A 56,948-nucleotide genomic window follows, 5' to 3' on the forward strand; every position below is an offset into this window, starting at 1 on the left:
TTCCCTGCTGTGTTACCCGCAATTTACGAGTCACTTTCCACTCTACGTTGATTTCACCGTTGCTATTACCATTTTCAGAACCGTTTAATTCATAAACGACATCTGGTGCAGAGACATGACCATTCTCATGATGTCCATTTGCCGAACTCTGACTTGGCTCATTCAATGAAACATCGATATTACTTTCATCTGGATTGCTGAGAGCATTAAACAGATCTAATTCATCTGATAGATCAAATACTGTTGTCACTGCCGCTTCGACGGTTGCTCGCCCTTTCGTGGCCTGTGCATGATTGACCAGGTCAGGCAATCGCTCAGCCCGCATCCCTTTTGAGCCTGCTAGCCCTAAGCAAAAGAGCAATGCATCCAGTAGATTTGACTTCCCTGATCCGTTTGGACCTGAGATCACGGTGAACCCTGGCAGCAACGGAATCGGCGTTGTGCCGCCAAAAGACTTGAAATTTGTTAGTTCAACACGCTTAACGTACACAGGGAGTCAGTAAAAAACAGTGTTTAGTGTAGCCCGGAATCAAACAAGTGAGCTAAATTAGCGGAATTTCTATAATAGATAGCACACTTAGAACGTCTGATCTACAAAAAATCAAACGGATTTGTGCAATTCTACTGCGATCGATCAGATTGTCAAGGTGATTTTCCTGCGTATCAGCGTATTTTCGCGATCGAGACTCACATATCGCCAGCGTTTACAATTCAGTCAGAGGTGCAGAATCAATCAGGAAAGGTTCTTTTTCTGGTCTCCCAATTGAAAATCCAAAATTCAAAATCGTCTCCCTCTTCCCAATCCGGGGAAATCTAGATCAGTAGACCTACCTCAGATTTGACCTGTTTTTGGGAAAGCCTCATGATAAAAGCATTTCATAGCCCAGACGATCGCCATTCTGCGATTTCTGCTGTCACAAATCAATCTCCGGATGCCCTCGCATCCTTCTGGGAAGAACTGGAAGAACAGCTAGATGAGGAAAACCCTGAAGAACAGCAAATCGCCAAAAGCCCAACGTTGACGATCGATCTTGAAGAAGCGAAATCCGCGATCGAGTCTCCGGTCACTCCAGAAGCGAAACCTCGCTATATTCAAGGTGTTGTGTCGGGTCAACAGGCATGGCTCGTCACCAATTTGCTGAGAAGTGAATCGATGAGTCTTAAACAACCGCAAATGGTTTGGACAATTGGACGCAATCGATCGGCAGCATTGCCCCTACAGGATCGTAAGCTTTCTCGTCGTCATGCTGTGATTCTCTATGTTGTGAATGAAGGCTTCTACTTCGTTGATCTCAATAGCATGAATGGCTCGTACATCAACGGAACAAGAGTTCAACAGCGCCAGCGCCTTCAGGATGGGGATTGCCTCTGCGTCGGTAGTACTCGCTTTTTCTTCTTTACAAGCGTGCAAGAACGCGCGTCAGAAGCCCTGCATCCTGAAGTATTAGCCCGTCTGAATGATGCAGAATCCCGGAATAGAGAGTTTATTGACTTTTCAGAGTTGCAGGAAGAGATCTCCTTCAACGTGCCTCAATAGCGCCCCTAAAAAGAAAACTCTGTCTGAATCTCGCATCGGGTTTGGGCTGCATCGATCTCTTAAAACTGTCGTGTCCAGTCATGCCAGCGTTCGACAATCACTTTCGTCTGGGTGAAGAATTCGATCGCTTGCCATCCTTGACCATGCAAATCCCCAAAAAAGCTTTCTTTCCAACCACTAAACGGGAAGAATGCCATCGGTGCTGCAACTCCAATATTAATTCCGATATTCCCCGCTTCAGCTTCGTAGCGGAATTTTCGGGCTGCAGCTCCACTAGAAGTAAACAGGGAAGCCATGTTTCCGTATTGGCTTTGATTGATCAGGGCGATCGCGTCATCAATTGAATCGAGATGAATCAAGCTCAGCACTGGTCCAAAAATCTCAGTTTTAGCAATTTCACCTGCCGGATCAATGTTCTGCAAAATGGTTGGTCGAACAAAGTGACCTTGCTCATATCCAGAAATTTTGGGTGCTCGACCATCGACTAAAACAGTTGCACCTTCTGTTTCTGCTTGTTGAATGATAGTTTCAATTCGGGTCTTACTTTGATGAGTGATCACAGGTCCCATTTGTACCCCGGAATCTAGTCCAAACCCAACTTGGCGCGAGGTTGCAGCTTCAGCGATTGCATCTGTAAAAGTAGATTTTGCACTGCCAACTGTAATGGCAATTGAAGCAGCTAAACATCGTTGTCCTGCACATCCAAAAGCACTATCTGCCATAATTTTCGTTGTCATCGCAATATCTGCATCCGGTAGCACAATGACGGGATTTTTCGCGCCACCTTGGCACTGTGCCCTTTTCCCATTTGCGGCTGCCCGACTATAGACATATTTCGCGACTCCCGTCGATCCGACAAAGCTAATCGATCGAATTGCGGCATGATCCAGCAAAGCATCGACCACTTCTTTCGCTCCATTGACCAGATTGACCACGCCTTTGGGTAAGCCTGTTTGTTCGAGCAAAGTAAAGATGCGCTGCATGGTCAGAGGCACCCGTTCAGACGGCTTAATAATGCAGGTGTTGCCACACGCGATCGCGTAAGGCATAAACCAAAATGGAATCATACCTGGAAAGTTAAACGGTGTAATGACTGCGGTGACTCCCAGCGGTTGGCGAATCATATGTTCATCAATGCCACGCGCAATGTCTTCTGAGTTATAGCCCTGCATTAAGATGGGAATTCCACAGGCAACCTCGACATTCTCGATCGCGCGTCTCATTTCGCCTTTGGATTCTGCAAGCGTCTTGCCACATTCGAGTGTAATCGTCTGGGCAATGTCCTCGAAATGCTCCTCGAGCAATGCCTTGAGCTTGAATAAATACTGCACGCGTTCAGTCGCGGGCGTGCGTCGCCAGGTTTGAAATGCAGTTTGAGCAGCTTGAGCGGCTCGATCGACTTCACGCGCAGGCGAGAGCGGAACTTTACTTAAAACTTCGATCGTGGCTGGATTTCTGACTTCTAAATAAGTTTCAGTTTCGGGAATAGACCATTCGCCATTGATGTAGTTTTGAACGATCGAAGAGTGCGTCATATCGGTTCCTCACTTCTATGAGAAGATCTTGCCGCAACTTCGTTGGATTAAGCTACCTGAAATAGATTGAAAAATGCGGATGAAAGGACTTGAACCTTCACTTCTTGCGAAACCAGAACCTAAATCTGGCGCGTCTACCAATTCCGCCACATCCGCGCAATGAGAAATATTATAACAGGGATAAGGAGAAAGGAAACAATTTGTTCTCCTCATCCCGACAAAATGCTGTTAAGGCAGACTGCCCAGACTGAGAGGAATAAGATTGCCTTCGATCGTGAGTCCCAAGAGTATGTTCTCGCCGGAGCGGATAGGTTTGCCAGTAAGGGCGCAGCGATCGTCGGTTTGAGCGGTAGCAGATAGAGTAGCACGCACATCGGCGGATGAGAGAGAGGGGGAATAGCTGCCCGATCGCTGTTGCACATAGTTCCACAAAATGTCGCGAATGAGCGCTTGATAGCCTTGGTTGCCAGAAAGTGCTTTTAGCTCCTCCTTCAACTCACGCTCTAAACGGATGCTCGTCACTTCCATTTCCGTTGTGCTGGTGCGAGTTAAGGTATGCATGAACGGTCTCCTTTTGGAATAGGTTTGTCAGATTTATAATACAAGTGTAGTACGTGATTTCGTCAACTGTCAGATCTTTTATGTAAATCCAGAATTGCTTCGATGCGATGGCGCTGGATTTTTCCTTGCAAACTTCGTGGGATCTGAGCGACAGCGATCCATCGTTTAGGAATTTTGAATGAAGTTAAGTGTGATTTTAAGGCAGTTTTAATCTCTTCAAACGTAACCGTTTCATCATCAGGAACATAAATTGCCGTCACGCTCTGTCCCCAGATTTCGTCCGGAATTCCTAAAACGTGAATATCTCGGACAAGATTGGTTGATCGAATTGCAGATTCCACTTCTGCCGGGAAAATGTTCTCACCGCCGCTAATGATCTTGTTGCTGTCACGACCGATGAGATGGAGATAGTTTTGTTCATCAAAGTATCCCAAATCGTCAGGTTCAAAGGTTTCAGGCTGATCGAGATTCGGGTAATACCCAAGCATCAAGGATTTTGAGCGGATTAAGAGTTTTTGATGAGCGATCGTAATTTCTGCATGAGGTAAAACTTGCCCACACCCTTGAACACCCTTGAGAAAATCAGCAGGTTTGAGCGTTGCAATCTGAGAAGCAGTTTCGGTCATCCCGTAAGTTGGGGCGATCGGAAGATGTTTCAATCGTGCGTCTTCAAGGAGATTTGACCAAGCGGGTGCGCCTCCGAGCAAAATGGTTCTGAATTTGGCGAGCCAATCTGCATGAGGCATCAATTGCTGGAGTTGAGTCGGAACCAGAGAGATGAAGAAGTTTTGCGGATCGAAGTCGGTGTTTAGATTTTTCCAGGATTGAAGCGTGAATGTGCCGTTTGTGAGCAGCGATCGCATCAATTGCATTAAACCGCTGACGTGATAGAGCGGGAGAACGCAGAAAGAGTTAATGCGATCAAGTTCAAAATATTGGCGAAATCCTTGAACAGAAGCAGTGAGAGTGTCCCAGGTGTGAATTGCAAACCGAATTTTGCCAGAAGTGCCTCCAGTCGGAATCATGATCAGCAGCGCTTCGTGCTGAGCTTCAGTCGGCTTCAGTACCCTAAATCCCTCATTCTGGGGGACTTTGAAATCAGGAAATTCTCGACATTCAAAGTCCCCCAAAATTGGGGGATTTAGGGGGCGATTCTCCAAGCCTTCCACAAACCTAGGTTCTCCCCAAATCAGAGTCGGTTGAGCCAATTCAAACACCTGTTTCCATTCGGTTTCGCCCCAATCTGGATTGCAAAGAAACAGTTCACAAGGCACAGAACAAGCTGCAATAAATCCTGCCATCCATTGAATTGGATCTCGATCGCATAAAAACACGGTCACGCTCGCGTGTGCCGGAGGCATCGCCCGCTCATATTTCAATAACTCTCGATACCGCAGTTCAGCAATTTCCTGAACTCGGCGACGCTCTACAAAATCAAATGTCGCTAATCGACTTAAAGGCTCTTCCATAACTCCTCAAAGTCTTCGCTATTCAGTTCATCAAACCAATGCGTTGTCCCGTAGCCAACGGCTCGCTGACTCAGTTCCGCTGCCAGTTGTAATCCTGCCCGACGACCAATCTCAGTCTCAAACACTGTTGAAAAAACTGTATCGAGTTGATGTTCTCGACAAAATTGGCGCAGTTGAGAAGGAAAGCCCGCGATCGCTGGTTTAACCACAAAAATTCCGCGCCAGCCTCGCTCATAACACGCTTTCAATTGAGCCAAAGTTGAGACAGACTCATCTAATGCGATCGCAGTTCGATACATCTGGCTCAACTTCAGCATGGTTTCAAACTGATCGGTTCGCATCGGCTGCTCGATAAATTCAATTCTGGATTGATCACAGAATTCGAGCCATTGATGCGTTTCAGATTCCGTTAACCCCATGTTTGCATCGAGTCTTAAGTTTGCATGTTGCGGTAATTGATCCAGTAAGGCTTGGACTGTTGCGATTTCGATTTCGATTGGAGCGATCGCGATTTTCAATTTAAACGTTCGATAGCCCTGATCCCAGAGCGATCGCCATTCATCAGACATCAAAGCACTCTGAGGCATTGCTTGGAATTGCTCTGAATTCAGCGCCGACTCAAATCCAAATTGACACGCTGGAAACGGAATTTGTTGAATCCAATCGAGATCGATGTCATGGGGAGCAGATTGGCAAAGCTCGATCGCGTCTTGCATCGATTCTGAGCCAAACCACTCCAGTGGCGTAATTTCTCCAAAGCGATCATCTAATCGGATTAAAATTCCTTCCCGGACTGACCATTCTCCATAATGTGTTTTGAGAGATTGGCGAAATCGTCGTTGATAAGGTCGAAATTCAAATTGCATACAGGAACAGAAATCCTAACCCAAATAGCAATCCGAACCAAAAATGCAATTCAACCGCAATTAATCGACAACGCAAGAGTTTATGGGGTTGATGATACTGTGAACCGATTGTATGACATAGCCTTTTCGCAACTGGAAAACTCAGCAGCGAGAGCAACGTCCAAACTGGGAACAGTTTCAAAATGACAAATAGAATGGTCAACGCATAAAAGCTGCCACAAATCCAAGGAAGAAGCTGAGCAGAGCGCTTCGCGCCAAGCCGAACCACCGGAGACTTTTTCCCGATCGCTGCATCATCTTCGACTTGATTAAAATGCGAACAAAACAGAATCAAACTCGTCGCAATTCCCACTCCGATCGAAGCCGCTAAATTTGTTCCTGACCAAGCTTTAGTCTGACTATAATAAGCCGCCGAAAATGCTAAAGGTCCAAATGCTAAGAAACACAATGGCTCGCCCAAACCCTGATAGCTCAATCGAAATGGAGGTCCTTGATAGATATAACCGATCGCACAACAAGCCAGCACTAACCCAATCACAGTAAAGTCACCCTGCATCAGCGCGATCGCCAAAATTCCCGATAATCCCGCTACCAAAAAAGCATTGGAAATCCAAAAGATCAGCGACTTATTTCCAGTCAAATTCACGACCGAATTCGCCTTATTGACATCGACTCCTGTCTCAGAATCAAACACGTCATTGCTGAGATTTTCCCAAGCCAGAATCAAAATTGCAGAAATTAGAAACGTAAAAAATACCAGAAGATTCAACGATCGAGTCTCTGCAAAAGCCACCGCAGATCCCACCCAAATTGGCATGACCGCAACGCTATACATCGGCGGTTTAATTGCGGCATACCAAAGTTTTTTCTTAGAAGGCTCAACCGATCGCAAGGTCATCCACTCATCTCCTAATTACTGAAAAGCTTATGAGCAAGCGATTTCCAGTCTCCCATTTGAGTTTGAACCAAATTACGATCGGTTATAGAAACGTTACATCTGTTGAAGATACTGCTGATATCCAACCCGCCCTAACTCTGCCTGCTTTTGCTGCACCATATCCGTCAAACTCTGGCGATACGCTTGCAGTTTGGCAAACAACTCAGCATCATGACTGCCCAAAATCTGAACAGCCAAGAGTCCTGCATTTTTGGCATTCCCGATCGCCACAGTCGCCACTGGAATTCCCGCAGGCATTTGCACGATCGAGTACAGCGAATCGATCCCCTGAAGCGTCTTCGTCTGTACCGGAACCCCAATCACAGGCAACACCGTCATCGCTGCCACCATTCCCGGCAAATGCGCTGCACCTCCAGCCCCGGCAATAATCACTTTCAATCCACGAGTATGCGCCTCTTTTGCATACTGCACCATTCGCTCTGGCGTGCGATGTGCCGAGACAATTTCCACTTCACACGGCACACCAAACTCCTCACAAACTGCGATCGCTGCCTGCATCGTCGGCAGATCCGAATCGCTTCCCATAATGATCCCAATTAGCGGCTGACTCATGTGCGAAAATCCAAAACGAATCCAGATCAAACACTAAAACATGCTGATTATCAATGCTCAAGTTCCTGGTTTCTCCGGTTTGCAGCAAATCTTGATCGAGAATGACAAAATCGTTGAGATTGCACCCTCGATCCAATCCCCAGCCGAAGCCAGCGAAACTTCGACCCTTGTGATCGATGCTGAAGGAGATTGGATCTCGTTAGGCGGCATTGATTTACAAATTAACGGGGCATTAGGCTTAGCCTTTCCCGATCTCAACTCAGATAACGCCCACCAGTTAGACAAAATTTGTGACTTTCTTTGGCATCAAGGTATCGATGGATTCTTGCCCACAATTGTTACAACCTCGATCGAGAATATTCAGCGATCGCTCCAAATCATCGCTGAAGCCAATCATCCTGAAATTCTAGGCGTTCATCTCGAAGGTCCGTTTCTCAATCCGCAAAAACGAGGCGCACATCCTGAAGAATTTCTTCTGCCCTGCACAATTGAAACGATTAAACAGGTTTTAGGCGATTATGCCTCGATCGTCAAAGTCATAACGTTAGCTCCAGAACTCGATCCCAGTGGAGCCACGATCGAATATCTCAAATCTCTCGGCATTACCGTTAGTCTCGGACACTCTCAATCAACCGCAACCCAAGCCCAACAAGCCTTTGATCAAGGCGCTTCAATGGTCACACATGCTTTCAACGCGATGCCCAGTTTGCACCATCGCGAACCTGGACTACTAGGAGCCGCCATTACAAATCCTCACGTTTATTGTGGCTTAATTGCAGATGGGCAGCATGTCTCACCGATCATGATGGAGATTTTGCTCAAAGCGAGCGAATACGATCGCGGAATTTTTCTTGTCAGTGATGCCCTTTCACCGCTTGGACTCCCGGACGGACGCTATCCTTGGGACACTCGACAAATCGAGGTGACAAATGGCACCGCAAGATTATTCGACGGCACTTTAGCCGGAACAACGCGATCTCTCTTTTCAGGTGTGCAAAATCTGGTGAATTGGAACCTTTGTGATCTGGGAACTGCGATCGCGCTATCGACGACTGCTCCCCGCACTGCAATACATCTTCCAACCTATCTATATCAGCCTGCGCGTCTTTTACGCTGGAGCCAAGTTGGTCAAGAAATCCAAATGCAGCGTCTCACCACAAATATTGCTTCGTAAACAAATTTTATGTGACAGATACAATTCTGTCTCACTGAATTCCGTAAATTTTCTCAAACTCTCTTACACTTCGATATAGGACAGGTGGTGCGTAACTCGTTACCCTCCGTAGACTTATCCCTGTTCAGAGAAATCCGAAAACCCCTAAAAAAACGGGGCACGGTTCAGGTGCCCCCAAGATACTCAGATTGACTTGTCAAAGCAAAAGTTCCCTCACAGCCTCAACAGACCTGTAAAATTACGGGCAACTGCCGAGTGATTTGGGGTTTTGCCTTCTCGTAGAATACCTGAGAATACCGAGGCGTAGTGATGGCTACATGAAAATTTCATAAGAACCTCATGTTTGTACGCAAATTATTAGCAATCCACGAATAAGACCAAAAGTAAGACCAGTTCTTGCACCACAAAGTCAGGCGATATCTTTTCTAGTCGTCAAGTGGATGGATTTTGCGAAGTGGGGAGATGGGGAGTGGGGAGTCTCTTCGTGGAATTTCGCTCTGATCTGGGTTCAGGGGCGATCGTCGTAATACGATAGTTGAGGCGAATCAACGAGATCACAAGCGGATATATGAACGGAGTGGATGATAAAACCGAAGTGCGTGAGTATTTCAATGCCACGGGCTTCGATCGCTGGAAACGTATCTACGGCGATGGTGAAGTAAATAAGGTACAACTCGATATCCGCACAGGGCATCAGCAAACAGTCGATACTTTGCTGGACTGGTTCAAAGCAGATGAAAATCTAGCAGATTTGACGATCTGCGATGCGGGATGTGGAGTTGGCAGCTTGAGTATTCCGCTGGCACAAGCAGGTGCAACCGTTTTTTCGAGTGATATCTCAGAAAAAATGGTGGAAGAAGGGAAAGAAAGAGCGATCGCGCTTGGACTGAAAGATAATCCGACTTTTGTCGTACAAGATTTGGAGACTCTAAGCGGCAAGTATCATACCGTCGTTTGTCTGGATGTGCTGATTCACTATCCGACCGAGCAAGCCGCCGATATGATCAAACACTTAGCAAGTTTGGCGGAAAATCGTTTAATTCTCAGCTTTGCCCCGAAGACCTGTTTATTAGTGATTTTGAAGCGAATCGGTGAGTTTTTCCCAGGCCCGAGTAAGACGACTCGCGCTTATCAGCATCGTGAGAAAGACATCGTAAAAGTGTTAGAAGACTGTGGATTGAAAGTCAAGCGAACTGCAATGACGAGCACGAAGTTTTACTTCTCTCGTATGTTGGAAGCTGTTCGTGAAGAATAGGAAGATAGGGGGATAGGGAGAATGCAGCTTTCGCTACCCCACTCCCCATCTCCCCACTTTACCGAGTCCCCGTGACACTCGCCCAAAAGTATTTTTTGAATGAATTCATATCTGTATTCACGGTGAGTTTTTTCGACCAAGTGTAAATGTCGAAAGCAACCCGATCGCCATTCATCTCAAATCCACCGAGCAACGTTACCCAATGGCTCGGAAATGGAACCGGAGGGGGATCGCCTTGTAAAAATCCTTCAGCAGTGACGAGCAGCATCGCCACACCACCCGACTGAATCGCGGCGATCGCCGCCTGCATCGCTTTGACATCACTAAACAGATATGCCTGATGATAGGCAGTCTTGGAATAGCCTAAAAGCTCATCAATCCAGCCTTTAACCTCCCAAGATTTCGTCATACCGGCTAGATTCCGAATCAGATCAGGCGCATTTGGTTCTACTGGAAATAGAGAATTCTCTGACTCGCGCAACGTTGATAAAACCATCCAATCTGCTTGCTCCATGCGCAAATTCTGATCTCGATTGCTCCGCAGCGCAGCGCTTGCTTGAATCCAACGGTTTGTGCCTTGAAACCCACCCCTTTCAAATAGAGTCTGGCAAATCTGAACGTAACGAGTCGGTTGCTTGCGAACCAGTTCAAACAACACACTGGCGGGTCCACAAAACGGCTGCCCACCTTGATTGATTTGGAACGGATCAGCGACGCGCGATCGCATCTCTGCAATCACCGTTGCCTTATCCAAACCCGCCCAAATCCCCGTGGCACGCGATTGCTCAAATGCATCAATCTCACTCATCGCCGCCTGAACGTAGCCTGCATCCGGCGCATATAAATTAGCCGCAGTTGTGATCATTACCGGGACTCCTTCTGGGGAAAAAAGAACTGCATCGGTGATATATATCACTTCCTAAAGAGGAAAAAGTCACGGGTCAGTCCTTGATCTGTCACCCACGCTCCACTTCAAAAAGCCGATATTAGTATCACAACGCTCTTGTAGTTTTCCCGATGGAATCCTCTCTTTTACTGACAGATTCAATTTCCGATTTGTTCGCTGAAGTCAGCAATACAGGCAGAATGACTCCGCTGGCTTGTCAAAAGCTTCAAGCGGCAATGTTGGATCAGCAAACAACTGACGAAGAAAAGCAAGCAATCGAGCGCCTACTCTATGCGATCCGATTGGGTCGCGTTCAGGTCATTGAAGAAATCCATGGCTGATAGAACGCGATCGCTGATTCAATTTCTCACTGATGAGCTAGCTGTCTCATCCGATTCGATAAAAATCGGGCTACAGTACTCAGAGGAGATCGATAGCCTCTTACCGATCGTACTTTGGCAGTACGGCTTTATTACACTGACTGAATTAGAAACAATCTTCGATTGGCTTGCCGCTTCTACTTCTGTCATCAGCAGCAGTCATCTGTCTGACAGGGTAACTCTCTGGCTAGATGAAGTAATTCAGTAAAACCGCTTACAGTCTGAGTTAATACGCAGAACGGAGGTTAAGAATGCGAATTGCTCAGATTGCTCCTTTGTGGGAGACAGTTCCTCCTCCCGCTTATGGTGGGGCAGAACTGGTTGTGAGTTTATTGACTGAAGAACTTGTTCGTCGTGGTCATGAAGTTACATTGTTTGCAACAGGAGATTCCAGAACCCAAGCGAATCTTGAAGCGATTCATCCCAGTGCATTGCGATTAGATCCATCTGTCAAAGAACATACAGCTTATGAAGCAATGCAGTTAAGTCAGGTTTATCAGCACTCAGACGAATTTGACATTATTCATTCCCATATTGGATTTGCTGCATTGGCTTGCGCGCAATTAGTGAAAACGCCGACTGTACATACTTTACATGGAACATTTAGCTTAGATAATCAGAAAGCATTCAGTCTTGCTAAGTCTCAGCCTTATGTAAGTATCTCAGATACTCAACGGGAGCCACAATTAGAGTTAAATTATGTCGCTACGGTTTACAACGGGATCGATCCTGCGACTCATCAGTTTTATTCTCAGCCAGATGAACTACAGTACCTGGCTTTCTTAGGGCGACTTTCACCTGAGAAAGGTCCACATCATGCGATCGAGATTGCGAAACGGACTGGATATCCACTGAAAATAGCGGGAAAGGTCGATCGAGTCGATGTCGATTATTTTGAGCAAGAGATTAAACCGCACATTGATGGCGAACAAATTCAATATCTAGGCGAAGCAAATCATATTCAGAAAAATCATTTAATGGGCAATGCGATTGCAACATTATTCCCGATTACTTGGCGTGAACCGTTCGGATTAGTCATGGTGGAGTCTATGGTTGCAGGGACACCCGTGATCGCGTTAGAACTCGGGGCGACTTCTGAAGTCATTGCACATGAAAAGACCGGATTCCTCTGCCAAAACGTCGATGAATGTATTGAGGCTGTGCATCGGATTGATGAAATCGATCGCATTGCTTGCCGTAGACATGTAGAAGAAAAGTTTGGTGTGAAGCAGATGGTCGATGGTTACGAAGCAGTCTATCGACAGTTGCTTGCTGAGAAGTTTGCTCAGAATGGACATAGCAAGAGTGCGCCCTCTCTAGCTGGGATGAAATATTAGAAGAATCGATAAAATTAGCACTTTAGGCATGGGTGATTGATCAAGATCACCCATTTTTGTGGAAGCAACTCTAAAAATGCAGTTGGGTATGATGAAGATACTGCAATGAACCATAAGGATATTGCAAATCGCCAGTTTAATTTGGAACTTCACGGAGTCTGAACGATGTTGAAACCATTCGGATTTGGAATTTTAGCTACCTTAGTCACAGTCAGTAGTGTCATGACCCCTGCTGCTGCTCAGAATCCACCTAAACCCACTGTTACACCTGCACCGGAAGCCCAATTTATTCCAAGAGCGAGAGTAGAACTGAAGGGCGATCGTGTGAACATTATGTTAGTTAACAAAACAAATGCAGCGATTTCGTATCAAGCGGTTGGCGATACCCAGGTAAGAACCTTGCCTGGTCGGGGAACTGTGATGCTGCAAGGTTTGCGAGTTCCGACAACTTTGACCCTCGATCGCCAAGATTCTGGGCTACTGCAAGTGACTCCAAAGCAATCTCAAAAGGCTCCTGGCACAATCGAGGTGACTTTAGAAACGAACACTGATCTTGGAACAGACAGCCCCACGATGCGCGTTGAAGAAAACGGCTCCATCTTCCTGTACTAAGACACATTACATCACCTAAACCAATCACTGGTCTTGGGTGATGTAAGTAGAAAATTGCCCGCTACTATAGAATCCGAATTGATCAAGCTCCGCCTGTGCTCAGCTCTGAATGATTGCAGATCGCATGTTTGAAGCTTGCGAATCGGAATTCAATACACGAACAGTAGCTTATTTCCTGATGTTAGATAGCAACTGTCCGAGTTCTTGAAGTTTAGAAGCTGAACTGCCTTCTTGAGAGCCTACGGCAGAGGAAACTTGATGACCGAGAGCCGAGAGAATTGCTGGGATCTCGCCGCTGCGGACACCGCCATCGATCGCTAACTTTAATTCACCTAATGTTTCTGCAATTTCGGTTCCCGTGAGTTGCTGCTGCCACGCTTCGATATTGGCGATCGCTGCTTCTGGATCAATTTTTGCTAAGTCATTCTTCAAAAGTGCGATTGTGGCATCGAGATCAGCCGTTTGAGCTTGGTTTGCCATGAATTTATCCTAACTTTGCTAATAACTCTCCATTCTTTGAAATTCGAGCGCACTCTTCGTCAACCTGTGGGAAGAAACACATCGGAAACAGTGCCCATCTGGGGAATGTATTTTAAGCTGACAACTCTCTACAGTAGAGATGTTCGAGCAGTTGAGCGGGAGTTGTTTGCTTCGGAGTAGTAGGAGTGCAGCCTGTTACTTTTGATTGCAAACAACACCCCTTTCTTTTCTCTTGGGGCTGATTCAACTTGACGATCGTGGGCTGATGGGATCACCATGACGATACTGACTCAGCATTACCATTCATTGTTAAAATCTTGCCTGAAACCATTTCAGTAGTGAATGAAGTCAAGAATTTTACCTGACCGCTGTAGTGATCCTTAGAGATAGGGTAAAGGCAGCATTAAAACATGAGTGGGGGGAATCCGTGAGTCTCTTGCAACGATTTCAGTTCAATTCACCCAAAAAATTGCTGGGGGGTCGCTATCAAGTGATCCAAGAGTTAGGATCTGGCGGATTTGGGCAAACGTTTCTCGCCACAGATCTACATCTACCAGGGCAACCTCACTGCGTCGTCAAACAACTGAAACCTCAGTCTACTCATCCCCGAAGTTTACAAATTGCCGCGAGGCTCTTCGATACAGAAGCTCAAGTTCTTTATCGCTTAGGACATCACGATCAGATTCCGCGCTTACTCGCTCACTTCCAGGATGGTACGGAGTTTTACTTGGTTCAGGAGTGGATCGATGGGAATTCTTTGAGCGAAGAATTCGTTAGCGGTCAGCCTTGGTCAGAGGCGCAAGTGACCCATCTGCTGCAAAGTCTGCTGAATGTTCTCAGTTTCGTGCATCAACAGAATGTCATTCATCGGGATATTAAACCCTCCAATCTGATGCGTCGTTGCTCTGATGGAGAAATTGTGCTGATCGATTTTGGGGCAGTGAAACAAGTCAGAACGGGATTGAGTCATCCTCATGCGGCTCCCACCCAGACCATTGCGATCGGCACACCGGGCTATATGCCTTACGAGCAAATCGCAGGGACTCCTCGGTTTAGCAGTGATGTTTATGCGGTTGGAATTGTTGCCATTGAGGTGCTGACTGGGATTTCAGTCCATCAATTGAGCCAAGATACAAATACGGGAGAGCTTCAGTGGCGCGATCGCGTGCCCGATCTCAATCTTGCGATCGCGACCTTGCTAGAGCAAATGGTCTGTGCTGATTTTCGCGATCGCTATGCGACTGCTGGAGAAGCTCTAGCAGCACTTCAGGCGATCTCTAGTCAGATCACGCTGCCACCTCAAATGCAGCGACCCATTCCCCCAAAGCCAGCTGAAATTCCTGCGATCGCCACACAAGCTACCCTAGCTGTCAACCCTGTTCCCCGCTCTGGCGCACCGATTCACAGACGCAACTTCCTTCCTTTTCTTAACTTGTCTCAATCTACTGCTTTAGCGCCAGGATCTTCGAGCAACACATCTCTACCACAGGGCAACACGCTCAAGCAACAGGTCTCTGTGAGAGGGCGCAAACTTTTGAGCAAAATTCCGCATCGTCGAATGACGCTATCTGCGGTTGGACTGGTTATCCTCGCTCTGTTTGGATGGAATGCAACTCGTCATCCTCAAACTATTCCTGCTGTTCAGACGAGTATTCCTACTCCCTCTCCTTCAACGTCTGCCGATTCCGTTGCGGCACTCTTGAGTGAGGCAAATCAACATCGAACTGCTCAACAATATCAACGTGCGATCGACACTTATGAGCAAGTCATTGAACTAGATGCAAAATCTGCTGAAGCACATTGGGGACGATGCTATAGTTTGAACTATTTGCAGCAGAGTAAAGCTGCGATCGCAGCGTGTGATGCCGCATTAGCTTCACGCGCTGATTATCCGGAGGCGCTGTGGAGCAAGGGCTATGCGCTAGAGCAGCAGCAACAATATGAGCCAGCTTTGGCACTTTACGAGCAAGCCATTACACTCAAGCCAGACTTTGCTGAAGCCTGGAGCAATAAAGGCACACTCCTCTTGCAGCTGGGTCGTTTAGAGGCAGCGATTATGGCATTGGATCGGGCGATCTCGCTCAAGCCAGAACTCGCCGAAGCTTGGAACAACCGGGGGGCAGCACTGTGGGGAGTGGGACGGACTGATGATGCGATCTCGTCGATCGACAAAGCAATTCAAATTCGCCCTGATTATGCCGATGCGTTAAGTTTACGGCAGCAAGTCGAGCAAAAACTTCAGCAAGGAAGTACTCAAAAGCGAGACAAGCAGAGTAAGACAAATCGGGCTTTGAAAAGATCTGACAAAAAGATCTGACAACGATGATGATTAGAAAGGTTTTCTACGAGTCACATGGGATATCTAATTACAGCAGCACTTGCGAAAAGTGAGGGTTTCCTGATTCGCATTTTGTAATAAACAAACAAAATATGCAGATTGCGACCTATAAATTACGGTAAGACCTTCGTGTAGAGGCTCGTTCGATGGATGAATCTTGTGTGATTCCGGTCATCAAATCTCCCGCTGAGTATCAGGCTTACCGCATTAGTCCTCACGATACGAATCGGCTCGCGATTGTCTTTGACCCTACGATCGCGAATTTTTCGCTGACGCTATGTGTTGAGATATTCGATATTGGTGGCAAGACTCCTCCCAATCGACATCAACTCGCGATCGAAATGTTCTTTGTGCTGAAAGGTGAAGGCATTGCCATCTGCGATGGTAAAGAAGTACGGATTCAGGCAGGCGATAGTCTACTGGTGCCGCCAACCGGGATTCATGAAATCCGAAATATTGGAGCAGAAAGACTTTATGCCCTCTGCATCATGATTCCAAATGAGGATTTTGCAGAATTGATTCGCAGTGGAACGCCCGTTGAATTAGATGCGGAAGATATGGCAGTGCTGCGACGATCGCCCGTGCCACAACTGACTTATCACGATCGATAAGTTTTTTCAGATGAGTTTATGCCCGTGCTTCTATCCTGTGGTAGACGGAAATACGATCGCAAATTCTTTAGGATAGCTGCGAGTAAATTCATTGAGGACTTTATATATGAAACGTCTAATCGGAACAGTATTCGCAGTAGTATTAGTTGGTTTTATGAGTTGGGTAGGCTTCTTTGCACCTGCGTTTGCTGCGGTTTCGACTCAGCCACCGGGACATGAAGAAGTCATCAGTCCAGACGGAGAGCAATATTCCAGCCGGGAAGAAGCTTATGAAAAAGCAACAGAAGCGGCAAGCGATCCGAATGGATTAGATAAGGAATATCAGAAGGATTTGAAAATCTTTAAGAAAGAAAACCCTGACCAAGCCAATCTGATTGAAAAAGCAGAAGCAGCTGTTGAGAAAGTTGTCAGCGACAAGAAATAACTTGATTTATTTTGACTGCGCTCAACGTTCCGCACTTGTTATGAGTTGAGCGCAGCCGAATCTTCCGATACGTTTTAAGCTCGTGATTCCACTTTTCCTCTAGTCATCTCCCCAATTTATTGGGAATCCCTTCACATCCTCCTGGAATGGTTCCCCGTGTTCTCGAACCGCCCCAAGCACAGCAGTAATAGCGCTGCTCCTCAGACATATCTTCTACGCCTGTAAAATCAGCATTCTCAATTACCGCACCGGTATATAGACCGGTCTTAAAATTGGGTGGCTCTGTGCGACTACGAGGAGAAGCTGTTTCAGCTTTGCCGTAAAAGAAACGAGTTCCGCTCAAATCCGCACCCTGCAAACTTGCTCCACACAAAACAGTTCGCGTAAAATTCGTTTTGACTAAATCGCAATTGGTGAGATTGGCTCGAATCAGATTCGCCTCACTCAAATCTGTCCAGCGTAAGTCTGTTCCTGAGAGATCCGCCGCTGCCAGCATCACCCCCAGGTCGATCACTCGAATTCCATGCAATCGATCTTCGGCATAGCCACCTGAGCCATCTAAAATTGCTCGTCCTAATCTCTGATCCCGTTTGAGCGGAGACAATAACTTGGCACGGGATAAGAAGCGAATAATCTTGGCTTTTCCTGAACCGTCTACACTGCTTAAAATCGCAGCCGTTCGCCCTTCTGCGATCGCTCTTTCTTGTGGCCAATCTTCTAATAATCCTTCCTCATCTAACACCAGATCCGAAATGCCTTGGAAATAGGTATCGATTGTTTGTTGTTGGGTAATCGTATTTTGCTGAATCGTCAGATCCTTCGAGATCACGTACTGTCGCCAAGCAATATAAACCGCCAAAATCGCGATGAGAATCTGTCCCAAGGCTCCAAAAACTTCACCGAGCGCCCCGATCGCGTCCCAATCTAACTTCTGGTACAACGCGCCTAGCCTTTTGCCAAGACCCAATACCTGAGCTAATCCGACCACACCGAGCACCAAGCCGAGCGTGCCTAAGAAAATGCCCTGATCTTGCTCAGTCACCAGCTCAATCAAGACCGGCTTCAAGGTGGGAAAGAGAATCTGAACCGAGAGCAAAATCGCCACGATCGAGCCTGCCAAGATCAGCCAAAACTGATTGATCACCAATCCGATGATCACGATCGCCAGTGCCAAGAGCAAAATAATCGATCGGTTGGGATTTGGAGGAGAGCCTGTGTTTAAGGAGCGTTGATGAGCAGCGGTTCGCTCACGCGCAATCTCCGCATGGGTAGGAATCGTTGAAATTTCGCCGTTCGGGGAATTGGAGGAAGCCAAATTGGGATCAGCAGACATGCTTAGCAAACAGAATTAAGTAGTCAATAAGCTTTATCCTACTCGCTTCCTAGAAGGCTGATCGGTATCTTGTTAGGGATTATTTGCTATTTACCAGATAAAGTTGTGGGTTAGTTTGATTCAGTCTTAGGTTAGAAATTATGGCTTGATTGCGAAAAAAGATTCCTGAGATGTGACAAAAAACGGCTTTTATGCCATAAAATTCGTTCAACTTCGCAGAATTACAGTATTAGTATTCTGTGACAAGATACATTTGGAGTTTTCAACGTTATGAGTTACGCAACAGAATCGGCTCAGCCTTCCGTTTTGGAGCTGGCGCGATCGGGGAATCCCAAGGCGATCGCGTACTGGCTGAATGTATTTCTGTTACCTCATAATCTTTTCGCGCAAGCAGAACCCGCAGCCCAACCCGGCTGTTTCAAAATTTTAATCGAGTTCCATCCTTCTCCTGATGTCGATGCGCGATCGCCCGAGTTTCAACAAAATTTGATGCGGTTCGTTTGTCATCACATGTGGAAACTGAATTCTGATGTGATCGATGGCATTCAAGTTGTAACGCGGTTTATCGGCAAGCCGCAGATGCTTTGGCGCAAGACGGTCAGAGTCGTGTCTCCAGCCCGCCGCGCCAAACTTGCAGCCAAACTTGCAGAAAGTGCTCCCCAATCTGCTGCACCGGCTGAGATCAAAACTCGAATTCAGCAAGTCACGCGACAGAAAGTTCAATTCCGTGCCTTGCGATCGCTTTTGCTGACAGGAACAACCGCAGCGGCTTTTATCATCGGTTGCTGGCTAGGCTATTCGGATGCTCCGAATGAGCAAAAAACCGCAACTGCTGCCAATTCGACTCTCACCACTCGCCCGGATACCATCAAGACTGTTCTCGAGTCAGTCCAAGTGAACAAGGTTCAGGCGGACATGGATGGAACGGCAACGATCCTATTTGGGGGCGATGTGGCATTGACGAAAAATTATACTGAGCTGGTCAAAGACGACCCAAAATGGGCGTTTGCTGAATTAGAAGAATCAAGGCTCGCAGACCTGTCGATCGTCAATCTCGAAGCTCCCTTTACAACCGCAACTGACTCCAAGCAAGCTGAGCCATTCAAAGTCGATCCGGCACAAGTTGAGGTGCTCAAAAATGGTGGGATTGATGTTGTGAATCTTGCCAACAATCGCATCATGGATTACGGAAGCACAGGACTAGATGACACCCTGAAAACGCTTGAACAAGCTGGAATTCGCCACTTTGGAGCCGGACGAGATGAAAAAGAAGCGCGTCGTCCAGAAATTTTAGAAGTCGATGGGCAACGAGTCGCCTATCTCGGTTACTACGGTTCAGAGACTCAAGCGGCAACCGCAAATCAGCCCGGAATTAATCGAAAACACAACGATCGAATTGCGGCTGATATTCAAGCGATTCGGGATCAAGTCGATTGGGTGATTGTGAACTTTCACTGGGGCGAAGAGATTTCTAAATATCCCAGTGATGCCCAGATGGAGTTAGCGCATTTCTCGATCGATCAGGGTGCGGATCTCGTCATCGGACATCACTCCAGCATTTTGCAGGGTGCAGAACTCTATCAAGGTCGCCCGATCGTCTACTCACTCGGAAATTTCATTTTCGGTGGCAAGCCTGAAAGCACCTATGACAGTGCCATGCTGCGAGTTGCACTCAAAGATCGTCAAATGAAAGTGGAACTGCTGCCTGTTGAAGTCAATGGGTTCCAACCGAGAATCGCTCATGGCGATCGCGCAGCAGAAATCTTACATCAGATCGAGTCGGTTTCAGACTCATTTCCGCAAGCCCTCAAAACTCCGCTTGTCATTGATGCAAGGACAAATACGGTCACGAAACCAGACGGAACCCAGACTGAATCTCAAACGCCTATCTCTGAGCCATCGAAGCCTGAGTCTCAGCCTGAGCAATCTGTACCCGAAGGAGAAGCTCCTCCTGCGGCTGAGTCACCCACAGAAGAAGCCACTCCTTCTGTTGAATTTGCCCCGACTGCACCAGTACCGACCGAGCAATCTGCTCCTGCGATCGAGCCATCTCCTGACTCTAGCCCTGTTGAATCACCGAACCCTGAACAATCTGCACCGACTGAAGAAGCGCCATCCAGCGAGTCTCAACCCGGTTCACCGCCTTCTCAACAGCCTTGGAACAACAATTCATTTATCAATCAAAACAATGGATCTCCGGCTCCGATGGTTCCGCAGCAAACCTCTCCTAGCCCACAGGCAACCCAAGACCCTCATACCCATTTAGACGATGCTACCCGTTCGCCTTCGACGAATAGCTTAGAGCCGATCAAACGTCGTTATGCCGAAGCTGACCGCTCAGACTCACAGACGGCTTTCAATTTTTAACCATCATTCCTTCACTTGCCTGTGTTTTCTATCGAACGTCGTCGCCAACAATTTGATACTTATGTGTTGCTCGATCGAGCTTCCAATTCTAAGCTCGAAATTGTTCCCGATCGCGGGGGCATTATTACGAGTTGGCAAGTTCAAGGGCGTGAATTGCTCTATATGGATACCGCCCGATTCGCTGATCCAGCGCTATCTGTCCGAGGCGGCATCCCAATTTTGTTTCCGATTTGTGGCAATCTTCCCGAGAATACTTACACCTATAAAGGTCAGACTTACACGCTGAAGCAGCACGGATTTGCGCGAGATCTGCCTTGGGAAGTGGTTGATCAAAAAACAGAGGGCGAGTTGAGTTTTACGATTGGGCTTTCTAGCAATGCACAAACTTTAGAACATTACCCATTCGCGTTTCGTCTGGCATTCACGTATGCCCTGCAAGGTCAGACTCTCTTGATCACGCAGAAGATTGCGAATCTCTCAGATGAAGTGATGCCGTTTTCGATTGGGTTTCATCCCTATTTTCTCGCCTTAGAAAAGCATCAATTGAGATTTGAAATTCCAGCCGATCAAGCCCTCGATCAAAGAACTCAAGCTACTCATCCTTTTTTCAACACCTTCGATTTTGCCCAAGACGAAATTGATTGGGCATTTCTGAACATCAGTCGCCAAGTCTCGAATGTCACGGATCTCAGTCGTCATACGCGGATTACTTTGACCGCTGCAGATGAGTTTCCAATTTTGGTGTTTTGGACACTAAAAGGCAAGGATTTCTACTGTTTAGAACCTTGGAGCGCGCCTCGAAATGCTTTGAATACAGGCGATCATCTTTTGTCGATCGCCCCAAACTCGACCCTCACAACAACGGTGAGCTTGTCAGTTGAGTTTTCATAATAAAAGCGATCGCTCAATGAAGAAGCGATCGCACGTTCATAGAGTATAGAGTTAGTGCTGAAATGTCTTAGTTTGCTTTTGCTGCCTTACGACGACGAGAAGCAGCGAGAAGTCCAACCAGTCCCAGCCCGATAACCGTTGTGGGTTCGGGGACTTTTGTTACTTCAACTCTCGAGAGCGTGAAATCAGAGTTCTTCGCTCCAGCAGGTGTGGTGGTGCTATTTGGCGCCGTTTGAGCTAGCGCTTTCAAGCTGAATCCTGTGATCTTGATATCTCCAAACGGATTGGTGATGCGATAAGACCCACCCGCGTCTTTTGAGGAGAGAGCCAGATTGGTTACCGTCCCGCCTAGACTCCAAACAGCAGAGTTAGCACTCGTTACACGCAGCGTTCCTGACCCAATGCCACCATCGGCTTGAACGAGCGCAACTTCAAAAACTCCGTCGTTATACACGCCTGGTCTGTACAGAAAACTGAGATCTAAAGCCTTCAAAACTCCAGCACTTTTGAAACCAACACTTAAGGTTTCGTCGATATCAATTTCACCAAGCGATTGATTGTTCACAGTTTCACCAGCCGGGTTCCCATTTGCGTCTTTGCTGCTATCGATACCGATACCCAGCACGCCACCAACTGTTTTTTGTGTCAGAACGGGATCAAACGCGTTTCTAGTTGTACTCGCACCGACAGAGAAGAAGCCGTTCACATTGCAGTTCGTTTGCCCGACGCATCCTGCGTTGACTGCATCAGAGGCACTAAAACTAAAAGAAGCAGCATTTGCAGAAGGCTGGAAAGCCACGATCGCACCCGTTGCCAAAACGCCAGCGAAAAGAGAGAGAGAAACTTGCTTATTCATAACAGATCGATACGAAATCAGAGAAATGGGTTTGCAGAGAAGGTTCGAGACTCAAGGCGGGGGGTGCGCTTTGACAATTCAGTGTTGCTACGTTCAGAGGCTCATGCTCGTCTTCGATATATCCAAGTTATTACGGAGCGTCCGTAATTGTCCTATGCGTACGTACGAATTCATTTAAGCTTCAAGTAAGAAGGAGATATATCGAGTTCATATAAGGATTTTGTCAACATGAGAAACTCCGTGCTACTGAAAATACGATGTAATTATTGACACATTTATTATGAAAATCACCCGTATCCTATAGAGAAGATACGGGTGATTTTCAGGTCTCTCATGGTTAGAGAGAAAAAAGACTAGGCTGTAAGTGCCTGTTTTGCTTGACTCGCGACTGATTCTGACTCATCGTGCGTCAGCGTTTCGATCGTTGATCGTGCCTCTGGCGTATTCAATCTTGCCAACGCCTGCACCACTCGCTGGCGGACTTGCCAGTCAGGGTTAGTGGCATAGGGAATGAGTAATTCTACGGCACGAGGATCACCGAGTTCTCCGAGTGATCCGATCGCCACAGGTTGTATGACGACATTCTCTGAATTCAACGCTTCAACGAGCAAATCGAACGATCGTGGGTCACCCAGTTCGCCTAGTCCTGCAATGATGCTAAATTGCACCAGCCATTCTGGACTATGACGATAGAGCGTTTCAAGATCTGGATAAGCTTCAGTCAGTTGAAGGGCACAGATCGAGTCTGCGGCGGCAGCCTGAACATCGGGTTCCGAATCTGCAAGGGCGACTTGGAGCAGTTGCAGAGCGGTGCTGAGATCTTGACTTCCCAAGGATGCAACCTGACTGACGGCAGCATATCGCACTCGCACATTGCTATCGACCACTGGGATTTGAATTAGCTCAAATGCGATCGCCGGATCGAGTTGGCGCAATTGATTGATGCCCCGTAAGCGCTCGCCAAAATCTTGGGATTGTAAAAGATCTCGGACTGAATCTGGTGTAATAGTCATGAATTAACAAGGATTATTCGGTTTGTTCGGCTGCCATGGTGCGAATGATATCGCCACGCGTGAGGATTCCGACCAAGTGACCGGATTGATCAATCACAGGCAGCCGATGCACTTTACGATCGTGCATCAATTTGGCAGCTTTTGAGAGTGGAGTTTCCGGAGTGGTGGTGGTAACCGGAACGGCACTCATCACTTCACCCACAGTTTGTCCTAGCGCTTTGTGTAACTCTTTTTCATACCGACCAGGATTTTCTAAATAGATCACACTGTCGAGCAGCATAATGTAAGCGGGTGGTGTGACATCCGTTTCACGCCACATCAAGTCCGTTTCGGAAATAATGCCGATGAGATGCTGATCGTCATCTAGAACAGGCAAACCGCTGATCCGTTTGTCTGCCAGAATTTTAATCACTTCAGTAATTGAGGTTTCAGGGTGAACCGTAATCGGAGCGCGGCTCATCGCCTCTGCAACAGTTTTCGCCATAATTGCTATGTTTAGGAGGGATATTTCAATTATTCAAGACTTTTCTGGTGAGATTGTGCTTCATTCATAGGATGTAACAACGGGCAGAAATTGAACTGATGCAAGCTCCAACCCAAACCCAAATGCTCAAGCATTTACGTCATGCAAATCGGATTGCTCAGCACGCGATCGAGCAAGGTCATCATCCGTTTGGAGCCATTCTCGTTGCACCGGATCAAGAGACAGTGCTGCTAGAACAAGGCAACCTTGATACCGTCAATCATGCTGAAACGACTTTAATTCGGATTGCTTATACCCAGTACGAGCCGGATTATCTCTGGAACTGTACACTTTACTCGACAGTTGAACCTTGTGTGATGTGTGCTGGAACACAATACTGGGCAAATATCGGGCGTTTGGTCTATGGAATTTCGGAACGGCGATTGTTAGAGCTAACCGGAAATCATAACCAGAATCCGACTTTAGAGATTCCATGTCGATATGTCTTTGAGCATGGACAGAAGCAGATTCAGGTTTGGGGTCCGATCGCTGAAGTCGAAGCTGAGATTGTTGCATTGCATGAAAGGTTCTGGACATAACATTAAATCGTCCCAATAAAGTACGGAAATCCTTACCTTTTGGCGAAGAATTGCAGACAGGCGATCGAGCGAAACTTTCTACAATAAAGAAAACGTTTCGAGATAAATCCGCAATGCCAGTAGACACAAACAACAAGCGCACTCAGCGCCCTCGGCAGTTCGGAGGCGGGTTGCTGATTGTATTTACCTTACTCATATTGCTGAATTTTGTCGCTCCCAGCTTTGGATCGCAGACGCAGCAGATTGCTTATAGTGATTTCGTTTCACAAGTGAAATCAGGAAATGTCGAACGAGCGATCGTCGGCAATGACAAAATTGAATTTACGCTGAAATCGAACGAACCCTTACCAGAAGGCACTCGTCCGCGCGTATTTGAAACTACTCCAGTCGCGATCGACTTAGATTTACCAAAAATTTTACGGGAGAACAATGTTGAATTCAGCGCACCTACTCCTAGCGCTTATGGCTGGATTGGAACCTTGTTAAGTTGGGTACTTCCGCCCCTGATTTTCTTTGGAATTTATAGCTTCTTGGTCAATCGCCAAGGGGGAGGAGCCGCAGCTTTAACAGTCGGTAAAAGTAAAGCACGCATCTACTCCGAAGGAACGACAGGCGTTAAGTTCAGCGATGTCGCAGGCGTAGATGAAGCAAAAGCTGAGCTGCAAGAAATCGTGGACTTTCTGAAAAATGCAGATAAGTATGCACGACTAGGGGCGAAGATTCCTAAAGGTGTGCTGCTGGTTGGACCTCCTGGAACCGGGAAAACAATGTTGGCAAAAGCGATCGCTGGCGAAGCGGGCGTACCATTCTTCTCGATTTCGGGGTCTGAATTCATTGAATTGTTTGTTGGGGTCGGGGCATCGCGAGTTCGAGACTTATTTGAACAAGCGAAACAGCAAGCGCCTTGTATTGTGTTCATTGATGAGCTAGACGCATTGGGTAAATCTCGCAGTGCTGGCAACATCATGGGCGGCAATGATGAGCGTGAACAGACGTTGAACCAATTGCTGACGGAGATGGATGGATTTGATGCCAACACAGGTGTGATTCTGCTAGCAGCAACGAACCGTCCAGAAGTTTTAGATCCAGCCTTACGTCGTCCGGGTCGCTTCGATCGTCAAGTCGTTGTCGATCGTCCTGACAAAATCGGACGTGAAGCAATTCTCAACGTTCATGCTCGTGCAGTGAAGCTTTCAGACGATGTTGATCTCGCAAAAATTGCAGTTCGGACGCCTGGTTTTGCTGGGGCAGATTTAGCAAACTTAGTGAATGAAGCTGCTTTACTTGCCGCTCGAAACAATCGGGATGCAGTTGTAATGGCAGACTTTAATGAAGCGATCGAACGAGTCATTGCCGGATTAGAAAAGCGCTCTAGAGTGCTTAACGAAACCGAGAAGAAGATTGTCGCTCACCATGAAGTCGGACATGCTTTAATCGGGGCATTGATGCCGGGTGCAGGTAAGGTTGAAAAAATCTCGATCGTTCCTCGCGGAGTCGGTGCTTTGGGCTACACCTTACAACTGCCTGAAGAAGATCGATTTTTAATGGCAGAAGACGAAATTCGAGGTCGGATTGCAACCTTACTAGGCGGGCGATCTGCTGAAGAAATTATCTTCAACAAAGTCTCGACTGGAGCCAGTGACGATATCCAAAAAGCAACTGATTTAGCAGAACGATCAATCACAATTTATGGCATGAGCGATCAGCTAGGCCCTGTTGCATTTGAAAAAATGCAGCAACAGTTTATGGAAGGCTACGGGCCTTCTCGCCGTCAAATCAGTGCCAAAGTGACCGAAGAAATTGATCAAGAAGTTAAAGCGATCGTCGATAACGCTCACCACATGGCGCTGGCAATTCTGCGAGAAAACCAAGCACTCCTTGAAGAACTTTCTCAGACTTTGCTGAATCAAGAGGTTCTAGAAGGAGACGCGCTGCGACAAGAGCTAAGCCGCGTTCAAATTCCTGCCGGACTTGAACACTGGCTACAAACAGGCAAGTTTGACTCAACGATGCTACAAACCGTTTAGCCAACTCCAGAAGGTCTCCGAATTCTCACAGAACTCGGAGACCTCAATTCTCAGCAATTTATCGCAAAGCCTTTAATCATCTGCAAATTGACGACGAAAATGTACCGTATAACTACTGAGATCTCGCTTCTATCTTTGGGGGGATTTCGTGTTAAGGGCAATACATTCTAGTGAATCTACAGATGAGAATTTAGGGCAGGACTGCGATTATTAGCACATAAGTCATTTCATTAGAGAGTATCAACTTTCACAGCTACCAGCCCAGTGGTGTCGCGCTACTGGGTTTTTTATTGCCTTTTTTTGATACTAAAAAACTCTAGCTGACTCAGAACTAGAGTTTTAAATGATGACCGAGCGTTTGGAATCAATCGTAACTGCGATCGATCGGTTCAATCTTAAACTGATACCGCATCTTCCAAGCTTTGTGGAGGATAAAAGAAATCGTATCGTGATTCAAATCTGCGACTGCAGAATGAACCTGAATTGCAGAAGGTAATGGAATTAGGCTGCGGAACGTAAAAGGATAGGCATTCCAATCCAGACTTGTATCGAGCAAATCAATTTCTTGTTCGCCTTGGATCAAAATCGTTTCCTGGCTCAATTGAATATTGAGACTTTCAGAGCGCAAGTTTGGAATCTTGATTGTGAGAAAAATTTCGTGCTGAGTTTCTCGAACTTCAATCTCTGGAGGAGTCGAAAACCCGAGATCGCACGTCCACAGCAAAGAATTAGTACGGTCTTGTCTCTGTTCCTCAAGCCGAGCATCGAATGACGCTTGTTCTGGATTTAAGAACTCTGGCGCATTGAAGCGGGGCTGCGAATGGGTAAAAGTCATAGTGAGAGCCTTCTGCGTCAAACGATACGGGTGTGCTGGAATAATGTCGAGAAAAGAGCCTTCCTATTGCCAAGTTATGATGCGCGTTCATGGCTTTAGGGCAAGATGTCGCTAATTCGTTAATAGAAAGGCTCCTGAGTAAGGGTAGAAAACTATTGTTTCTAGACCCATACTGTATGGCGAAATAGTGAGGAAATAGTGAGGAACAACAGTTTGCTAGTTACAGATTGTTAAGATGGGTTGGGGACAGGGAACACAAGGGTACTATCTATCCCGCCAGAATATTCAACTCAAAGACAGCGCGCCGCTGCACCTTGATCAGCAGAAATGCTCTCTGACGGAACGCAACTCAAGACTTCATACTTTCCGACGACGAACGGGAGAGCGTTCTAGTCGATTCAGGACTCGTGCAATCAGTTCTGCATCGACGATCGGCTTACTTACATAGTCATCTGCTCCGACCGTAAAGACTTGGCGAACTGTTTCCGTATCGCGATGAGCCGAGAGAAATAGAATCGGAAGTCCACTCCAGCGCATATCATTCCGCACAACCTGAGCGAGTTCTAGCCCGCTGAAATTTGGCATTTCAATGTCAAGAATCAAGAGATCAGGCGCTGAATGCTCTAGAACTGCCCAAAACGATCGCGGATCAGATAAAGCTGTGACTCGCACGCCCCAAGGTTCGAGCAGCGTTCTCACGATCGAGCAAATTTGCGGGTCGTCATCGACAATCAACACTTGATAATCGGAATGCTGCTGCACTTCTAGAACTTGCATCATGGCTTGAAATAATTGCTCTGGGGCAACGGGTTTCTGTAAAAAAGCTCGTCCACCGAGGCGCGCAACCGCAACACGATCGCTCAATTGATCCCGGCTGGTCATAATCAGCACTGGAATGCTTGAAAATTCAGCATTGAGATCCTCAAGCAATTTAAATCCATCTTCATCCGGCAACATCAAATCGAGAAGAATCAGTTGAGGTGGATTGTGCGCCAGCATCATTCTCGCGGTTGCAGAATCTGAAGCGCTCTCTACTTGAATTCCATTCGCCGATAGCACCACCTGCATCTGTGCAGTCAGAGTCATATCATCATCAATCAGTAAAACTCTTGTCCCAGACGGAAACTGCTGAGCTGGTTGCTCAGAAAGTTTGCGGCTCTCGGGTTTATGTTTGAGTACCGCTTTCAATGCTTCAATTCGTTCAGAGATCAAATTGTGATCAAGGGGTTCTGACCGAAAGCCTTGTTCAAGTTGCCGTGCGATCGTTGATCCTTCTGCAAACCCAAACGTCCCTAAAGAACCCACGAGTTGATGTGCGAACATTCTCGCTTGTTTTTGCACTTCAGACGAGGGATGGGTCAATGCTTGTTCAAACACCGCAAAATACTCTTGGAGCTTAGGCTGAAACTGCTGCCAAATTTGAGCGATCGCATCAAAGACTTCTGTTTCTCGAGTCGGAGCAGGCTTGAGCCGATAGCCCAGTCCGTACAAGGATTCAATCACTTCCGATTGAATGCCCACTGCTTTCAGTTTTTGCCGCAACCCTTTAATTTGTGTATTGACAGCCTGTTCACTAGGAAATTCACCCGGATTCCAAATGCGATCCAGTAATGCCGATCGACTAAAAACTTTACTAGGATTCCGTAAAAATAGCTCGAGTAATCGATACTCCTTCGGGGTAAGGTGCAGGATCTGAGTGTGATAAGTCACCTCCCCCGTACTGCAATTGAACCTCAAATTCTCCCAGGTCAAGACTTCTTCAACGGTTTCTTTACCGCGACGGAGCAATGTCCGAACTCTGACCAGTAGCTCATGGAGATCTATCGGCTGTGTGACAAAATCATCTGCTCCCGCCTCCAAGGCTGCAATGCGATCGGCGGTTACATCTGTTTCGCTCAAAATCATAATCGGCATCTGATGACCTTGAAGGCGGAGGTTTCGGCAAAACTCAAGCGCTTTATTCCACGACAAGTCCGATTCCGCATCCCACATGAGTCGCGTCGTATCCAAAATCACCAAATCATAGCCATAGGTTTCAAGTAATTGCAGCGCTGTCTGACTGTCTTCCGTCAAATTCACAGAATAGCGCTGTGCAATCAATAACTCACTCAACTGAGAAGCGAGGATTGAATCATGCTCAATCAGCAAAAACCGCATCGGCAACTACCTCAGCACCATGAGGAATCTAATCGTATCGTACTTTCCACTGAGGCTAAAGAATTGATCTCAGTTTATCCAATTTCTGTGAGTAAACTTAATTTTTTTCAATCACTCACTGTTTTCACACTTTTATTGTTTACGGTGCTGGAAAGCTCCTCCACATTTTCCGTTGCCAATGTAGCAAGTTCACTGTTATGAGTTCTAAACATATTTTGTTAATTGACGATGAAAAATACCTGAGTTTGGTCATTCAAACTTGTTTAGTAAAATTAGGGGGATGGAGTGTTTCGATCGCAGAGTCTGGACAAGACGGTTTACTCAAAGCTGAAACTGAATTACCCGATGCAATTTTGCTCGACATCATGATGGCTGACCTCGATGGATGGAAAGTTCTAGAGCATCTGAGAGCTAATCCAAAGACTGAGAAAATCCCTGTAATCTTGCTGACCGCAACATCAAATCCTGTTGTAAAAAGTGACTCTGAGCAATTGCAAGTGGCAGGTATTTTAGCGAAACCGTTCGAGCCGTTGCAGCTTGTTCCACAAATCGCAACGCTTCTAAACTGGGACTACAAACCTCGTCTCAACATCTCTCCGCCCTAAGAACTCTCCGTATTTTCCTGCGAGAATTCTAGAGATTTCCAGTCTCTAAAGTGCGATCGAATACAATAGTAGTGGCGTTTCTGAATGAAAATTATGCGCGGATCGTCTTCTCGATATTGGCTCGCCCGATTGCGCCCTTTGGCGCGTCCTGTTTTTTGGGCACCATCGATCGCGCTGATGCTCCTCGGTTTATTTGCCTGGGAGTTCTTCAGTCGCCAAGAATTCATCAGTTCTTTTGGGTCTGCTTCTTCAGATGGAGAGCTTTCTGCTGAAGATCAAGCGATTGGAGCCGATATTGATTCTCTCTCCCTGTTGATGAGTGACATTAGAGCGTTGCCAAAAACAGAATTGGTTCAAACCTCGATTCAGGCAACCCCGCAACAGCCCACACCGACCCAAGCCACAACCAATCGCCTTTTTGCTGCTCCCCCCTCTGCGACGCCAGAAAGTTCGCAACCAGCACCCGCAGAATCCCTCAATCGCCAAGGCGTATTTGGTGTGTTCAGAAGCGCGCTCTCCACTCAACTCGGTGTGAATTCTGCGATCGCAGCCGTTGATCCGACGACTCCTGCACCTTTACCGCCAAATCAGTTACAAGCTGCAATCTCCAAATTAGCTACAACGACATCGCCCCAGGTTGCACAAACTCTGATTGAAGGAACAGCACGTCTAGATACCCCGATTAATGCGGCTCCCCGATCGACAACAAATTCTTTCTCAGCCCTAGTCGAAGGATCTCAACCGATTCCAGCCGGAGTCCCACCTGTCGTGACGGCTCCTCTAGTGATCGCTCCGCCCGCTGCTCCCACCTATGCACCGATTCCCACCGTGACGGCAGCCCCGCTCCCTCAGCAACCTACTCCAGACTTGGGAACTGTTCCATCCAATCCAGAACTGAATCAACAACCCTTCACAGCACCCCGATCGATTCCTGGACGTGTTTTGGGAGGTGGCAATATCAATACATTTTCAAATCCCTGAGGAAGAAGTGGGGAGATGGGGAGCAAGAAAGTAATTGTTCATCTTCTCCCTATACTCCCCATCTCCCCATCAATCTAAAAATTCCGAATAATCGCATCCGCAAATTCAGAACATTTCAAAGGCGGATCCACTGGAGGTTCCATCAACCGTGCCAAATCGTAGGTCACTTCACGTTGCGCGATCGCTTTTGCCAATCCATTTTTAATCAGATCAGCCGCCTCTTGCCAGCCCATATACTCCAACATCATAACGCCGGATAAAATCACCGACCCAGGATTGACTCGATCGAGTCCTGCATGTTTCGGAGCCGTGCCATGCGTTGCCTCAAAAATTGCCGCCGAATCACCAATATTGGCACCCGGAGCCATTCCTAAGCCACCCGCGATCGCCGCTGCCGCATCGGAAATATAGTCGCCATTCAAATTCATCGTCGCCAAAATCGAATACTCATCGGGGCGAGTTTGAATTTGCTGGAAAATACTATCGGCGATGCGATCGTTGACCATGACTTTCTCTTTCCACTTGCCATTGCCATGCGTTTCCCAAATCGCATCGAGTACAGATTTCACTTCAGCACAGATCTTTTCCTGCTTATCCGGTGGCATCGAGTCATAGCCTGGATCAATCTGACGGGCGTTTTCTTCGATCGAGATATCCGCTTTCTTCTCTTTATTACTGAGAATCCAAGACTCTCGCTCGGTCACACAGTCAGAGCGGAATTCTGTCGTCGCTAACTCATAGCCCCAATCTCGAAATGCCCCTTCGGTGTACTTCATAATGTTGCCCTTATGAACTAAGGTCACCGTTTGCTTGTTTTTAGGCAACCGTAACGCATGTTGAATCGCACGACGAACGAGACGCTGCGATCCTTTTTTGCTAATAGGTTTGATACCAATTCCAGAATCGAGGGGCAACTGCTTTTTCCCATGCTCAGGCGTACTCGGAATCAGATCTTCATTGAGATATTTGATTAAACGATCGGCAATTTCACTGCCTTGTTTCCATTCAATTCCCAAATAAATATCCTCGGTGTTCTCCCGATAGATAATCACGTCCAGCTTTTCGGGATAACGATGGGGTGAAGGCGTACCCGTATAGTATTTGCAAGGGCGAACACAAGCATAGAGATCGAAAATCTGACGCAGCGCAACGTTGAGCGATCGAATACCGCCGCCGATCGGGGTCGTTAACGGGCCCTTAATTGCTACCCCAAATTCGCGAATGGCTTCGAGTGAATCTTCTGGTAAATATTGATAGGTTCCGTACTGTTCACACGCTTCATCACCGACATAGATTTTGAACCAAGTGATCTTGCGTTTTCCACCATACGCAGCTTGAACTGCGGCATCAAAAACCTTCTGAGAAGCAGGCCACAAGTCAATTCCCGTCCCATCTCCTCGAATAAACGGAATAATTGGATTATCAGGAACGATCGGTTCTCCATTGGCAAATGTGATCTTTGAGCCAGTCGTCGGAGGGGTAATTTTTTCGTACATATGATCCCGCAATTCTCAAGTTAGGATAAGTTGGGCAACGGCTAGTAGGCTACCAAATTTCTTTGCAAATTTGGCGACTCAACATGAACAGAAGATAAACAGAGGAAATTAGGACATAAAGATAATTCTGAAACTCCAGAACTCTCGATCACTGGGATACCATGTTAAGGGGAAATTTTTGGTTAAAAAGTTGACCTTATTGAAGTGAGCCTTCCGGTTAGTCAAGTTCGCAAGTCTACATGTGAGAATATTGAACCCCCAGATTGCAATCTACCGTCTTGAGGTGCTGGAGACGCAGGTATGAAGAAGATTTTGATTGTGGATGATGATACGGCACTGAGAACGGCTCTGATTCGATATCTCGAAAAACGTAGCTATTCGGTTCGGCAGGCAGCATCCGGTTTAGAAGGCTTGGCTCAATTTGAAGAAGACCAACCCGATTTAGTCGTTTCCGATGTGATCATGCCAGAAATGGATGGTCTGGAATTTTGCCGTCGATTACGATCGCTGAGAACGGGTCAATTAGTCCCCTTTATTTTTCTATCGAGTCGGAGCGAAGTCGAAGATCGCGTCCAAGGACACTTAATCGGGGCAGACGATTATTTGATTAAGCCGTTCGAGCCACGAGAACTGCTCGCCAAAATCGAAGCCCAATTAGAGCGATCGCGCCGGATGCATTCTGAGATAGTGCGCTTAATGCAGCAATCTGGAGCCGTCGTCGAGCCTGCTGCACCTGCACTGACTCCACTTCCCCTGACCCCTGCCGAAGAAAAAGTGTTTTGGGAAGTGATCCAAGGACATACCAACAAGCAAATTGGCGACCATCTTTTCGTCAGTCCCCGGACGGTGCAAACCCATCTCAGCAATATTTTGAGCAAATTGCACCTCGAAAATCGATCGCAGCTCGTTCGTTATGCCTTTGAGAAAGGCTATCGTCCGCCCACTCCTGAAACGGTTCTACCCGACGAGAGTGCGTAATTTTTCTCAAAAAACTGCTGATCAACGGGTTGAAGCACTACACCCTGGGACTTATTCTAGATAAGGGGACACTCCCTAATCTCCCTAATCTCCACCCGTTTACATGACTAATTTAGAAACTTCTTCAGCTCTCGATCTTCCCAATAGCCTCGCGGCGCTCCAGTTAAAGCTGCGATCCGACTCTGAAAAAAATCAGTTGAACGCGATCGATGCCCTCAACGCGCTTGGCGAAGATGGATTGCCCGTACTGATGGAATTTCTACTCGAACGTCGCGACACGCCCGGCAGAACCGAAGCTAAAGTTTACCAGACCCTTTTTAACACCCAAGCAACCAAAGTCCTAGACTTTCTTCAGCAACACTTTCCCACAGGAATCGTACCGCTCAAATCCGAGCGCAACATCGACTACACCGAACTCCAAAAGCTACTGGTCGAGCAAAAATTCCAAGCCGCCGACAAACTGACGATCGAAAAACTCTGTGAACTTGCTGGAGAATCTGCCGTTCTCCGCAAATGGCTCTACTTTACTGAAGTCGAGAATTTTCCGATTTCCGATTTGCAAACGATTGATGCGCTCTGGCTTGCCCATTCCGATTATCAGTACGGTTTTTCAGTTCAGCGACAAATTTGGCTCAGCGTTGGGAAAAAATGGGACAAGCTTTGGGATAAGATTGGTTGGAAATCCGGGTATAACTGGACTCGCTATCCAGACGGATTTACATGGAGTTTAGCTGCTCCTAAGGGTCATCTACCGCTCTCGAATCAACTCCGGGGTGTGAGAGTCATCGCCGCTTTATTTGCCCATCCTGCTTGGACAAAGTAATTCTGTAATTTCTCACATCTTTCCTATCCGTAATATTCCAGGTTCCATCGGTACAGAACGCTTAAACTTCCGTGATCTCGCGTTGGAGAGAACGTTGATCCGATCGCAACTCAGGGCAATCTTGGTATAGTTGCAGACTGCTTGCCGGCTTTACCGCTGGATCAGTCTGAAAAGTTCTTTAAATCGAGGATAGGGGTTGGAATGGGAATCCCCGACAACAGGCTCTTTTGTCGATTAGATGGGTTAACGACTGCTGCCCGTGAGCAGCAGCGAATGTTGGTACTCACGGAACTCGGCTTACTCGACTCCGAAAGTGTACCGATCTTTGAAGAAACGACCCAAACGGCGGCTCACTCTCTAGATGCGCCGATCTGCCTAATCGGGTTAATGGATCAGTCACGCCAGTGGTTCAAATCTGCTCAGGGTTTGTCACGCTTAGGTTTGATGAATGATCTCGCGATGACGCGCCAATTGCCTCGCGAAGAAGCTTTTTGCGTCCATGTCGTTGACAGTCAGCAAGTGCTTGCGATCGATGACACCTTAGAGCATCCTGTATTCGCAAATTCCTTACTGTGTCAACAGTACGGTATCCGTGCGTATCTCGGTGCGCCTTTAATCACAGTGAGCGGTGACTGTATTGGCACCCTGTGCATCATGGATTCTCGACCCCGTAATTTCACGGAGAGAGATGCAGAATTTTTGATGCTAGCTGCCCGCCTAAGCATGAGCGAGTATGAGCGCTTACATTTGATCAAATCGCAAGCGATCGGCACACCGATGCCAGTCGTTCACTCCCAACCGGTATCTGCGAATCCGGTCAAATTTGAACTCCTGGCGCAACTTACCCAAGAACTCCGGACACCTTTAACGTCTGTGATGGGAATGGCAAGTGTGTTAAATCGTGAGATTTATGGCCCACTCACAAGCAAACAGAAAGAATATCTCGACATCATTCATCACAGTGGACAGTATTTGCTGTCGCTGGTGAAAGAGATTTTAGAGCTTTCACAGCTTGATGACAGCAGCCGAGCGCTAAACCTGGCTTCAATTGATATTGAGATGCTCTGCCAGCAGGCGATTAGCACATTAGAGCAAGCTGCCAGCCGTCGAGAACAGCAAATTCGTCTCTCCGTTGAACCAGGCAATCGCATCTGGCTTCTCGACAAAGAGAAGATCCGCCAGATGCTTTATCACCTCATGTTTAGCGTTATTCAAGCCTCGAACGCAGGCAGTATTGTCCGGCTCCATGTGTCTCACAAGAGCAGTGGATTAAGGCTCAGCGTGTGGGCATCTCATCCTTGCTTAGGAGATGGGATTGGATACAACGAAATGTTGACTCCGCAGACGAGTCCGATCTCAACGTTCGAGTACGAGCATTCCACGAATGGAAATCGCACCGGACTCATCCCTGTGGCAATGCCGATGAGTAGTGTCAGACTTGCTGACCTCGACGAAGTCGCAGAGATTCCTGATGCTGATGCAGTTCGCAAGAATCTCGGCTTGCTGCTCAGTCGCCAACTGGCTGAAATGCACGGTGGACAGATCTTAATTCAAGGCGTTGCTGAGCCTGGATATCGCTATGTGATTACCTTACCTCGGCTCACCCAGTAGTCTTGCCAAAGTGCCAATATCGCGGATAATAGCCCTAGCCTAAATTTGCTAGGGCTATTTTGCTTGAAAGCATGGAAAATCCGCTTATGAATTCGGTTTGGCAACAAGTAACCTTGGCGACACTCCCGCTTCAGCAGTGGCGGCAGGTCAGTTACGTCTATCGCATTGTGGGATCGTTGCAAAATTGGCGCAACGGGTCTTGGCTGATGCAGCATGGCGATGCGATCGCTGCTCTTTTGATCAGCCTTGTGTTTGCGCTCTCACCCTTCGTTGCCACGAATTTAATCGGGGTATTGCTGAGCGCTTGTATTTTGTTTTGGATTCTGCTTACGGTTTCAGATACGGATAAACGGGCAGGGCTGACTCCGATTCACTTGCTGGTGATGCTATTTTGGAGCATTTCAGCCACTGCAGCCGCGCTTTCTCCACTGAAGCGAGCGGCATTCACAGGATTTGGAAAATTGTCGCTGTATTTGATGTTCTTTATCTTGGCAGCGCGAGTGTTTCGATCGCCCAAATTGCGATCGTTCTGCATCACGATTTTTCTGCATGTTGCTCTCGTGGTCAGTGGTTACGGCATTCATCAGGCAATTTATGGGGCAGATTCTCTGGCGACCTGGGTTGATCCCGAATCTCCTCTGGCACAATCTACTCGGGTCTATAGCTTCCTCGGCAATCCAAATTTACTGGCGGGCTATTTGATGCCTGCAATTTGGCTCTCGTTTAGCGCCATTTTTATGTGGAAGCATCGAGTCCCGAAAATTTTAGCGATCGTCATGTTCGGAATCAACACCGCTTGTCTGCTCCTGACGCAGAGCCGAGGCTCGTGGGTTGGGTTGATGGTGTCGGCTTTGGTCATGCTGGTCCTGCTCCGGTATTGGTGGAGTCCAATCCTGCCGCAATTCTGGCGAAAGTGGGGCTTAATTCTGGCGTTTGGGGGGCTAGCAGGTGCTTTAGTGCTCGGGTATCTGTTTGTCACACCGTTCCGTTATCGGATCGCGAGTATGTTTGTCGGAAGCAGAGATAGCAGTAATGCGTTTCGGCTCAATGTCTGGAGAGCGGTGATCATGATGATTCGCGATCGCCCGATTTTAGGATTTGGTCCAGGAGATTTAGTCTTTAAGCAAATCTATCCACTTTATTCGCAGGCGCGATTTAGCGGATTGAGCGCTTATTCTGTATTGCTGGAGATTACGGTTGAATCTGGCTTGATTGGATTGACGGCATTTCTGTGGCTGTTGACCACGATTTTCTCGCAAGGCTATTACCAACTGCGTCGGGTGCGGGATTTGGGAGATCGTGAAGGATTTTGGCTGATGGGCGCGATCGCCACCGTGGTCGGGATGTTCGTTCATGGCTCGGTCGATACCGTTTTGTATCGCCCCGAAGTCAGCGTCCTGTGGTGGATGAGTATTGCCTTGATTGCAAGTTTCTATGTCCCCCAAGCTGCGACTTCTCAAAGTTCTCAAACTCCCGAGTGGGTGGAAGAACGATAAAAAAAGAGGGGCAATGCCCCTCTTTCCACTGAGTAACGTAACTATTCAGTAATTTAGTGATGCATTTCTGGCTCAAAGCTCGGTGCATAGGCTTGTAATAACGTACTGACTTGGTTCAGAATTTCATCTTTAGAACTCTTGCCAATCACTTGCCGTTCTGGGAAGAAGTCTGGCTTGTCAAGGTTTTTCGCGATTGCTTCTCCTACTCGCTGAGAAATTACGCCTTGTAATCCTTCTTTCGCATGCTGTCGTTGATAATTTGCCCCTTCTTCGGTTGTAGCGTAAAGCGGGGGAAGTCGGTTCAACGCATATGCTGCGATATCGCCCAAATCTAAGGTGCGATCGCTGGTTGCTTCGATTTCTGCTACCCGCGCAATTGCCTCGGTCAAAACCAGTTCTTCCATCACGTTGATGAATTGCTTGCGAGGAACGGCAACGACTTCCCCGGTTAGCAATGCGCCCATCAAGCGATCAAGTGCCATGTATTCTTCGATCGACAATTCTGAGGCAGTATCGCAGATGCGCCCGACTTCAGCTTCCATTGCCGGTGTTAAATAGCCATCTTGAAGGGCTTGATCAACGATCTTTTCAATGCTCATATCGCCTCTTTCAACTCCATCGCAGCAGATTGTTTATAGATAACCCCGCACTCATTTTGCCCTAGTTTCGGTGTCGAAGAACACTTTGATTAAACCTTCATCAAGGGAATGCTGAAGTTGGGTTTTTCAGACGGTATGCTTTGTACATTAATAGGACAGCACGCTTTGCTTGAGCACTAACCGCGTCAATGTTGTAACACACGGAGTCTGTTTTATGGCATTTAACTAGAGGAAATCCAGGAAGTTATCCGTGAAAATACAAGATTTTTCGAGTTGACGGCAAGGGTGAACGTAGGTACTCAAAGCTAGTAAATTGGAACATACCACGCGGTAAAGGGCGTTGAGAGATGAAGATTTTGGTGCTGACTTGGGAATTTCCACCGCGTCTTGTGGGCGGGATCGCTCGCCATGTTGCAGAACTTTACCCGGAGTTGGTGAATTTGGGGCATGAGATTCATCTGATCACGGTTGAGTTTGGGCAGGCTCCGCATTTTGAAGTCGTCGATGGGGTGCAGGTTCATCGGGTTGCCGTTGCGAAACATGATGACTTCTTTCAGTGGGTCGGGGCGATGAATGAAAGCATGGGTCAGCATGGGGGTAAGTTGATGCTAGAGGAAGGGGGATTTGATGTAATTCATGCGCATGATTGGCTCGTTAGCGATGCCGCGATCGCGCTGAAACATCATTTCAAGACCCCGATGGTTGCCACGATTCATGCGACGGAACATGGACGGCATAGCGGAATTTTTAATGCGGTTCAGCAGCATGTGCACGACAAAGAGAAAGTATTGACTCATGAAGCTTGGCGAGTCATTGTCTGTACAAATTTTATGCGGCGAGAAGTTGAACAAACCCTGAATACGCCGTGGGACAAGATTGATGTGGTTTATAACGGCATTCGGCGCGAAAAGAAGAAGCTTGATCCGGAGTTTGATTATTGGCAGTTTCGGCGGCGATTTGCCTTAGATGACGAAAAGATTGTCTATTACGTAGGCAGGATGACGCATGAGAAGGGAGTTGCAGGTTTAATTGCTGCGGCTCCCAAAATTTTGCATGAGATGAATCAGCGGGTGAAGTTGATTTTCATCGGGGGCGGACATACAGAGCATTTGAAGCAGCAGGCAAAAGCGCTCGGCATTTGGGATCGCTGTTATTTTGCGGGATTTATGCCCGATCAGGATTTGGATCGATTTCAGACGATCGCAGATTGCGCGGTGTTTCCTAGTTTGTATGAACCATTTGGAATTGTGGCGTTAGAGAGTTTTGCCGCACGGGTTCCGGTTGTAGTCTCGGATGCGGGTGGATTTCCCGAAGTGGTTCGACATGGGCGGACGGGAATTGTGACTTGGGTGAATAATCCCGAATCGATCGCGTGGGGGATTTTGGAAATATTGAGACGACCAGAGTTTGCGAGATCGCTGGTGAATAATGCGTATGAGGATTTAGCGCGGCGATTTGATTGGGCGAAGCTCGCGCAACAGACTGAGGCTGTGTTTGGCCGAGTTTTACATGAACGCAAGCAAGTCGATTGGTAAAAAAATACGATCGCTAAATTCAATTTAGCGATCGTGCCCATTGGATAACAGTCTCTATGTACAAGTTGAGCAAAACCAAAACCCGATTTGGGAAAATGCGATAAAACGGCACCTTACAGTTGATTTAATTCGCTTAAGGTGTTGCGATAACCTTCTGCATCCCCTTTCTGAAGATATAAATCAGATGCACGTTGTAAATCAGCGATTGCACTCTGCAAATCGCCTAGCCCACCCATTAAAATCGCACGTTGGTAAAACGCATTAGCTCGGCTCGAATCAAGCCGAATCGCTTGGGTAAAATCATCGATCGCGCCTTGTAAATCGCCCGATTCTATACGTGCCATGCCCCGTTCTTCGTAAAGAGCAGGATTATTGCTATCAGCGCTAATGGCTGCTGTGAGATCTTGAGTTGCGCCAGCACGATCGCCAAGTTGCGATCGCACGACTGCTCTTTGAGATAATGCACCTGCAAAGCTTGGCTGCATTTGCACGGCTTGAGAATAATCGGCGATCGCGCCTTGTTTATCGCCTGCCGTTGCTCGGAGATCGCCCCGGCTCTTGATGGCTTCTGCGAAATTTGGATCGAGTTTGAGGGCTTGATTATAATCAGCCGCCGCTCCTTCAATATTCTCTAAAGCAGCGCGGATTTTACCCCGTTGATGAAATACGCTTGCGCGATCGGGAGTCAGCTTTGCCATTTGCGTCAGGTCGGCTTCTGCGGCTTCGAGATAGCCTAGTTTTGCATTGACTTGCGCGCGATTATAAAACGCTTCTGCCGCAGTCGGTTTAATCCGAATCGCTTGGGAGAAATCGGCGATCGCAGCCTCTGATTCACCAATTTCGTAGTTGATCGCGCCGCGTGCAATCAATGCTTCTGCTGAATTAGGCTGAATTTTAATCGCTTCATTTAGATCATTCAAGGCGGATTGACGATCGCCTTTTTGCAATTTTGCAAACCCACGGTTCACGAGCGCCGGGACAAATTTGGGTTCAGCCCGTAACGCCTGATCGAAATCTGCGATCGCCGAATCCCAGTTTTGAGTTTGAGTCCGGATGTAACCGCGATTCACATAAGCAGCAGCTAGATTTGGGTTCAACGTAATCGCCTGATCCAAATCATTCAAAGCGGCTGCGGTATCTCCGAGGCTAAATCGAGCACTGCCACGATGCGCATAAATCATCGCATCTGTGGGATTGAGCGTGGCAGCTTGATCGAAATCTTGCAACGCCCCAAGATGATCCCCTAGCTTCGATCTCACAGCCCCCCGACTGACATAGGGACTGCCCCAAGTCGGATTCATTTGAATCGCTTGATTGAATGACTCTAATGCCTCGCGGTATTTGGCATCGCGGGCACGACCTTCCCCTTGGCTAAAGAAATTTTGCGCGTCCTGAAGCTGTTTTGCCACTTCAGGGGAGGGCTTCGGCGCATCGGGCTTTGTGTCCTGCGCAAAAGCCGGACAAGCCACTAACCCGAATGCGGCAATTGCAGCAGTCACATGAAATGAAGGACGACGAATGAAACGCATAAGCTTGAACCCTGGTTCTCGCGGAGTAAGGTCTTTAGACTTATGATTCCCTCGAACCAGGGTTCAAATTACATTCAAATTGCCAGTGCAATTCGGAATTTACGGAACTTTTGATTAAGTTGGGATTAACTCTCCGGGTCGAAGTTTTGCCCATTTGCCTGTTTCTTCTTTGAAACTGAGACATCCGACAACATCCCATTCCATCTCAATGTGATCGCCACGATCGCGAATATTGACGTTAATCGTGGGTTCGGTTGCTTCAAAATCAGGCGTTTCGGTTAAATGAGGCTGTTCGTGTTGAGTTTCGACTGCATTGTAGGTTGTGCAGCGATCGACGTAATGGCAATTGACGCAAATACACATAACTCTGCTTCAGGATAGAGTGGACGGCATTTCGAGCAGGATTTTCTGTTACTCTAACTCAGGCGCATTCAATTCTTCATCTCATTTTAGGTTGAGTTATGTTGCGCATCGGAAGCTGAAAAGTTTTCTCTGACTGGTTTTTTGTTAAATTACGACTTCGATCTAGGGTTGGCTGAACGCAGTGAATTTGCAGTTAGAACATTATCGCAACGTGGCATTGGTTTCCTCGGCACTCTCTCCGGAGACGTGGCCTTTCAGTCTCAAGTGGCTACCCGATTCTGCCTGTTTGGTTGGCGGAACGGTACGCGATGCGCTGCTGGATCGGCATTCTGAGTATCTCGATTTGGATTTTGTGCTTCCGAGTGGTGCGGTCGAGACGGCGCAGGCGATCGCGCGACATTATCGGGCGGGGTTTGTGGTGCTGGATGCGGAACGACAGATCGCCCGAGTAGTGTTTGAACAAGGCACAGCTGATTTTGCTCAGCAGGTGGGAGCGACTCTTGAGGATGATTTGCGACGGCGCGATTTTACAGTGAATGCGATCGCTTATAACCCGCATACGAAAGATTTGCTCGATCCGCTGCATGGTTATGAGGATTTGCAGCGCAAGCGGTTGAGAATGGTGTCGATCGAGAATTTAGCAGAAGACCCGCTGCGGTTGTTGCGTGCTTATCGTCAGGCAGCACAGCTTGGATTTTCACTGGAACCGGAGACTCAACAGGCAATTCGTCACCTGGCTCCAAATTTGAGCAAAATTGCAGCGGAACGGGTGCAATCCGAACTGAATTATCTATTGGGATCAGCGCGAGGAACGGGCTGGATTAAAACTGCCTGCGAGGATGGATTGCTGCAAGATTGGTTGCCGAGTGCCACGATCGAGCATTTAACGCAGGTTGGGGCGATCGATGATGTCACAGTTCATATTCAGGAGAATTGGACGGAATTCTGGTCAGAATTGAGCCGAACCGTGCGCGGAACGCCGCAGGCTTCTGAGGCGAAAGGCTCTGTTCGGACGTGGGTGACGATCGCGAAACTTGCGAGCCTCCTGCCTGAAGATCCCGCGCTCGCCGAAGCGCAGTTGTGGCGACTCAAGTACAGTCGGGCTGAAATTCAAGCGGTCAGTACTGTTGTGAAGGCGTTGCCGCACTTGCGATCGCCGGAGATTTCCAATTGGTCACGAGCCGAACAGTATCAATTCTTTCAGTCGATTGGCGCGGTTTTTCCAGCGATCGCACTGCTCGGTCTCGCGATGCGGATTCCGGTCGAGACAGTGCGACGATTGGTCGATCGCTTTTTAGATCCGACTGATCCGGTTGCACATCCGCATCCTATTTTGACAGGTCAAGATTTGATGACCGGACTACGCATTCCGCCGAGTCCTCAGATTGGTCGATTATTGGCAGCGTTGCAGTTAGCGCGGGCAGAGGGCAAAATCACGAACCGTGAAGAAGCATTAGCTTTTGCGCAGACATTGCTATAAATTTTTCATCTTCGCGATCGCGAGATTCGAGCTAAGCTGTAATCTGGATTACGTTTTCGATTTAGGAAAACGTTAAGGGGACTAGAAAAAGCCTCACCTAATGCAATATAATCGTCAACTGCGTCTAATTTACAGCTAAGAACGTGTCAAGTTAAGGGGTAAACAATGGCTAAGCGCCGTAACCAAAAGAAAGAAAAAGCTCTGCGTAACCAAGCTTACGCGCGGAAGTTCCGTAAGCGCACGAATACAGGTCGCTTCGGGAATCGGGGCAGACGGGATGGAAACCGCGATGAGAGTGATGGTAATGCTGAAGGCGATACCCGCGTGTCTGAAGGGGCAGCGGACGTTTAAGATCGATTGAATTTTTATGATTCATCCATAAAATCCCCTAGCTCTGAGGAGTTGGGGGATTTTGAGTTTAGCGCGTTTTACGATCGACAAATTCATTCAACCCTTCACCAAAAAGTGAGAGTCCGACGACCATGATCGTCATCGCGAGTCCAGGAAATAGGGCAGTCCACCAAATTCCTCCGGTGGCTAAAGCATCTAGCGATTCTCTTAAATCATGCCCCCATTCTGGCACTTCGGCGGGCAAGCCTAACCCCAGAAATCCTAAGCCACCGAGAGTGAGAATCGCATCTGCCGCATTCAAAGTAAATAAGACGGGAACGCTCTGAATCACGTTGGCAAATAGATATTTAGAGAGCACACGCCAGGTTGAAGCGCCCATCGCTTGTGCTGCTTCGATGAAGAGTTCAGTCTTGACGCTGACCGTCTGGTTGCGAACGACTCGATAATACTGAGGAACATAGGCAATACTTAACGCGATCGCTGCGTTGAATACGCCTCGCCCAACTACAAATGCCAGCGTGACCGATAAGAGCAATCCAGGCAAGGTGTAGATGGTATCCATGAGAAATAATAAAGCGCGATCGAGCCATCCCCCTCGATATCCGCTCACCATGCCCAACGGCACTCCGATAATCAAGCTCAACGCCGTTGCTAAAATCACGACTTGAATGGCGGCTTGAGTGCCAAATAACGTTCGTGAAAACACGTCATAGCCGAGATTTGAAGTTCCAAACCAATGCGCAGAACTCGGAGCCGCATGGGGGGGATTATCCAAAAATTCGGTTGGACTTTGCAGCAGTCCGATCGCTTGTAGTATCGGTGCAAGCAGCGCGATCGCGACAAAGACCAGAACAATTGCAGCCCCAATTCGCATCATTTGACGCGAGAGGGACGGGCGTTCTGTTGCATTGAGAAACCGGGGCAGGCGAATCGAAGTCATGAGCAACACGATCGATAAATTGATTCGCTGATCATACCTGCTCGGTTGAATAGTTGATGAAATCGAGCGGCTCGCGCTTAGATTGATTTGCGATCGCGAATTTTTCGTAACATCAATCGCTGTTCAGCCCGTGCGATCTCACGATTAGCGGTTTCAACCGCAGAAAGATTGACCGAAATCGCATCTATTCCCGACTCAATTAAGCAATCGACGAACTTAGGCGTGAGCGCTGCTTGTGTTGAAATCGTACAAGGAATGTTGAGCTGATGCGCCGTTTGGATTAATTGAGCGATCGCAGCCAGCACAGCAGGATGAGACTCATCAAAACTCTTTGCCATTGCACTGTGATCGCGATCGACTGCCAAAATTAACTGCGTCAAATCACTCGTTCCAATACAAATTCCCTGCACACCTGCTCGAACATAATCCGGCAACAAAAAGAGAACTGAAGGTACTTCTGCCATGATCCAGGTCGGCAGATCCAACAAACCCGCTTGCTCAATTCGACGGCGGCAAAAGATAAATTCTTCAACGGTTCGCACAAACGGCAAAATTAACCGCAAATTAGAACATCCTGCATCAACCGCTTGTTTTAACGCAGCGAGTTCAAAATCAAATGATTCTGAATTTTGAAGATAGCTGAGTGTGCCGTGCATCCCTAGCATCGGATTGGCTTCAGCCGCAGACTGAAATTCATGCGATCGCAGATCTAAACTGCGATAGAAAACGGGACGTGGCGCAAACGATCGAGTAAAGTGCTGGATCTGATCCGACAGTTGAGCATTCAACTTTCCGCCGAGCAGCAATTCCGATCGCAACAGTCCTACCCCGTCAATTTCAAGGTCGATCGATCGCTCAATAGAATCCGTTTGGCTGAGATTCAACATTAATGAAGTCGCATTGAGATTCCATCGTGAACTCGATGAAATCGGCTTGGTTACTGCTTGTGGCTGAGTCGTCCGCTCAACGCCCCCTGTATCACCATTGACTAAAATTAGGTCTCCCGTGTGAATGCGCTGCGTCGCATCAGTTGCGCCTACAACTGCGGGAATCCCCAATTCGCGTGCCAAAATTGCTCCGTGGCTGGTCATTCCGCCTTGTTCAGAGACGATAGCCGCCGCAGATTTGAGGAAGGGAACCCAACTTGGCAAAATCATAGGAGTGACCAAAATCGATCCCTCAGGCAGCGAAAATTCGGGAAGGTGGAGATCGGTGAGGACATAAGCAGGCGCGATCGCGACTCCAGGAGCGGCAGCAAGCCCAGATGAGAGAGTATTTTCAGCAGGTTGTGGGGAAGGCAGTTGATTCACGATGGGGTCACGGTCATGCACTTGGGTGATGTAAAGCTGTGAGGGATAGAATTGCCACTCCAGAACAGCAGGAGTATGCAAGGTTTGAGCTAATGAAAGCAAAGCGAATTGCTGAGGCGGCTGTAAGATTGAAGCCGCCTCGTGAATGGTGAGTCGAGCCAACGGTTCTTCTTTGCCCGCTTGAATCTGATAGGAAACCGTTTGCCGTCCTGCCTGTTGCAGCCGCATTTGATCGCCCTGAATCTGATAGATTTCTGGTGATGCTTCGCCTCGTGCGATCGCAGTTTCTAACCCGCGAGTTGCGGTGAGTTCCCAATTCATCGAATGCGGCTGCAATGATCCAGACGCGATCGCGTCTCCGATTGGCTGCATCATGACCGCAAACTGAATCTGGTGCAGTTCAAGTTTGGCGCTTTGCCAGTAGACTAAGTTTCGCGCCCGAAACAGTTCTGCCCAGAGCGCTTTTAAGCCAGCACCTAAGCTCTGTTGATCTGTCCAGCAGATTTGGGGTTCCAGTAGGCGTGATAGTTCATCAGTTGTCGCCTCAAAATCTTGAATAAAAATCGAGGGGCGCAGAATCACAGCCGGGGGATTGCTGAGCACTGGAAATTGAGCGATCGCGCTTTGAAGCTCGGTGAGCCAAGCCTCCGGCAGTTCAGCATGTTGAATCGTTTGACGGATTTGACGAGCGATCGATTGCAGTTGCTGAGAGTCTTTCAGATTGAGACGGAGCGAGGAAGAAGGCAAATCGGCAAAGAGCGGTTGCAGCCAGTGAATGGTTTCGAGAAAGTTACGAAACCGAGTTGCAATTATCACAACCGTTGGGATGACTGGATAGCCTTTTTGAGCCATCAGACTGAGATGGTATGCTTGTTCTCCAACCATACCCAAGGGTTGAGCTTCAATTTGATGGATTGAGAACAGAGTATCCACAGCCTAAAACTATCAAGATAATTTTCGATTGTACGAGACTCGATCGAGCAATCTGGAATTGATCAGAATAAATGAATGTTTGGGAACGTTGAGATCGGTTTGCTGGTGAAGCGTGATGTTAGACGGGGTTTTAAGTCTGATTTTGCAGAAGTCTTGCCCGTTGTGCGATCGTTCTACCTCAACCTATCTTTGTGCAAGCTGTCGGAAAAGACTAGACCGAGATCAATTTTCAGACCCCACACAGTTCTGGAAGCAGCGAATTTTTGCTTGGGGAAACTATACCGATACGCTCAAGCGTACGATCGCGGCATTGAAATATGAGCGTCATCCTGAGTTAGGAAGATTACTCGGCGAGGAATTAGGACGATCGTGGCTCAAAGCAAGATTGCATCCAGGCAAGCTGACGGTCATTCCAATTCCGATGCATCTTGAGAAACAACAGCAACGCGGTTATAACCAGGCAGAGTTGATTTCACGGGCATTTTGTCAGATCACTGGAGATGCTCATCAGCCCAAAGGATTACAGCGAATTCGAGCAACTGAGGCATTGTTTGGATTGTCACCTCAAGCTCGAGAGCAAACTTTGACGCAAGCATTCGCGATCGGCAAAGGGGCAACACAAAACCGCCCCGTTTTATTGATTGATGATATTTACACCACTGGAGCAACAGCGAGAGCTGCAATACAAGTTTTACATCGACATCAAATTCGCGTACTGGGAATTGCAGTGGTCGCGAAACCAAGCTTTGAACCGCGATCGTAACGTTCTGAAATGAAATCTTCAGTTCGAGAATGGCGGACTCGCTCAGTGAGAGAATCAAATTTGAGGCAGTCGCGATCGAACGGTTCGATCGTGAAGCTGCCCGTCAGCTTTGCAATAGTCCAACCTTGCTCGTCTTGTTCCAGCGGGGTTGGTCGTCATACGAGTCGTAACAGCAATGCAACAATAAACGAGAGATTCAAATGATTGTCAGAAAAGAGACTCCATCCGATATTGAAGCAATCACCCAAGTCACAATATCTGCCTTCAAGACCCTTCCAATCAGCAATCACACCGAGCAATTTATCATCCAGGCGTTACGCAACTCAGGCGCACTAACTTTGTCGCTTGTAGCAGAACAGGACGACCAGGTTGTTGGGCATGTCGCTTTTTCTCCTGTCACCCTTTCTGACGGTTCAGAGGGATGGTATGGTCTCGGTCCTGTGTCAGTAGTACCTAGCCATCAAAAACAAGGGATTGGAACATCGCTCATCAATGAGGGGTTGTCTTTGCTAAAAGAGATGGGCGGACAGGGTTGTGCTCTTGTGGGTGATCCGAACTACTATCAGCGCTTTGGTTTCCGGAACGTTCCAGAACTGATTTATGAAGGGGTTCCACCAGAGTTTTTCCTAGTCTTGCCGTTTACCAAGAAGGTTCCCCAAGGAATTGTGGTGTTTCATGAAAGCTTTTGGGCACATGGCTAGTGTTTCGGTGATCAGCAGATAAGCTCCTCGCGCTCATCACCTCTGTAGAAGGTAGTGCGTTCATTTGAGTGGTAAGCGAACGATCAATTCACTTCCCTGACCAATCGCACTCTGAACTAGAATGTTGCCATTGTGTTGCTTCGCGATTGCAAGTGCGATCGCGAGTCCTAATCCGGCTCCACCAGTCTGGCGAGAGCGATCGCGGCTAACTCGATAAAATCGATCAAAAATTCGCGGCTGGTCTTCAGAAGCAATCCCAATTCCTGTATCTCGAACTTGAATCACTGCATGGTTCGAGTCACAGCCCAGCGAAACTGTAATGTTGCCACCCGCGGGTGTGTATTGAATGGCATTTGTGACTAAGTTAGCGATTAACTGAAAAAGCTGTTCCTCGTTACCTAGGACATAAACAGGATAAGGTACTCGAACATCCAGTCTGAGATCAATATCAGCCGCGATCGCCATTGCACTAAATTCATCTAACACATCTGTCAGCAAAGAATTCAGGCAACACGGTTGATGTTTCACAGGCAAGACTTGCAGATCCATGCGAGACAAGAGCAGCAAATCTTGAACCAGTTGAGCGAGGCGATTGTTCTGGCGCTCGATCGTGTATAGCGTATTTCGAGCTTCTGGTTCTGGTAATGTTTCGAGTTCTAGAACAGATTCAATCGTGGCTTTCGTCGCAGCCAAAGGCGTTCGCAATTCGTGAGCAACATCTGCTGTAAATTGCTGCACTTGTTGATACGAGCGATACACGGGTCGCATCGCTAATCCAGCTAACCACCAACTTGCAGCAATCACAAAAAGAATAGTGATCGGCAGTCCTAGCAGAAAAGTAAGCCGCAAGGTCGCCAAATAGTGGTCGAATTCTTGCAGCGATCGACCTACCTGTAAGTAGCCCCAAGGAGCATGTTGATTATTCTTGAGAAGAATAGAGATTTGGTGATAGCGTTTTCCATCAGGCGTTTCCAGCGTTTGCCAGAGAGATTGTTGTAGCTGATCTGAAATTGCTTTCGGAGGATGTCCATTTGTCGCGATCAGTTGTCCAGATTGATCGAGAAACCGCATGTAATATCCTTCTTGCTGTACGGCTCCTAAAACATGACGTTCTTCTGTCGGTTCAGCACAAAGCGTTGAGGTGAGGCACAGCCCTGGCAGGAGTTGAGAAACACGATCGTTGATCTGTCCAGGCTGCTCCAAGATCGGTTCTAGCCCGTCGTGTAGGGTGCCTGAAACAGATTCTAGCTCTTGATGTAGAGCGTGCCAGTGCGCCTCAGTGAGCAACTGATAAGCCACACCTCCAGACATGACTAGAATCAAGCTCATGACTCCGGTATACCAGCTTGCTAATCGCCAGCGTGTTCGGTTGAAGAGTTGGTTCTGTTGCATCGCTATCCTTTGGCATTCAGGCGATAGCCTAGCCCGTAGACAGTCTCTAGCAGCCCTTCACAGCCATAGTCCGCTAACTTACGCCGCAGAAGACGAATTTGGGCAGGAACCACATTGCTGATGGGATCAGCTTGTAAATCCCAAACTTGATTCATTAATTGGTCGCGAGTGAGAATCTGATTAGGATGCTGCATAAAATACTCCAAAAGCTGAAATTCTTTAGCTGTCAGAGGAATCATTTGTCGTTGAGGCTGAGTCGTCTGAACTGTAGCCGTGCTGTAATCCAAAAGGAGATAACCAACTTGAAGCTGGGGTGGCTGAAATTGAGGCGATCGACGCTGTAAGGCTCGTAGTCGTGCCCGCAGTTCTGCCATGCCGAACGGTTTGACGAGGTAATCATCGGCTCCGGCATCGAGTCCCATGACTTTATCTTCCATACGGTCTTTTGCTGTCAAGATTAGAATCGGGAGGGGATTGTACTGCGATCGTAGCCGCCGACAAAGCTCAATCCCAGATAGTCCTGGTAGTAACCAGTCGAAGATCGCTAAGGTGTAATGAACTTGGGAATTATCAAGACAGTTCCACGCTTCTGTGCCATCTTGAACCCAATCCACAACATACTTATCCCGACTGAGGGCGTGCTGAATTGCCGCCCCTAAATCTGGTTCATCCTCAACTAGTAGTATTCGCATAGAAATTTTTTCAATCAACTTAAGGCTTAGGCTCCTTCTGGAATAGGGGAAAATTTACCGATACCAGGCTTGGTTCCACTGCTGCATTTGAGTAATTTCAGCCATCTGAGATTTGATAATTGATTGAGCAAGATTCCGCATGTCGGGACGATTAGTCCGATTCAGCAGCATCTGAGCCATGTGGACTGCCATTTGATGATGGGGAACCATTTGGCGGATAAATTCTCGATCGAAGTCGGGCGCATTTTTTAATGCCTGCAAATCCATCTCCATGCTCATTCCGCTTTGGTGCATTCCCATCCTGTCTGAGTGGTTCCCCATCATTCCTGAGCGGTTCCCCATCCTGCCCATTCCAGACGACACTGCTGGAACGTTTGTCCCGTACCAAGCCTTGTACCAGGTTCGCATCTGGTTAATTTCGCGGGTTTGGTCTTGAATAATAGATGCAGCTAACCTCTTAATTTCAGAATGTTTAGCCCGACTGGAAGCTAATTGAGCCATCTCTACGGCTTCCTCGTGGTGTGGAATCATCCTTTCAATGAAGTGACGATCGACTTGTCCCATGATGGGTCGTTGAGGAGAATGTGATCTGTTAGCAGGAGTTTGAGAAGTAGGTGCGGCACTGAGACTTTCGATACGACTGATATTGAGTAGTCCTATAACTGTGCTACTAGTTAATAGCCCTGCAAAACTGTAAAGCAATATTTTTCTCATGATGATGTTCCCTCCTTGTAAAAGTCTAGAAATATTAGACTCTTCTTTTCTAAGCTAGGTCTAAATTATGAGGAAGTTGTGAGCGATCGCCAACGGAGTTTAAATCAACAAAACAGTATGGTGTGAATCCTCCTTTCCAAATTCTGCTAGGGCTTCACGTGCTTCCTGATGTGCTAGTCTGACGTACATTCATACTCAGATTAGAAACATGAGTAACGCCTAAGTGAGTATCCATAGCAGTTCTATTCTCAAGCTTGCACAACATCATAAAATTGCTATGAAATATTTGCGGCTCAACATTATTGTTCACACGAACATTGCTCTATCTCAAGGTTGATCTTGCCTAAACGCACCCAATCTTTCATAGCAATTTGAGAATTCTTCGCCAATATGAATATAAGGCAAACGATCCACGATCGAGGAGCGATTCATCATGCACCACGACCACTCGAATCATCCACATCATTCTGATCCGGGATATGTTGGGCACGCCGATCATGAACAACAACTCGAATCAAATCTGCCTAATCCCGCCCCACACCAACACGAGGGTCACGGTCAGCATGGTGGGCATGACCGACACGCAGGGCATAGCCCGGAGATGTTCAAGCGGCGGTTCTTCATCTGCTTGGTGCTGACTTTGCCGATTCTCTATTTTTCGCCACTGTTTCAAGAATGGTTTCGCTATCAGGCGATTGATCTACAAGGAAGCAATTGGATTACGCCAATCTTGGCAACTGTCATTTACTTCTATGGCGGCTGGGCATTCCTGAAAGGTGCTTGGTACGAACTACGAGGCAAGATTGGCATGATGACGCTGATTGCGCTGGCGATCACCGTTGCGTTTGTCTACAGCTTGGCAGTGACGTTTGGTTTGCCAGGTGATCCGTTCTACTGGGAGTTAGCAACACTGGTCGATGTGATGTTGCTCGGACATTGGATTGAAATGGCTTCAGTGCAAGGGGCGAGTCGTGCTTTAGAACATTTAGCAGATTTAGTGCCTGCGATCTCACATCGATTGACCAACGGGCGCATTGAGGATGTCTCGGTGAGTACCTTAACCGAGCACGATCGTATTCTCATTCGTCCGGGAGAACAAATTCCGATTGATGGCGAAATCACTGAAGGTGCTTCGAGTGTGAATGAAGCCTTTCTGACTGGAGAATCTCGCCCAGTGACGAAACAGATGGGTGATGAAGTGGTTGGGGGAGCCGTTAACGGTGAGGGAGCTTTAACTGTTCAAGTGACTCGCACTGGAGACAAAACGACATTAAGCCAAATTATGCGCCTGGTCGAGGAGGCGCAAAGTTCTAGAAGTCGATATCAAGCCTTAGCAGATCAGCTTGCGTATTGGTTAACCTTAATCGCGATCGGCGTTAGCACCTTAACGTTTGTGGTCTGGCTAGCAGCAAACTCAGGCTTAACCTTTGCCATCAATCGTGCCGTTACAGTGTTAGTCATTACCTGTCCTCATGCGTTGGGTTTAGCCATTCCTTTGGTGATCGTAAATGCAACAGCGATGTCTGCGAAGAACGGTATTTTAGTTCGTAGCCGGGAAGCGTTTGAACGAGCGAGAGATATTAAAGCGATCGCATTTGATAAAACCGGAACCCTGACCGAAGGACGATTCGGGGTGCAGCACATGGATACAGACGGCATTAATGAACTAGACGCATTAACCATTTCCGCTTCGCTGGAGTCATTGTCAGAGCACCCGCTAGGACAGGCAATTGTGGGAGAAGCCGAGCATCGCCAGATTCATCTGGTTCAAGCGAGCGAGTTCAAAGCGATTCCTGGTCGAGGTGTGGAAGGAACCGTCAACGCTCAACGCTATCGAGTCGGACGACCCGAATGGGCAGAAGAGTTGAATTTAACGTTTCCGTCAGCGCTACGAAAAGGATTGCAAGAAATTGAATCGCGAGGAGAAAGCGCGATCGTGCTTCTCAACGATCAACAAGTTTTAGCTGTGATTGGATTAGCTGACCAGATTCGAGAACGGGCACGAGAAGCCATTCAGCGATTGCATGAAATGAACATTGAAACCGTGATGATTACGGGTGATGCAGAAGCGGTGGCGAAAACCGTTGCAGCAGAATTGGGCATCGATCGCTACTATGCGCGAGTGCTACCGCAAGATAAGGCAACCCTAGTGCGACGATTAAAAGCAGAGAAACCCACTGCTTTTGTCGGAGATGGTATCAATGATGCACCTGCATTGTTTGAAGCAGATTTGGGAATCGCGATCGGGGCTGGTACCAATGTCGCGATCGAGTCGGCTGACTTGGTGTTAGTGAAAAATGATCCACTCGATGCCACCTATGCTCTTCAGCTTGCCAAAGCCACCTACAACAAAATGATTCAGAATCTATTCTGGTCAACGGGATACAACGTGATTGGCATTCCCTTAGCGGCTGGAATTGCTTATCCATTTGGAATTTTGCTTTCTCCAGCCGTTGGAGCCTTATTTATGAGCATTTCGACTGTGATTGTCTCGATCAATGCGATGCTGCTGCGTCGGGTCAAATTGAGTCATTAATACAGAGCATCACATCAATCTTTTTTTGTAGCCAGCCTACTTTTTGAAACTAAAGCGACCGTTGACTTTTTCGCCACTGATATCGGTCAGAATGGCGACTTTGTATTCTCCTACTGCCGTGCCAGGGAGTAAAGCCGCGTAGTGTTTATCTACGGGGTCATATTTCATGTCTAGAGCTTTCTGGGTTCCGTCTGGAAGTTGAACTTGCGCTGTGACCTTCGCATTGGGAACTGCTTCGTGATTGTCGCCTTTTTGTAAGTAGAAATCTAAATGGGTTCCGTTCGCTTCTGGTTGGGGAATGAATTCTAGATGGTAAACGCCTGTCTCAATAGTCTGTCCTCCTTTTCCACCATGCTTTCCACCGGATTCAGTTTTAGCTGTAGTCGCTGCGGTGCTGGGGGAAGCAGTCGTCGTGGGCGTTGTTGTTGCAGGACTCGCGCTTGGATTTGTAGCGGTGTTACTGCTGTTGCTACAAGCTCCTAAGAGAAGTCCTAGACCGACTATCGTAAGGGTGATCGATTGCTTAATGTTCATAGTTTTTTTGAGGGTGATGATGGGGAAAATTGGGCACGAGAAACTTACTAAACTGCGAATATAGAGCAGGAATCACGAGCAAGGTTAATGCAGTTGAGGTGAAAAGTCCGCCTAACACAACGATCGACAACGGCTGCAAAATTTCCTTTCCCGCTCCACCCGCCACAACCAAAGGCGCTAATCCCAAAGCCGACGTAAAAGCGGTCATCAGAATCGCATTGAGCCGTTCCATCGAGCCTTTGATCAAGACATCTTTGAGCGGCATTCCTTCGGCAAATTTAGTGTTGTAGTTATCGACTAACAGCAATCCATTGCGAGTGGCAACCCCGAACAACGTGACAAACCCAACTAGCGACGCAACAGAAATAACGCCGCCTGTAAGTGCAACTGCAATCACTCCACCGACTAACCCAATCGGCAAGTTGATCATGATCATGGCAGTTGAGGCAATGGATTTGACTGAGAGATACATCAGGATGCAAATGATGACAAATGCGATTGCGCTGAACACCAAAATATTTTGAGTTGCCCGTTCTTCTGCCTCAAACTGTCCGCCATACTGCACAAAGTAGCCAGAGGGAATCGCAACGTTTTGCTTGATTTTGGCTTGGATTTCGTTGACGGTCGATCGTAAGTCTCGTCCACTCACATTGGCGGAGACTACAATCAGACGAGAGACTTTCTCGCGGTTGATCGTATTGGGTCCTGTTCCGTTACGAATCGTCGCTACTTGAGCTAGGAGAATTTTGCCACCACTGGGCTTATCGATGAGAAGATTCTCGATCGTACTCAGGTTATCGCGGGCTTTAGGTTTGAGCCACACGACTAAATCAAACGTTTGCTGAGCTTCTAGAACTTGAGACACGACGTGCCCATTCAGTGCAGTCTCAATCGTGGTTGCTAACTGCCCAATGGATAGTCCTTCTCGTGCAGCGGCATCGCGATTCAATACAATCTGCACCTGATTGATCGGCACTTGTGGTTCAAGCTGCAAATCGACAATTCCCGGTATGGCTTGCATTTGCGCTTCGATTTGTTGTCCGATCGTCCGTAACTGCTCTAAATCTGCACCAAAGATTTTGACCGCAATCTGACTTCTCACCCCCGACAACACTTCATCCATACGATGGGAAATAAATCCACCAATTCCCGTTGCAACACCTGGAAGTTTGGCAAATTCTTCTCGTAGCTTATTAATAGCAGCAGGACGGTCTGCCAAACCCTTTTCACTTAAATCCACATCCAAGTGGGCAAAATTGACTCCTCCTGCATCCCCATCTCCTGGAGCGCGTCCTGAGCGAGTTTGAATGTAATTGAAGCGAGGATCGGTCTTGAGTGCTTCTTCTAGGGCAAATCCAGCTCGATTAGTAACTTCGAGTGAAGTACCTGGATAGAGAGTCAGGGTGTTGACTAAAGTTTGCTCTTGAAATTCGGGGAGAAATTGTCGTCCAAGTGTGGGAACGATCGAGAGCGATATCACCAGTAAAGCCGCGGAGAGCGATAAAATCAGCACCGATCGCCGCATCGCAAACCGCAACAGAGGATGATAAAACCGCTTACAGGCACGAGCAACCCAAGGTTCTTTCTCTTGTAGTCGTCCTTGGGGTAGCAGGATGGCACACAACGCTGGCGACAACACCAAGGATTCTAAACTAGACACCACCACGACAATCAGATAAGCAATGCCCATCGGCGTAAAGATGCGCCCCTCGACTCCGCTTAACGTAAAAATCGGAGAAAAGACTACGGCTCCGATTAGTGTTGCGCCAATCAGCGATTCCCGCACCTCCTGGCTACCTTCGTAGATGACTTCCATCATTGGACGAGGATGAGCCGACAGGCGATTTTCTCGGAGGTTGCGGTAAGTGTTTTCGCCATAGACGATCGCATCATCAACTGCCGTTCCGATCGCGACTGCCAGCCCACCTAGCGTCATCGTGTTCAGCCCTAGTCCTAACCAAGAGCAGACGAGCAAGGCAAACAGCAAGGTGAGAAAAAAGTCGAGCAAGCAGACCGCTAGTGTACGCCAGTTCATCAAAAAGGGAATCAGAATGGCAGCTACAATCACACTGCCTTCAACGAGCGCCGATCGCACATTGTCAACCGATGCAGCAATGTAATCATCTTGGCGAAACGTCACTGCAACATTCACACCTTTAGGCAATCCAGCTTTTAATTCCTCGATCGCGGCTTCTACCGCACGGGTTACGGTCGGCGTGTCTGCTTGCGGTTGCTTATTGATCATGACAATCACAGCAGGCTGACCATTGACACTGCCATCGCCCCGCTTGAGAGCCGCACCAATTTTCACCTCCGCAACATCTGCAAGTCGGACTGGAGTACCTTTGCGAGAGGTGATGACTGATTTCTTTAAGTCTTCGATCGATTCAACGCGCCCAATGCCTCGAATCAGTTTCTCCTGATCCGGTGTGATCAGGTATCCTCCCGGCGCATTGAGATTTGCAGCAGCAGCGGCTTGTGTAACTTGTTCTAGAGAAACATCAAAGGCTTTGAGTTGCGCGGGATCAACGAGAACTTGATACTGTCGAACCTCGCCCCCATACGCGGTTACTTGACTGACTCCGGGAACGGCTAACAATCGATTGGTTACTTGCCAATCGATGAACCGTCGCACGTCCATCATGGAAGTTTGCGCTCCGGATTCGATGGTCAAGGCGACTTTGAGAATCGTGCCGATCGGCGAACTAATCGGAGAAATGCGCGGCGTTTCGATGCCTTCTGGGAGCTTGGTCTGAACTTGCTGTAATCGTTCCGTGACAAGCTGCCGTGCCTGAAAAATGTCGGTTCCCCAATCAAAAATGACTTTAACAACCGAAATTCCCGGCGCAGAGGCAGATCGAACCGCAGTCACTCCAGGCGTTCCATTGACTGTACTTTCAATCGGCAACGTCACCAGTGACTCTACTTCTTCGGGAGCAAGTCCCGGCGATTCTGTCTCAATTTCAACTTGGGGCGGTGCGAACGGTGGAAAGACATCCAGCGGCATTTGAGGAATGGCGCGAACTGTCCAGAGCGTTACGATAATTGCTCCTAGAACCACTACCCAACG

The 56,948-nt window shown here is 47.7% G+C and carries 53 protein-coding genes and 1 tRNA gene (2 of these 54 cut by a window edge); 27 read left to right on the plus strand and 27 right to left on the minus strand.

Annotated features, from left to right (window positions below; genetic code table 11):
- A protein-coding gene (gene smc, locus LEPBO_RS0105160; RefSeq protein WP_017286472.1) for a chromosome segregation protein SMC crosses the window boundary here: on the minus strand, positions 1-490 show its 5' portion. It extends 3,215 nt beyond the left edge of the window; only the first 490 of its 3,705 coding nucleotides appear in the window; its start codon is at positions 488-490; its stop codon lies off the left edge, out of view.
- 372 nt (positions 491-862) lie between these two features.
- Here smc and LEPBO_RS0105170 point away from each other — a divergent pair, with 372 nt between their 5' ends.
- The gene (locus LEPBO_RS0105170; protein ID WP_017286474.1) at positions 863-1,537 is read left to right on the plus strand and encodes an FHA domain-containing protein; all 675 of its coding nucleotides are present in this window, start codon (positions 863-865) and stop codon (positions 1,535-1,537) included.
- A 59-nt stretch (positions 1,538-1,596) separates the two neighbouring features.
- On the opposite strand, the gene LEPBO_RS0105175 is transcribed toward LEPBO_RS0105170, so the two are convergent.
- The 7 genes from LEPBO_RS0105175 to purE all read right to left on the minus strand — a co-directional run bounded on the left by LEPBO_RS0105175 (position 1,597) and on the right by purE (position 7,478).
- Positions 1,597-3,072, minus strand: a complete 1,476-nt coding sequence (locus tag LEPBO_RS0105175; protein ID WP_017286475.1) for a CoA-acylating methylmalonate-semialdehyde dehydrogenase — start codon at positions 3,070-3,072, stop codon at positions 1,597-1,599.
- A 74-nt stretch (positions 3,073-3,146) separates the two neighbouring features.
- Positions 3,147-3,228 (minus strand) — tRNA-Leu (locus LEPBO_RS0105180).
- Between the two features lie 72 nt (positions 3,229-3,300).
- Positions 3,301-3,633: a ribbon-helix-helix domain-containing protein gene (locus tag LEPBO_RS0105185; RefSeq protein WP_017286476.1), complete on the minus strand. Its 333-nt coding sequence runs from the start codon at positions 3,631-3,633 to the stop codon at positions 3,301-3,303.
- A gap of 62 nt (positions 3,634-3,695) precedes the next feature.
- The gene (locus LEPBO_RS0105190) at positions 3,696-5,102 is read right to left on the minus strand and encodes a 2-succinylbenzoate--CoA ligase (protein ID WP_017286477.1); all 1,407 of its coding nucleotides are present in this window, start codon (positions 5,100-5,102) and stop codon (positions 3,696-3,698) included.
- Entirely contained in the window at positions 5,087-5,968 is an 882-nt protein-coding gene (locus LEPBO_RS0105195) for an o-succinylbenzoate synthase (protein ID WP_017286478.1), read from the minus strand. The genes LEPBO_RS0105190 and LEPBO_RS0105195 overlap by 16 nt, the downstream gene beginning before the upstream one ends.
- Positions 5,958-6,866, minus strand: a complete 909-nt coding sequence (gene menA, locus LEPBO_RS0105200) for a 2-carboxy-1,4-naphthoquinone phytyltransferase (RefSeq protein ID WP_017286479.1) — start codon at positions 6,864-6,866, stop codon at positions 5,958-5,960. Before menA ends, LEPBO_RS0105195 begins: the two co-directional genes overlap by 11 nt.
- Positions 6,867-6,959: 93 nt before the next feature.
- Positions 6,960-7,478: a 5-(carboxyamino)imidazole ribonucleotide mutase gene (gene purE, locus LEPBO_RS0105205; protein ID WP_017286480.1), complete on the minus strand. Its 519-nt coding sequence runs from the start codon at positions 7,476-7,478 to the stop codon at positions 6,960-6,962.
- Between the two features lie 40 nt (positions 7,479-7,518).
- On the opposite strand from purE, the gene nagA reads away from it, so the two are divergent.
- Together nagA and bchM are read left to right on the plus strand one after the other, a co-directional pair.
- The gene (nagA, locus tag LEPBO_RS0105210; RefSeq protein WP_017286481.1) at positions 7,519-8,652 is read left to right on the plus strand and encodes an N-acetylglucosamine-6-phosphate deacetylase; all 1,134 of its coding nucleotides are present in this window, start codon (positions 7,519-7,521) and stop codon (positions 8,650-8,652) included.
- Between the two features lie 568 nt (positions 8,653-9,220).
- Positions 9,221-9,907 (plus strand): magnesium protoporphyrin IX methyltransferase, encoded by a 687-nt coding sequence (bchM, locus tag LEPBO_RS0105215; protein ID WP_017286482.1) that lies wholly within the window; start codon positions 9,221-9,223, stop codon positions 9,905-9,907.
- A gap of 58 nt (positions 9,908-9,965) precedes the next feature.
- On the opposite strand, the gene LEPBO_RS0105220 is transcribed toward bchM, so the two are convergent.
- Positions 9,966-10,772, minus strand: coding sequence for a hypothetical protein (locus tag LEPBO_RS0105220; RefSeq protein WP_017286483.1), 807 nt, complete (start codon positions 10,770-10,772; stop codon positions 9,966-9,968).
- A gap of 152 nt (positions 10,773-10,924) precedes the next feature.
- Between LEPBO_RS0105220 and LEPBO_RS0105225 the strand changes: the two genes are divergently transcribed.
- From LEPBO_RS0105225 to LEPBO_RS36225, 4 genes are all read left to right on the plus strand, one after another.
- Positions 10,925-11,134 (plus strand): hypothetical protein, encoded by a 210-nt coding sequence (locus tag LEPBO_RS0105225; protein ID WP_017286484.1) that lies wholly within the window; start codon positions 10,925-10,927, stop codon positions 11,132-11,134.
- Entirely contained in the window at positions 11,127-11,381 is a 255-nt protein-coding gene (locus tag LEPBO_RS36220) for a DUF2949 domain-containing protein (protein WP_017286485.1), read from the plus strand. The genes LEPBO_RS0105225 and LEPBO_RS36220 overlap by 8 nt, the downstream gene beginning before the upstream one ends.
- Positions 11,382-11,424: 43 nt before the next feature.
- Positions 11,425-12,510: a glycosyltransferase family 4 protein gene (locus LEPBO_RS0105235; RefSeq protein WP_017286486.1), complete on the plus strand. Its 1,086-nt coding sequence runs from the start codon at positions 11,425-11,427 to the stop codon at positions 12,508-12,510.
- Between the two features lie 165 nt (positions 12,511-12,675).
- A complete protein-coding gene (locus LEPBO_RS36225) occupies positions 12,676-13,122 on the plus strand; it encodes a hypothetical protein (RefSeq protein WP_017286487.1) in 447 nt (148 codons plus the stop codon).
- A gap of 168 nt (positions 13,123-13,290) precedes the next feature.
- Here LEPBO_RS36225 and LEPBO_RS0105245 read toward each other — a convergent pair whose 3' ends face one another.
- Positions 13,291-13,602, minus strand: a complete 312-nt coding sequence (locus LEPBO_RS0105245; protein WP_017286488.1) for a hypothetical protein — start codon at positions 13,600-13,602, stop codon at positions 13,291-13,293.
- A 427-nt stretch (positions 13,603-14,029) separates the two neighbouring features.
- On the opposite strand from LEPBO_RS0105245, the gene LEPBO_RS36230 reads away from it, so the two are divergent.
- The 3 genes from LEPBO_RS36230 to LEPBO_RS0105260 all read left to right on the plus strand — a co-directional run bounded on the left by LEPBO_RS36230 (position 14,030) and on the right by LEPBO_RS0105260 (position 16,975).
- The gene (locus LEPBO_RS36230; protein WP_017286489.1) at positions 14,030-15,919 is read left to right on the plus strand and encodes a protein kinase domain-containing protein; all 1,890 of its coding nucleotides are present in this window, start codon (positions 14,030-14,032) and stop codon (positions 15,917-15,919) included.
- Positions 15,920-16,086: 167 nt separating this feature from the next.
- Positions 16,087-16,551, plus strand: a complete 465-nt coding sequence (locus LEPBO_RS0105255; protein ID WP_017286490.1) for a cupin domain-containing protein — start codon at positions 16,087-16,089, stop codon at positions 16,549-16,551.
- 106 nt (positions 16,552-16,657) lie between these two features.
- Complete coding sequence (locus tag LEPBO_RS0105260; protein WP_017286491.1) at positions 16,658-16,975, plus strand: hypothetical protein; 318 nt, start codon at positions 16,658-16,660, stop codon at positions 16,973-16,975.
- A 103-nt stretch (positions 16,976-17,078) separates the two neighbouring features.
- Here LEPBO_RS0105260 and LEPBO_RS0105265 read toward each other — a convergent pair whose 3' ends face one another.
- The gene (locus LEPBO_RS0105265) at positions 17,079-18,308 is read right to left on the minus strand and encodes a pentapeptide repeat-containing protein (RefSeq protein ID WP_017286492.1); all 1,230 of its coding nucleotides are present in this window, start codon (positions 18,306-18,308) and stop codon (positions 17,079-17,081) included.
- 270 nt (positions 18,309-18,578) lie between these two features.
- Here LEPBO_RS0105265 and LEPBO_RS36235 point away from each other — a divergent pair, with 270 nt between their 5' ends.
- Together LEPBO_RS36235 and LEPBO_RS0105275 are read left to right on the plus strand one after the other, a co-directional pair.
- Positions 18,579-20,675: a CapA family protein gene (locus LEPBO_RS36235; RefSeq protein WP_017286493.1), complete on the plus strand. Its 2,097-nt coding sequence runs from the start codon at positions 18,579-18,581 to the stop codon at positions 20,673-20,675.
- Between the two features lie 21 nt (positions 20,676-20,696).
- Positions 20,697-21,566: an aldose epimerase family protein gene (locus LEPBO_RS0105275; protein ID WP_017286494.1), complete on the plus strand. Its 870-nt coding sequence runs from the start codon at positions 20,697-20,699 to the stop codon at positions 21,564-21,566.
- 67 nt (positions 21,567-21,633) lie between these two features.
- Here the strand turns inward: LEPBO_RS0105275 and LEPBO_RS0105280 are convergent, their stop codons facing one another.
- The 3 genes from LEPBO_RS0105280 to LEPBO_RS0105290 all read right to left on the minus strand — a co-directional run bounded on the left by LEPBO_RS0105280 (position 21,634) and on the right by LEPBO_RS0105290 (position 23,919).
- Positions 21,634-22,422, minus strand: a complete 789-nt coding sequence (locus tag LEPBO_RS0105280; protein ID WP_017286495.1) for a PEP-CTERM sorting domain-containing protein — start codon at positions 22,420-22,422, stop codon at positions 21,634-21,636.
- 353 nt (positions 22,423-22,775) lie between these two features.
- Positions 22,776-23,435 carry a phycobilisome degradation protein NblB gene (gene nblB / locus LEPBO_RS0105285; RefSeq protein WP_017286496.1) on the minus strand — a complete coding sequence of 220 codons (660 nt, stop codon included), beginning with the start codon at positions 23,433-23,435 and terminating at the stop codon, positions 22,776-22,778.
- Between the two features lie 13 nt (positions 23,436-23,448).
- Positions 23,449-23,919 (minus strand): CBS domain-containing protein, encoded by a 471-nt coding sequence (locus LEPBO_RS0105290; protein ID WP_017286497.1) that lies wholly within the window; start codon positions 23,917-23,919, stop codon positions 23,449-23,451.
- A gap of 98 nt (positions 23,920-24,017) precedes the next feature.
- Here LEPBO_RS0105290 and LEPBO_RS0105295 point away from each other — a divergent pair, with 98 nt between their 5' ends.
- Positions 24,018-24,497, plus strand: a complete 480-nt coding sequence (locus LEPBO_RS0105295; protein ID WP_017286498.1) for a nucleoside deaminase — start codon at positions 24,018-24,020, stop codon at positions 24,495-24,497.
- A 113-nt stretch (positions 24,498-24,610) separates the two neighbouring features.
- Positions 24,611-26,524 carry an ATP-dependent zinc metalloprotease FtsH gene (ftsH, locus tag LEPBO_RS0105300; RefSeq protein WP_017286499.1) on the plus strand — a complete coding sequence of 638 codons (1,914 nt, stop codon included), beginning with the start codon at positions 24,611-24,613 and terminating at the stop codon, positions 26,522-26,524.
- Positions 26,525-26,888: 364 nt separating this feature from the next.
- On the opposite strand, the gene LEPBO_RS0105305 is transcribed toward ftsH, so the two are convergent.
- Positions 26,889-27,359, minus strand: coding sequence for an Hsp20/alpha crystallin family protein (locus tag LEPBO_RS0105305; RefSeq protein WP_017286500.1), 471 nt, complete (start codon positions 27,357-27,359; stop codon positions 26,889-26,891).
- A gap of 357 nt (positions 27,360-27,716) precedes the next feature.
- Positions 27,717-29,516: a response regulator gene (locus tag LEPBO_RS0105310; RefSeq protein ID WP_017286501.1), complete on the minus strand. Its 1,800-nt coding sequence runs from the start codon at positions 29,514-29,516 to the stop codon at positions 27,717-27,719.
- Positions 29,517-29,713: 197 nt separating this feature from the next.
- On the opposite strand from LEPBO_RS0105310, the gene LEPBO_RS0105315 reads away from it, so the two are divergent.
- Positions 29,714-30,121 (plus strand): response regulator, encoded by a 408-nt coding sequence (locus LEPBO_RS0105315; RefSeq protein ID WP_017286502.1) that lies wholly within the window; start codon positions 29,714-29,716, stop codon positions 30,119-30,121.
- 93 nt (positions 30,122-30,214) lie between these two features.
- Positions 30,215-31,102, plus strand: a complete 888-nt coding sequence (locus LEPBO_RS0105320; RefSeq protein ID WP_026148435.1) for a hypothetical protein — start codon at positions 30,215-30,217, stop codon at positions 31,100-31,102.
- 74 nt (positions 31,103-31,176) lie between these two features.
- Here the strand turns inward: LEPBO_RS0105320 and LEPBO_RS0105325 are convergent, their stop codons facing one another.
- Positions 31,177-32,598 carry an NADP-dependent isocitrate dehydrogenase gene (locus tag LEPBO_RS0105325; RefSeq protein ID WP_017286504.1) on the minus strand — a complete coding sequence of 474 codons (1,422 nt, stop codon included), beginning with the start codon at positions 32,596-32,598 and terminating at the stop codon, positions 31,177-31,179.
- Positions 32,599-32,898: 300 nt separating this feature from the next.
- On the opposite strand from LEPBO_RS0105325, the gene LEPBO_RS0105330 reads away from it, so the two are divergent.
- From LEPBO_RS0105330 to LEPBO_RS0105345, 4 genes are all read left to right on the plus strand, one after another.
- Positions 32,899-33,576 carry a response regulator transcription factor gene (locus LEPBO_RS0105330; protein ID WP_017286505.1) on the plus strand — a complete coding sequence of 226 codons (678 nt, stop codon included), beginning with the start codon at positions 32,899-32,901 and terminating at the stop codon, positions 33,574-33,576.
- 103 nt (positions 33,577-33,679) lie between these two features.
- Positions 33,680-34,399 (plus strand): GUN4 domain-containing protein, encoded by a 720-nt coding sequence (locus tag LEPBO_RS0105335; protein ID WP_017286506.1) that lies wholly within the window; start codon positions 33,680-33,682, stop codon positions 34,397-34,399.
- A 201-nt stretch (positions 34,400-34,600) separates the two neighbouring features.
- On the plus strand, positions 34,601-36,010 hold the full coding sequence (locus tag LEPBO_RS0105340) for a GAF domain-containing sensor histidine kinase (RefSeq protein ID WP_017286507.1): 1,410 nt from the start codon (positions 34,601-34,603) through the stop codon (positions 36,008-36,010).
- 71 nt (positions 36,011-36,081) lie between these two features.
- A complete protein-coding gene (locus LEPBO_RS0105345) occupies positions 36,082-37,506 on the plus strand; it encodes an IctB family putative bicarbonate transporter (protein WP_017286508.1) in 1,425 nt (474 codons plus the stop codon).
- Between the two features lie 53 nt (positions 37,507-37,559).
- On the opposite strand, the gene LEPBO_RS0105350 is transcribed toward LEPBO_RS0105345, so the two are convergent.
- Positions 37,560-38,105: a late competence development ComFB family protein gene (locus tag LEPBO_RS0105350; RefSeq protein ID WP_017286509.1), complete on the minus strand. Its 546-nt coding sequence runs from the start codon at positions 38,103-38,105 to the stop codon at positions 37,560-37,562.
- Positions 38,106-38,452: 347 nt separating this feature from the next.
- Between LEPBO_RS0105350 and LEPBO_RS0105355 the strand changes: the two genes are divergently transcribed.
- Positions 38,453-39,640: a glycosyltransferase family 4 protein gene (locus LEPBO_RS0105355; RefSeq protein ID WP_017286510.1), complete on the plus strand. Its 1,188-nt coding sequence runs from the start codon at positions 38,453-38,455 to the stop codon at positions 39,638-39,640.
- 113 nt (positions 39,641-39,753) lie between these two features.
- Here LEPBO_RS0105355 and LEPBO_RS36240 read toward each other — a convergent pair whose 3' ends face one another.
- Together LEPBO_RS36240 and LEPBO_RS0105365 are read right to left on the minus strand one after the other, a co-directional pair.
- Entirely contained in the window at positions 39,754-41,169 is a 1,416-nt protein-coding gene (locus LEPBO_RS36240) for a tetratricopeptide repeat protein (RefSeq protein ID WP_017286511.1), read from the minus strand.
- Positions 41,170-41,283: 114 nt separating this feature from the next.
- Entirely contained in the window at positions 41,284-41,532 is a 249-nt protein-coding gene (locus LEPBO_RS0105365; RefSeq protein WP_017286512.1) for a Ycf34 family protein, read from the minus strand.
- Between the two features lie 181 nt (positions 41,533-41,713).
- On the opposite strand from LEPBO_RS0105365, the gene LEPBO_RS0105370 reads away from it, so the two are divergent.
- Positions 41,714-43,012 (plus strand): CCA tRNA nucleotidyltransferase, encoded by a 1,299-nt coding sequence (locus tag LEPBO_RS0105370; protein WP_017286513.1) that lies wholly within the window; start codon positions 41,714-41,716, stop codon positions 43,010-43,012.
- A gap of 165 nt (positions 43,013-43,177) precedes the next feature.
- Entirely contained in the window at positions 43,178-43,363 is a 186-nt protein-coding gene (locus LEPBO_RS0105375) for a hypothetical protein (protein WP_017286514.1), read from the plus strand.
- A 67-nt stretch (positions 43,364-43,430) separates the two neighbouring features.
- Here the strand turns inward: LEPBO_RS0105375 and LEPBO_RS0105380 are convergent, their stop codons facing one another.
- On the minus strand, positions 43,431-44,303 hold the full coding sequence (locus LEPBO_RS0105380) for an ABC transporter permease (RefSeq protein WP_017286515.1): 873 nt from the start codon (positions 44,301-44,303) through the stop codon (positions 43,431-43,433).
- A 77-nt stretch (positions 44,304-44,380) separates the two neighbouring features.
- Positions 44,381-46,546 (minus strand): putative PEP-binding protein, encoded by a 2,166-nt coding sequence (locus LEPBO_RS0105385; protein WP_017286516.1) that lies wholly within the window; start codon positions 46,544-46,546, stop codon positions 44,381-44,383.
- Positions 46,547-46,661: 115 nt separating this feature from the next.
- On the opposite strand from LEPBO_RS0105385, the gene LEPBO_RS0105390 reads away from it, so the two are divergent.
- From LEPBO_RS0105390 to LEPBO_RS0105400, 3 genes are read left to right on the plus strand one after another with little or no spacing between them, the layout of a single operon-like run.
- On the plus strand, positions 46,662-47,309 hold the full coding sequence (locus LEPBO_RS0105390) for a ComF family protein (RefSeq protein WP_017286517.1): 648 nt from the start codon (positions 46,662-46,664) through the stop codon (positions 47,307-47,309).
- A gap of 29 nt (positions 47,310-47,338) precedes the next feature.
- Complete coding sequence (locus LEPBO_RS42810; RefSeq protein WP_017286518.1) at positions 47,339-47,479, plus strand: hypothetical protein; 141 nt, start codon at positions 47,339-47,341, stop codon at positions 47,477-47,479.
- Between the two features lie 30 nt (positions 47,480-47,509).
- A complete protein-coding gene (locus LEPBO_RS0105400; RefSeq protein WP_017286519.1) occupies positions 47,510-48,010 on the plus strand; it encodes a GNAT family N-acetyltransferase in 501 nt (166 codons plus the stop codon).
- A 60-nt stretch (positions 48,011-48,070) separates the two neighbouring features.
- Here the strand turns inward: LEPBO_RS0105400 and rppB are convergent, their stop codons facing one another.
- The 3 genes from rppB to LEPBO_RS0105415 are packed head-to-tail and all read right to left on the minus strand — an operon-like array spanning position 48,071 to position 50,808.
- Positions 48,071-49,402, minus strand: a complete 1,332-nt coding sequence (gene rppB, locus LEPBO_RS0105405; protein ID WP_017286520.1) for a two-component system sensor histidine kinase RppB — start codon at positions 49,400-49,402, stop codon at positions 48,071-48,073.
- Positions 49,403-49,404: 2 nt separating this feature from the next.
- Positions 49,405-50,094: a two-component system response regulator RppA gene (rppA, locus tag LEPBO_RS0105410; RefSeq protein ID WP_017286521.1), complete on the minus strand. Its 690-nt coding sequence runs from the start codon at positions 50,092-50,094 to the stop codon at positions 49,405-49,407.
- A gap of 54 nt (positions 50,095-50,148) precedes the next feature.
- Positions 50,149-50,808 carry a DUF305 domain-containing protein gene (locus LEPBO_RS0105415; protein ID WP_017286522.1) on the minus strand — a complete coding sequence of 220 codons (660 nt, stop codon included), beginning with the start codon at positions 50,806-50,808 and terminating at the stop codon, positions 50,149-50,151.
- 433 nt (positions 50,809-51,241) lie between these two features.
- Here LEPBO_RS0105415 and LEPBO_RS0105425 point away from each other — a divergent pair, with 433 nt between their 5' ends.
- Positions 51,242-53,344 carry a heavy metal translocating P-type ATPase gene (locus LEPBO_RS0105425; RefSeq protein WP_017286524.1) on the plus strand — a complete coding sequence of 701 codons (2,103 nt, stop codon included), beginning with the start codon at positions 51,242-51,244 and terminating at the stop codon, positions 53,342-53,344.
- A gap of 36 nt (positions 53,345-53,380) precedes the next feature.
- On the opposite strand, the gene LEPBO_RS0105430 is transcribed toward LEPBO_RS0105425, so the two are convergent.
- Positions 53,381-53,878 carry a hypothetical protein gene (locus LEPBO_RS0105430; protein ID WP_017286525.1) on the minus strand — a complete coding sequence of 166 codons (498 nt, stop codon included), beginning with the start codon at positions 53,876-53,878 and terminating at the stop codon, positions 53,381-53,383.
- Positions 53,868-56,948, minus strand: partial view of an efflux RND transporter permease subunit gene (locus LEPBO_RS0105435; RefSeq protein WP_017286526.1) — the 3' portion only. The gene runs 36 nt beyond the window's last position; 3,081 of the gene's 3,117 nt are visible here — the last part of the coding sequence; its start codon lies beyond the right edge, outside the window; the stop codon is at positions 53,868-53,870. The genes LEPBO_RS0105430 and LEPBO_RS0105435 overlap by 11 nt, the downstream gene beginning before the upstream one ends.

Origin of the sequence: Leptolyngbya boryana PCC 6306 (assembly GCF_000353285.1) — a bacterium.
GTDB classification, from domain to species: Bacteria; Cyanobacteriota; Cyanobacteriia; order Leptolyngbyales; family Leptolyngbyaceae; genus Leptolyngbya; species Leptolyngbya boryana.

What these genes read in the sequence shown, in the direction of transcription:
- LEPBO_RS36225 (WP_017286487.1), top strand. Translation starts at nt 12,676, where the DNA reads ATGTTGAAACCATTCGGATTTGGAATTTTAGCTACCTTAGTCACAGTC.
- rppB (WP_017286520.1), bottom strand. Translation starts at nt 49,402, where the DNA reads ATGCAACAGAACCAACTCTTCAACCGAACACGCTGGCGATTAGCAAGC.
- LEPBO_RS0105365 (WP_017286512.1), bottom strand. Translation starts at nt 41,532, where the DNA reads ATGTGTATTTGCGTCAATTGCCATTACGTCGATCGCTGCACAACCTAC.
- menA (WP_017286479.1), bottom strand. Translation starts at nt 6,866, where the DNA reads ATGACCTTGCGATCGGTTGAGCCTTCTAAGAAAAAACTTTGGTATGCC.
- LEPBO_RS0105355 (WP_017286510.1), top strand. Translation starts at nt 38,453, where the DNA reads ATGAAGATTTTGGTGCTGACTTGGGAATTTCCACCGCGTCTTGTGGGC.
- LEPBO_RS0105430 (WP_017286525.1), bottom strand. Translation starts at nt 53,878, where the DNA reads ATGAACATTAAGCAATCGATCACCCTTACGATAGTCGGTCTAGGACTT.
- LEPBO_RS0105195 (WP_017286478.1), bottom strand. Translation starts at nt 5,968, where the DNA reads ATGCAATTTGAATTTCGACCTTATCAACGACGATTTCGCCAATCTCTC.
- LEPBO_RS42810 (WP_017286518.1), top strand. Translation starts at nt 47,339, where the DNA reads ATGGCGGACTCGCTCAGTGAGAGAATCAAATTTGAGGCAGTCGCGATC.
- LEPBO_RS0105280 (WP_017286495.1), bottom strand. Translation starts at nt 22,422, where the DNA reads ATGAATAAGCAAGTTTCTCTCTCTCTTTTCGCTGGCGTTTTGGCAACG.
- ftsH (WP_017286499.1), top strand. Translation starts at nt 24,611, where the DNA reads ATGCCAGTAGACACAAACAACAAGCGCACTCAGCGCCCTCGGCAGTTC.
- LEPBO_RS0105345 (WP_017286508.1), top strand. Translation starts at nt 36,082, where the DNA reads ATGGAAAATCCGCTTATGAATTCGGTTTGGCAACAAGTAACCTTGGCG.
- LEPBO_RS0105220 (WP_017286483.1), bottom strand. Translation starts at nt 10,772, where the DNA reads ATGATCACAACTGCGGCTAATTTATATGCGCCGGATGCAGGCTACGTT.
- LEPBO_RS0105265 (WP_017286492.1), bottom strand. Translation starts at nt 18,308, where the DNA reads ATGTCTGCTGATCCCAATTTGGCTTCCTCCAATTCCCCGAACGGCGAA.
- nblB (WP_017286496.1), bottom strand. Translation starts at nt 23,435, where the DNA reads ATGACTATTACACCAGATTCAGTCCGAGATCTTTTACAATCCCAAGAT.
- LEPBO_RS0105260 (WP_017286491.1), top strand. Translation starts at nt 16,658, where the DNA reads ATGAAACGTCTAATCGGAACAGTATTCGCAGTAGTATTAGTTGGTTTT.
- LEPBO_RS0105350 (WP_017286509.1), bottom strand. Translation starts at nt 38,105, where the DNA reads ATGAGCATTGAAAAGATCGTTGATCAAGCCCTTCAAGATGGCTATTTA.
- LEPBO_RS36240 (WP_017286511.1), bottom strand. Translation starts at nt 41,169, where the DNA reads ATGCGTTTCATTCGTCGTCCTTCATTTCATGTGACTGCTGCAATTGCC.
- LEPBO_RS0105290 (WP_017286497.1), bottom strand. Translation starts at nt 23,919, where the DNA reads ATGGCGAAAACTGTTGCAGAGGCGATGAGCCGCGCTCCGATTACGGTT.
- LEPBO_RS0105415 (WP_017286522.1), bottom strand. Translation starts at nt 50,808, where the DNA reads ATGAGAAAAATATTGCTTTACAGTTTTGCAGGGCTATTAACTAGTAGC.
- bchM (WP_017286482.1), top strand. Translation starts at nt 9,221, where the DNA reads ATGAACGGAGTGGATGATAAAACCGAAGTGCGTGAGTATTTCAATGCC.
- LEPBO_RS0105400 (WP_017286519.1), top strand. Translation starts at nt 47,510, where the DNA reads ATGATTGTCAGAAAAGAGACTCCATCCGATATTGAAGCAATCACCCAA.
- LEPBO_RS0105185 (WP_017286476.1), bottom strand. Translation starts at nt 3,633, where the DNA reads ATGCATACCTTAACTCGCACCAGCACAACGGAAATGGAAGTGACGAGC.
- rppA (WP_017286521.1), bottom strand. Translation starts at nt 50,094, where the DNA reads ATGCGAATACTACTAGTTGAGGATGAACCAGATTTAGGGGCGGCAATT.
- LEPBO_RS0105315 (WP_017286502.1), top strand. Translation starts at nt 29,714, where the DNA reads ATGAGTTCTAAACATATTTTGTTAATTGACGATGAAAAATACCTGAGT.
- LEPBO_RS36235 (WP_017286493.1), top strand. Translation starts at nt 18,579, where the DNA reads ATGAGTTACGCAACAGAATCGGCTCAGCCTTCCGTTTTGGAGCTGGCG.
- LEPBO_RS0105335 (WP_017286506.1), top strand. Translation starts at nt 33,680, where the DNA reads ATGACTAATTTAGAAACTTCTTCAGCTCTCGATCTTCCCAATAGCCTC.
- LEPBO_RS0105170 (WP_017286474.1), top strand. Translation starts at nt 863, where the DNA reads ATGATAAAAGCATTTCATAGCCCAGACGATCGCCATTCTGCGATTTCT.
- LEPBO_RS0105340 (WP_017286507.1), top strand. Translation starts at nt 34,601, where the DNA reads ATGGGAATCCCCGACAACAGGCTCTTTTGTCGATTAGATGGGTTAACG.
- LEPBO_RS0105190 (WP_017286477.1), bottom strand. Translation starts at nt 5,102, where the DNA reads ATGGAAGAGCCTTTAAGTCGATTAGCGACATTTGATTTTGTAGAGCGT.
- LEPBO_RS0105295 (WP_017286498.1), top strand. Translation starts at nt 24,018, where the DNA reads ATGCAAGCTCCAACCCAAACCCAAATGCTCAAGCATTTACGTCATGCA.
- LEPBO_RS0105235 (WP_017286486.1), top strand. Translation starts at nt 11,425, where the DNA reads ATGCGAATTGCTCAGATTGCTCCTTTGTGGGAGACAGTTCCTCCTCCC.
- LEPBO_RS0105255 (WP_017286490.1), top strand. Translation starts at nt 16,087, where the DNA reads ATGGATGAATCTTGTGTGATTCCGGTCATCAAATCTCCCGCTGAGTAT.
- LEPBO_RS0105320 (WP_026148435.1), top strand. Translation starts at nt 30,215, where the DNA reads ATGCGCGGATCGTCTTCTCGATATTGGCTCGCCCGATTGCGCCCTTTG.
- LEPBO_RS0105175 (WP_017286475.1), bottom strand. Translation starts at nt 3,072, where the DNA reads ATGACGCACTCTTCGATCGTTCAAAACTACATCAATGGCGAATGGTCT.
- LEPBO_RS0105375 (WP_017286514.1), top strand. Translation starts at nt 43,178, where the DNA reads ATGGCTAAGCGCCGTAACCAAAAGAAAGAAAAAGCTCTGCGTAACCAA.
- purE (WP_017286480.1), bottom strand. Translation starts at nt 7,478, where the DNA reads ATGAGTCAGCCGCTAATTGGGATCATTATGGGAAGCGATTCGGATCTG.
- LEPBO_RS0105245 (WP_017286488.1), bottom strand. Translation starts at nt 13,602, where the DNA reads ATGGCAAACCAAGCTCAAACGGCTGATCTCGATGCCACAATCGCACTT.
- LEPBO_RS0105330 (WP_017286505.1), top strand. Translation starts at nt 32,899, where the DNA reads ATGAAGAAGATTTTGATTGTGGATGATGATACGGCACTGAGAACGGCT.
- nagA (WP_017286481.1), top strand. Translation starts at nt 7,519, where the DNA reads ATGCTGATTATCAATGCTCAAGTTCCTGGTTTCTCCGGTTTGCAGCAA.
- LEPBO_RS0105425 (WP_017286524.1), top strand. Translation starts at nt 51,242, where the DNA reads ATGCACCACGACCACTCGAATCATCCACATCATTCTGATCCGGGATAT.
- LEPBO_RS0105310 (WP_017286501.1), bottom strand. Translation starts at nt 29,516, where the DNA reads ATGCGGTTTTTGCTGATTGAGCATGATTCAATCCTCGCTTCTCAGTTG.
- LEPBO_RS36220 (WP_017286485.1), top strand. Translation starts at nt 11,127, where the DNA reads ATGGCTGATAGAACGCGATCGCTGATTCAATTTCTCACTGATGAGCTA.
- LEPBO_RS0105380 (WP_017286515.1), bottom strand. Translation starts at nt 44,303, where the DNA reads ATGACTTCGATTCGCCTGCCCCGGTTTCTCAATGCAACAGAACGCCCG.
- LEPBO_RS0105390 (WP_017286517.1), top strand. Translation starts at nt 46,662, where the DNA reads ATGTTAGACGGGGTTTTAAGTCTGATTTTGCAGAAGTCTTGCCCGTTG.
- LEPBO_RS0105225 (WP_017286484.1), top strand. Translation starts at nt 10,925, where the DNA reads ATGGAATCCTCTCTTTTACTGACAGATTCAATTTCCGATTTGTTCGCT.
- LEPBO_RS0105305 (WP_017286500.1), bottom strand. Translation starts at nt 27,359, where the DNA reads ATGACTTTTACCCATTCGCAGCCCCGCTTCAATGCGCCAGAGTTCTTA.
- LEPBO_RS0105325 (WP_017286504.1), bottom strand. Translation starts at nt 32,598, where the DNA reads ATGTACGAAAAAATTACCCCTCCGACGACTGGCTCAAAGATCACATTT.